The organism is Streptomyces sp. JH002, assembly GCF_050916115.1.
In the GTDB taxonomy this organism is placed as follows: Bacteria; Actinomycetota; Actinomycetes; order Streptomycetales; family Streptomycetaceae; genus Streptomyces; species Streptomyces xiamenensis.
Map to the genome: position 1 here is coordinate 2,611,982 of NZ_CP087989.1, position 54,055 is coordinate 2,666,036.

At 71.1% G+C, this 54,055-nt stretch carries 60 protein-coding genes (2 of these 60 cut by a window edge); 31 read left to right on the forward strand and 29 right to left on the reverse strand.

The window, feature by feature from the left end:
- Nucleotides 1–174, forward strand: the 3' portion of a protein-coding gene (locus H7827_RS11635; RefSeq protein WP_432744723.1) for an SIS domain-containing protein. Its footprint begins 636 nt before the window's first position; 174 of the gene's 810 nt are visible here — the last part of the coding sequence; its start codon lies beyond the left edge, outside the window; its stop codon occupies nt 172–174.
- A 318-nt stretch (nt 175–492) separates the two neighbouring features.
- Here the strand turns inward: H7827_RS11635 and pdxH are convergent, their stop codons facing one another.
- The gene (gene pdxH, locus H7827_RS11640) at nt 493–1,125 is read right to left on the reverse strand and encodes a pyridoxamine 5'-phosphate oxidase (protein ID WP_107046988.1); all 633 of its coding nucleotides are present in this window, start codon (nt 1,123–1,125) and stop codon (nt 493–495) included.
- A 278-nt stretch (nt 1,126–1,403) separates the two neighbouring features.
- On the opposite strand from pdxH, the gene H7827_RS11645 reads away from it, so the two are divergent.
- From H7827_RS11645 to H7827_RS11665, 5 genes are all read left to right on the forward strand, one after another.
- On the forward strand, nt 1,404–2,492 hold the full coding sequence (locus H7827_RS11645; protein ID WP_200365280.1) for a protein-L-isoaspartate O-methyltransferase family protein: 1,089 nt from the start codon (nt 1,404–1,406) through the stop codon (nt 2,490–2,492).
- Between the two features lie 358 nt (nt 2,493–2,850).
- Nucleotides 2,851–3,528 (forward strand): GNAT family N-acetyltransferase, encoded by a 678-nt coding sequence (locus tag H7827_RS11650; RefSeq protein ID WP_432744726.1) that lies wholly within the window; start codon nt 2,851–2,853, stop codon nt 3,526–3,528.
- A gap of 100 nt (nt 3,529–3,628) precedes the next feature.
- Complete coding sequence (locus H7827_RS11655) at nt 3,629–4,312, forward strand: YqeB family protein (protein ID WP_432744729.1); 684 nt, start codon at nt 3,629–3,631, stop codon at nt 4,310–4,312.
- Between the two features lie 21 nt (nt 4,313–4,333).
- The gene (locus H7827_RS11660; RefSeq protein ID WP_432744731.1) at nt 4,334–4,969 is read left to right on the forward strand and encodes a class I SAM-dependent methyltransferase; all 636 of its coding nucleotides are present in this window, start codon (nt 4,334–4,336) and stop codon (nt 4,967–4,969) included.
- A 92-nt stretch (nt 4,970–5,061) separates the two neighbouring features.
- Nucleotides 5,062–5,736, forward strand: coding sequence for a pentapeptide repeat-containing protein (locus H7827_RS11665; protein ID WP_386538210.1), 675 nt, complete (start codon nt 5,062–5,064; stop codon nt 5,734–5,736).
- A 41-nt stretch (nt 5,737–5,777) separates the two neighbouring features.
- Here the strand turns inward: H7827_RS11665 and H7827_RS11670 are convergent, their stop codons facing one another.
- The 4 genes from H7827_RS11670 to H7827_RS11685 form a co-directional block, all read right to left on the reverse strand.
- Entirely contained in the window at nt 5,778–6,374 is a 597-nt protein-coding gene (locus H7827_RS11670) for a hypothetical protein (RefSeq protein WP_432744733.1), read from the reverse strand.
- Nucleotides 6,375–6,380: 6 nt separating this feature from the next.
- On the reverse strand, nt 6,381–7,619 hold the full coding sequence (locus tag H7827_RS11675; RefSeq protein WP_432744736.1) for a DUF7224 domain-containing protein: 1,239 nt from the start codon (nt 7,617–7,619) through the stop codon (nt 6,381–6,383).
- On the reverse strand, nt 7,619–8,344 hold the full coding sequence (locus tag H7827_RS11680) for an ABC transporter ATP-binding protein (RefSeq protein WP_432744739.1): 726 nt from the start codon (nt 8,342–8,344) through the stop codon (nt 7,619–7,621). Before H7827_RS11680 ends, H7827_RS11675 begins: the two co-directional genes overlap by 1 nt.
- Nucleotides 8,345–8,868: 524 nt before the next feature.
- Complete coding sequence (locus H7827_RS11685) at nt 8,869–9,762, reverse strand: NmrA/HSCARG family protein (RefSeq protein WP_432744741.1); 894 nt, start codon at nt 9,760–9,762, stop codon at nt 8,869–8,871.
- 102 nt (nt 9,763–9,864) lie between these two features.
- Between H7827_RS11685 and H7827_RS11690 the strand changes: the two genes are divergently transcribed.
- Complete coding sequence (locus H7827_RS11690; protein WP_432744744.1) at nt 9,865–10,437, forward strand: TetR/AcrR family transcriptional regulator; 573 nt, start codon at nt 9,865–9,867, stop codon at nt 10,435–10,437.
- Between the two features lie 152 nt (nt 10,438–10,589).
- Here H7827_RS11690 and H7827_RS11695 read toward each other — a convergent pair whose 3' ends face one another.
- From H7827_RS11695 to H7827_RS11710, 4 genes are all read right to left on the reverse strand, one after another.
- Nucleotides 10,590–11,123, reverse strand: coding sequence for a GNAT family N-acetyltransferase (locus H7827_RS11695; protein WP_432744747.1), 534 nt, complete (start codon nt 11,121–11,123; stop codon nt 10,590–10,592).
- A gap of 108 nt (nt 11,124–11,231) precedes the next feature.
- A complete protein-coding gene (locus H7827_RS11700; protein WP_030729275.1) occupies nt 11,232–11,615 on the reverse strand; it encodes a VOC family protein in 384 nt (127 codons plus the stop codon).
- A gap of 157 nt (nt 11,616–11,772) precedes the next feature.
- Nucleotides 11,773–11,970 (reverse strand): DUF397 domain-containing protein, encoded by a 198-nt coding sequence (locus tag H7827_RS11705; protein WP_262833396.1) that lies wholly within the window; start codon nt 11,968–11,970, stop codon nt 11,773–11,775.
- An 11-nt stretch (nt 11,971–11,981) separates the two neighbouring features.
- Nucleotides 11,982–12,833 (reverse strand): helix-turn-helix domain-containing protein, encoded by an 852-nt coding sequence (locus H7827_RS11710; RefSeq protein ID WP_432744751.1) that lies wholly within the window; start codon nt 12,831–12,833, stop codon nt 11,982–11,984.
- Nucleotides 12,834–12,988: 155 nt separating this feature from the next.
- On the opposite strand from H7827_RS11710, the gene H7827_RS11715 reads away from it, so the two are divergent.
- The 3 genes from H7827_RS11715 to H7827_RS11725 are packed head-to-tail and all read left to right on the forward strand — an operon-like array spanning nt 12,989 to nt 14,165.
- On the forward strand, nt 12,989–13,396 hold the full coding sequence (locus tag H7827_RS11715) for an ATP-binding protein (protein WP_030729282.1): 408 nt from the start codon (nt 12,989–12,991) through the stop codon (nt 13,394–13,396).
- Nucleotides 13,396–13,629, forward strand: a complete 234-nt coding sequence (locus tag H7827_RS11720; RefSeq protein WP_432744754.1) for a hypothetical protein — start codon at nt 13,396–13,398, stop codon at nt 13,627–13,629. The genes H7827_RS11715 and H7827_RS11720 overlap by 1 nt, the downstream gene beginning before the upstream one ends.
- Nucleotides 13,630–13,631: 2 nt before the next feature.
- Nucleotides 13,632–14,165, forward strand: a complete 534-nt coding sequence (locus H7827_RS11725; RefSeq protein ID WP_432744756.1) for a GNAT family N-acetyltransferase — start codon at nt 13,632–13,634, stop codon at nt 14,163–14,165.
- Here the strand turns inward: H7827_RS11725 and H7827_RS11730 are convergent.
- Nucleotides 14,155–16,083 (reverse strand): GTP-binding protein, encoded by a 1,929-nt coding sequence (locus H7827_RS11730; protein WP_432744759.1) that lies wholly within the window; start codon nt 16,081–16,083, stop codon nt 14,155–14,157. The two genes, H7827_RS11725 and H7827_RS11730, sit on opposite strands and share 11 nt — an antisense overlap.
- A 144-nt stretch (nt 16,084–16,227) precedes the next feature.
- Nucleotides 16,228–17,814 carry an MFS transporter gene (locus H7827_RS11735; RefSeq protein WP_432744761.1) on the reverse strand — a complete coding sequence of 529 codons (1,587 nt, stop codon included), beginning with the start codon at nt 17,812–17,814 and terminating at the stop codon, nt 16,228–16,230.
- Between the two features lie 101 nt (nt 17,815–17,915).
- Between H7827_RS11735 and H7827_RS11740 the strand changes: the two genes are divergently transcribed.
- On the forward strand, nt 17,916–18,674 hold the full coding sequence (locus tag H7827_RS11740) for a TetR/AcrR family transcriptional regulator C-terminal domain-containing protein (protein WP_432744764.1): 759 nt from the start codon (nt 17,916–17,918) through the stop codon (nt 18,672–18,674).
- Nucleotides 18,675–18,786: 112 nt separating this feature from the next.
- On the opposite strand, the gene H7827_RS11745 is transcribed toward H7827_RS11740, so the two are convergent.
- Nucleotides 18,787–19,773: an ArsR/SmtB family transcription factor gene (locus H7827_RS11745; protein ID WP_386538239.1), complete on the reverse strand. Its 987-nt coding sequence runs from the start codon at nt 19,771–19,773 to the stop codon at nt 18,787–18,789.
- A gap of 270 nt (nt 19,774–20,043) precedes the next feature.
- Between H7827_RS11745 and H7827_RS11750 the strand changes: the two genes are divergently transcribed.
- From H7827_RS11750 to H7827_RS11760, 3 genes are all read left to right on the forward strand, one after another.
- Nucleotides 20,044–20,850 (forward strand): class I SAM-dependent methyltransferase, encoded by an 807-nt coding sequence (locus tag H7827_RS11750; RefSeq protein ID WP_432744768.1) that lies wholly within the window; start codon nt 20,044–20,046, stop codon nt 20,848–20,850.
- A 290-nt stretch (nt 20,851–21,140) separates the two neighbouring features.
- Nucleotides 21,141–21,509 carry a hypothetical protein gene (locus tag H7827_RS11755; protein WP_200365317.1) on the forward strand — a complete coding sequence of 123 codons (369 nt, stop codon included), beginning with the start codon at nt 21,141–21,143 and terminating at the stop codon, nt 21,507–21,509.
- 137 nt (nt 21,510–21,646) lie between these two features.
- Nucleotides 21,647–21,883, forward strand: a complete 237-nt coding sequence (locus H7827_RS11760; RefSeq protein ID WP_030729309.1) for a chaplin — start codon at nt 21,647–21,649, stop codon at nt 21,881–21,883.
- A 66-nt stretch (nt 21,884–21,949) separates the two neighbouring features.
- On the opposite strand, the gene H7827_RS11765 is transcribed toward H7827_RS11760, so the two are convergent.
- The 5 genes from H7827_RS11765 to H7827_RS11785 form a co-directional block, all read right to left on the reverse strand.
- The gene (locus H7827_RS11765) at nt 21,950–23,473 is read right to left on the reverse strand and encodes a tripartite tricarboxylate transporter permease (RefSeq protein WP_200365319.1); all 1,524 of its coding nucleotides are present in this window, start codon (nt 23,471–23,473) and stop codon (nt 21,950–21,952) included.
- Nucleotides 23,473–24,141 (reverse strand): tripartite tricarboxylate transporter TctB family protein, encoded by a 669-nt coding sequence (locus tag H7827_RS11770; protein WP_432744772.1) that lies wholly within the window; start codon nt 24,139–24,141, stop codon nt 23,473–23,475. The genes H7827_RS11765 and H7827_RS11770 overlap by 1 nt, the downstream gene beginning before the upstream one ends.
- A complete protein-coding gene (locus H7827_RS11775) occupies nt 24,138–25,190 on the reverse strand; it encodes a tripartite tricarboxylate transporter substrate binding protein (protein WP_432744775.1) in 1,053 nt (350 codons plus the stop codon). Before H7827_RS11775 ends, H7827_RS11770 begins: the two co-directional genes overlap by 4 nt.
- A 118-nt stretch (nt 25,191–25,308) precedes the next feature.
- Nucleotides 25,309–26,817 carry a sodium:solute symporter family protein gene (locus tag H7827_RS11780; RefSeq protein WP_432744778.1) on the reverse strand — a complete coding sequence of 503 codons (1,509 nt, stop codon included), beginning with the start codon at nt 26,815–26,817 and terminating at the stop codon, nt 25,309–25,311.
- A gap of 144 nt (nt 26,818–26,961) precedes the next feature.
- On the reverse strand, nt 26,962–27,405 hold the full coding sequence (locus tag H7827_RS11785) for a DUF6069 family protein (RefSeq protein WP_432744781.1): 444 nt from the start codon (nt 27,403–27,405) through the stop codon (nt 26,962–26,964).
- 440 nt (nt 27,406–27,845) lie between these two features.
- Between H7827_RS11785 and H7827_RS11790 the strand changes: the two genes are divergently transcribed.
- Complete coding sequence (locus H7827_RS11790; RefSeq protein ID WP_030729325.1) at nt 27,846–28,337, forward strand: MarR family winged helix-turn-helix transcriptional regulator; 492 nt, start codon at nt 27,846–27,848, stop codon at nt 28,335–28,337.
- A gap of 40 nt (nt 28,338–28,377) precedes the next feature.
- On the opposite strand, the gene H7827_RS11795 is transcribed toward H7827_RS11790, so the two are convergent.
- Both H7827_RS11795 and H7827_RS11800 read right to left on the reverse strand, forming a co-directional pair.
- Complete coding sequence (locus tag H7827_RS11795; protein WP_432744784.1) at nt 28,378–31,236, reverse strand: FAD-binding and (Fe-S)-binding domain-containing protein; 2,859 nt, start codon at nt 31,234–31,236, stop codon at nt 28,378–28,380.
- A 79-nt stretch (nt 31,237–31,315) separates the two neighbouring features.
- On the reverse strand, nt 31,316–32,287 hold the full coding sequence (locus H7827_RS11800) for a zinc-binding dehydrogenase (protein WP_432744786.1): 972 nt from the start codon (nt 32,285–32,287) through the stop codon (nt 31,316–31,318).
- Between the two features lie 272 nt (nt 32,288–32,559).
- On the opposite strand from H7827_RS11800, the gene H7827_RS11805 reads away from it, so the two are divergent.
- From H7827_RS11805 to serC, 7 genes are all read left to right on the forward strand, one after another.
- Nucleotides 32,560–34,140, forward strand: a complete 1,581-nt coding sequence (locus H7827_RS11805) for an ATP-binding protein (protein WP_432744788.1) — start codon at nt 32,560–32,562, stop codon at nt 34,138–34,140.
- Nucleotides 34,141–34,167: 27 nt separating this feature from the next.
- Complete coding sequence (locus H7827_RS11810; RefSeq protein WP_432744789.1) at nt 34,168–34,617, forward strand: roadblock/LC7 domain-containing protein; 450 nt, start codon at nt 34,168–34,170, stop codon at nt 34,615–34,617.
- Complete coding sequence (locus tag H7827_RS11815) at nt 34,614–35,048, forward strand: DUF742 domain-containing protein (protein ID WP_376045807.1); 435 nt, start codon at nt 34,614–34,616, stop codon at nt 35,046–35,048. The genes H7827_RS11810 and H7827_RS11815 overlap by 4 nt, the downstream gene beginning before the upstream one ends.
- Nucleotides 35,029–35,679: a GTP-binding protein gene (locus H7827_RS11820; RefSeq protein ID WP_030729341.1), complete on the forward strand. Its 651-nt coding sequence runs from the start codon at nt 35,029–35,031 to the stop codon at nt 35,677–35,679. Before H7827_RS11815 ends, H7827_RS11820 begins: the two co-directional genes overlap by 20 nt.
- Entirely contained in the window at nt 35,676–36,953 is a 1,278-nt protein-coding gene (locus tag H7827_RS11825) for a cytochrome P450 (RefSeq protein ID WP_432744792.1), read from the forward strand. The genes H7827_RS11820 and H7827_RS11825 overlap by 4 nt, the downstream gene beginning before the upstream one ends.
- A 44-nt stretch (nt 36,954–36,997) precedes the next feature.
- Nucleotides 36,998–38,248, forward strand: a complete 1,251-nt coding sequence (locus H7827_RS11830; RefSeq protein WP_432744794.1) for a cytochrome P450 family protein — start codon at nt 36,998–37,000, stop codon at nt 38,246–38,248.
- A 190-nt stretch (nt 38,249–38,438) separates the two neighbouring features.
- On the forward strand, nt 38,439–39,557 hold the full coding sequence (gene serC / locus H7827_RS11835) for a phosphoserine transaminase (protein ID WP_432744796.1): 1,119 nt from the start codon (nt 38,439–38,441) through the stop codon (nt 39,555–39,557).
- Between the two features lie 13 nt (nt 39,558–39,570).
- Here the strand turns inward: serC and H7827_RS11840 are convergent, their stop codons facing one another.
- Nucleotides 39,571–40,740 carry a GyrI-like domain-containing protein gene (locus tag H7827_RS11840; protein ID WP_432744798.1) on the reverse strand — a complete coding sequence of 390 codons (1,170 nt, stop codon included), beginning with the start codon at nt 40,738–40,740 and terminating at the stop codon, nt 39,571–39,573.
- 160 nt (nt 40,741–40,900) lie between these two features.
- Here H7827_RS11840 and H7827_RS11845 point away from each other — a divergent pair, with 160 nt between their 5' ends.
- The 3 genes from H7827_RS11845 to H7827_RS11855 are packed head-to-tail and all read left to right on the forward strand — an operon-like array spanning nt 40,901 to nt 42,811.
- The gene (locus tag H7827_RS11845) at nt 40,901–41,401 is read left to right on the forward strand and encodes a TetR/AcrR family transcriptional regulator (RefSeq protein ID WP_046724473.1); all 501 of its coding nucleotides are present in this window, start codon (nt 40,901–40,903) and stop codon (nt 41,399–41,401) included.
- 13 nt (nt 41,402–41,414) lie between these two features.
- Entirely contained in the window at nt 41,415–41,765 is a 351-nt protein-coding gene (locus tag H7827_RS11850; protein WP_030729357.1) for a hypothetical protein, read from the forward strand.
- Between the two features lie 17 nt (nt 41,766–41,782).
- Entirely contained in the window at nt 41,783–42,811 is a 1,029-nt protein-coding gene (locus H7827_RS11855) for an alpha/beta hydrolase (protein ID WP_432744800.1), read from the forward strand.
- A 223-nt stretch (nt 42,812–43,034) separates the two neighbouring features.
- Here the strand turns inward: H7827_RS11855 and H7827_RS11860 are convergent, their stop codons facing one another.
- Genes H7827_RS11860 through H7827_RS11870 form a run of 3 tightly spaced genes read right to left on the reverse strand, consistent with a single transcriptional unit; the run spans nt 43,035 to nt 44,058 of the window.
- Nucleotides 43,035–43,463 (reverse strand): hypothetical protein, encoded by a 429-nt coding sequence (locus tag H7827_RS11860; protein WP_432744802.1) that lies wholly within the window; start codon nt 43,461–43,463, stop codon nt 43,035–43,037.
- Entirely contained in the window at nt 43,460–43,669 is a 210-nt protein-coding gene (locus H7827_RS11865) for a hypothetical protein (RefSeq protein WP_030729360.1), read from the reverse strand. The genes H7827_RS11860 and H7827_RS11865 overlap by 4 nt, the downstream gene beginning before the upstream one ends.
- A complete protein-coding gene (locus H7827_RS11870; RefSeq protein ID WP_432744805.1) occupies nt 43,666–44,058 on the reverse strand; it encodes a hypothetical protein in 393 nt (130 codons plus the stop codon). The genes H7827_RS11865 and H7827_RS11870 overlap by 4 nt, the downstream gene beginning before the upstream one ends.
- 107 nt (nt 44,059–44,165) lie before the next feature.
- Here H7827_RS11870 and H7827_RS11875 point away from each other — a divergent pair, with 107 nt between their 5' ends.
- From H7827_RS11875 to H7827_RS11885, 3 genes are all read left to right on the forward strand, one after another.
- Nucleotides 44,166–44,999 carry a helix-turn-helix domain-containing protein gene (locus H7827_RS11875; protein ID WP_432744807.1) on the forward strand — a complete coding sequence of 278 codons (834 nt, stop codon included), beginning with the start codon at nt 44,166–44,168 and terminating at the stop codon, nt 44,997–44,999.
- Nucleotides 44,996–45,196: a DUF397 domain-containing protein gene (locus H7827_RS11880; RefSeq protein WP_432744809.1), complete on the forward strand. Its 201-nt coding sequence runs from the start codon at nt 44,996–44,998 to the stop codon at nt 45,194–45,196. The genes H7827_RS11875 and H7827_RS11880 overlap by 4 nt, the downstream gene beginning before the upstream one ends.
- A gap of 155 nt (nt 45,197–45,351) precedes the next feature.
- Entirely contained in the window at nt 45,352–45,897 is a 546-nt protein-coding gene (locus H7827_RS11885; protein ID WP_432747978.1) for an HD domain-containing protein, read from the forward strand.
- A 158-nt stretch (nt 45,898–46,055) separates the two neighbouring features.
- On the opposite strand, the gene H7827_RS11890 is transcribed toward H7827_RS11885, so the two are convergent.
- Both H7827_RS11890 and H7827_RS11895 read right to left on the reverse strand, forming a co-directional pair.
- Nucleotides 46,056–46,883 carry an ABC transporter permease gene (locus H7827_RS11890; protein ID WP_432744811.1) on the reverse strand — a complete coding sequence of 276 codons (828 nt, stop codon included), beginning with the start codon at nt 46,881–46,883 and terminating at the stop codon, nt 46,056–46,058.
- Nucleotides 46,880–47,893 (reverse strand): ATP-binding cassette domain-containing protein, encoded by a 1,014-nt coding sequence (locus tag H7827_RS11895; protein WP_432744813.1) that lies wholly within the window; start codon nt 47,891–47,893, stop codon nt 46,880–46,882. The genes H7827_RS11890 and H7827_RS11895 overlap by 4 nt, the downstream gene beginning before the upstream one ends.
- Before the next feature lie 85 nt (nt 47,894–47,978).
- Between H7827_RS11895 and H7827_RS11900 the strand changes: the two genes are divergently transcribed.
- Nucleotides 47,979–48,803: a TetR/AcrR family transcriptional regulator gene (locus H7827_RS11900; RefSeq protein WP_432744815.1), complete on the forward strand. Its 825-nt coding sequence runs from the start codon at nt 47,979–47,981 to the stop codon at nt 48,801–48,803.
- Here H7827_RS11900 and H7827_RS11905 read toward each other — a convergent pair.
- The gene (locus H7827_RS11905; RefSeq protein WP_432744818.1) at nt 48,781–49,839 is read right to left on the reverse strand and encodes a hypothetical protein; all 1,059 of its coding nucleotides are present in this window, start codon (nt 49,837–49,839) and stop codon (nt 48,781–48,783) included. The genes H7827_RS11900 and H7827_RS11905 overlap by 23 nt on opposite strands.
- A gap of 61 nt (nt 49,840–49,900) precedes the next feature.
- Here H7827_RS11905 and H7827_RS11910 point away from each other — a divergent pair, with 61 nt between their 5' ends.
- Nucleotides 49,901–50,899, forward strand: coding sequence for an aldo/keto reductase (locus tag H7827_RS11910; protein ID WP_390123118.1), 999 nt, complete (start codon nt 49,901–49,903; stop codon nt 50,897–50,899).
- A gap of 117 nt (nt 50,900–51,016) precedes the next feature.
- On the opposite strand, the gene thpR is transcribed toward H7827_RS11910, so the two are convergent.
- Nucleotides 51,017–51,589, reverse strand: coding sequence for an RNA 2',3'-cyclic phosphodiesterase (thpR, locus tag H7827_RS11915; RefSeq protein ID WP_432744820.1), 573 nt, complete (start codon nt 51,587–51,589; stop codon nt 51,017–51,019).
- A gap of 35 nt (nt 51,590–51,624) precedes the next feature.
- Here thpR and H7827_RS11920 point away from each other — a divergent pair, with 35 nt between their 5' ends.
- Nucleotides 51,625–52,128: a GNAT family N-acetyltransferase gene (locus H7827_RS11920; protein ID WP_386541737.1), complete on the forward strand. Its 504-nt coding sequence runs from the start codon at nt 51,625–51,627 to the stop codon at nt 52,126–52,128.
- A 94-nt stretch (nt 52,129–52,222) separates the two neighbouring features.
- Here the strand turns inward: H7827_RS11920 and H7827_RS11925 are convergent, their stop codons facing one another.
- Nucleotides 52,223–53,563, reverse strand: coding sequence for an MFS transporter (locus H7827_RS11925; protein WP_386540146.1), 1,341 nt, complete (start codon nt 53,561–53,563; stop codon nt 52,223–52,225).
- Between the two features lie 104 nt (nt 53,564–53,667).
- Nucleotides 53,668–54,055, reverse strand: the 3' portion of a protein-coding gene (locus H7827_RS11930) for a MarR family transcriptional regulator (protein WP_200365358.1). Its footprint extends 59 nt past the window's final position; 388 of the gene's 447 nt are visible here — the last part of the coding sequence; its start codon lies beyond the right edge, outside the window — the gene reads right to left on this strand; it ends in the stop codon at nt 53,668–53,670.

The window sequence follows — 54,055 nt, forward strand, 5'->3', positions numbered from 1 at the left end:
TCCACGGTGGTGGTCTCCGCGCTGCTCCAGGCCGTGATGGCGGACACCGCGGGCAAGCTCTCCGACCAGGGCATCGAGCCGCCGCTGCTGCGCTCGGCCAACGTGGACGGCGGGCAGGAGTGGAACGAGTCCGTGTACGCGACGCACGCCGACCGCATCCTGTGGCGCCGGTAGCGGCCCGCTGAGCGGCGGGGGCGAAAAACATTTGCCGCCGCCCCGGACCGGTATTACGGTCGCAGGTACACAGAAGGGAGGTGGTTCGGCAGATGTATCAGATCCGGACGCGTGAGGTGGCTGCGGCCTAGAGCCGTCGTCCCACGGAAACGTGGCGCCGGCTCCGCCGGCCAATCCCAAGCAGTCACCCGACCCGCGAGCCGCCGGTAACGTCCGGCCGGCTCCCCGAGACGCCCCAGCGGCGCCGAGGGGAACCAGGCTCGCGGGTCGTTCCGTGTGCGCACGCGCGAGCGCGACCGCCCCGGGCGCCGCCCACCCCTACGGGCAGAGCCGCTCGATCGTCCACCCGGCCCCGCCCCCGGCGGCCCGCACGTACCGCAGCCGGTCGTGCAGCCGGTTCTCCCGCCCCTGCCAGAACTCCACGGTCTGCGGCACCACCCGGTACCCGCCCCACTGCGGCGGCGCCGGCACGTCCTCCCCCTCCGGGTAGCGCTCGGCCAGCTCCGCGTACAGCTGGTCCAGCTCCGCGCGTGAGGCGACCCGTGAGGACTGCTCACTCGCCCAGGCCCCCAGCTGGGACCCGTGCGGGCGGGTGCGGAAATACCCCACCGTCTCGTCCCGCCCGGTCCGCTCGGCCAGCCCGTTGACGATGACCTGCCGGGCGATGCCGTGCCAGGGGAAGAGGAGCGAGACCTGCGGGTTCGCCTCGATCTCCCGGCCCTTGCGGGACCCGTAGTTGGTGAAGAAGACGAAGCCCCGCTCGTCGAACTTCTTCAGCAGGACGGTCCGGGAGCTGGGGCGGCCCGCCGGGTCGGCGGTGGCGAGGATCATGGCGTTCGGCTCGTGCAGCCCGCTCTCGGCGGCCTGCCCGAACCACGCGAGGAACTGCGCGAACGGGTCGGCCGCGCTGTCCTTCTCCTCCAGCCCGGCCTCCCGGTAACGGGCCCGCATGGCGGCGGGGTCGAGCTGCTCGGCGGCGGACGGCGTGGCGCTGGTACGTCGGGTGACATCGTCGGCGTGGGACACGCGCCATATCTTGCAGCATCCGTCCGACAGCCGTGGCCCGATCGGGGCGGTGCGCCGGGAGCGTGCTCCGGGATCAAAGCGGGTGATAGGAGGAGCGAGCGGGCGGGGAATATCCCGGCGGCGAATGCTTATCACATGAGCGATGACCGGCGGGAGAAATTCGCCGCTTCCTGGCAGGGAAAACCCTCGCTACGCTGCCTGCCATGAGCGATCGGGCCCCTCAGGGAATCCTGCCTTTCACCGTGCCACGCCATGCGTTCATACCGCGAAAGGCTTCAGCGACCGCACAGTGGAACGGAGAGGATCACTGGATCGACAGGGACAACGATCCCGACCACTGGTGGGAGATGGTTCATGCGAATACCGCCATCGTGACGCAGATCGATGACGGAGAGACCGAACTCACTGCTGAAACAGTGCAGAGAACCTTCAATTTCACCTGCTCTTCCTCCGCCCCGGCACTGGTTTTCTCGTTTCTGAGCCTGTTGGAAACACGACCGGGCGACAAGGTGATGGAGGTGGGCACCGGAACCGGCTGGACGGCGGGATTGCTGGGAAAGCTGGTCGGCGACGAGCACGTGGTGTCGATCGAGGTGGACCCATCGCTGGCCGCGATCGCCAGGAAGAACCTGGCACGTGTGGGCCGCTCGCCCCGCGTCATCGTCGGGGACGGAAGTCTCGGCGCCCCGGATTTCGCTCCCTTCGACCGCGTGCACATCACCTGCGGGGTCCACGAGGTCCCCTACAGCTGGATCCGACAGACCAGACCCGAAGGCAGGGTGGTTCTTCCCTGGGCACCCGCCTATCAGGTGGCTGCCCTGACCGTCCAGGAGGACGGCACGGCATCCGGCCGCTTTCACGGCGAATGTTCGTTCATGATGCTCCGGGCTCAGCGCGATGTGCCGGGCAGTGAAGTCTCCGCCAACGCGGAGGAACGAGAGACGGTGTCATCCGTCGATCCCCGAAAGGTGACCGGCCCGTCCGCTGGGAAGCGGGCTTTCCTGGCTGGAGTCCTGCCAGGAATCGACGTCTCTGGATTTGAGCAGGAAAACGGTGGATTCACGGCCGTATTGCATGGCGACCATTCCCACGCATGGGTCAGAAGTGACGGACATCGGACTCTCGTGGAGCAGCGCGGAGACAGAAATCTCTGGGACGAGGCCGTCATCGCTGACGCCAGGTGGACTGCGCTCGGAACCCCCGAGATCGACCGTCTCGGCCTGACAGTCACTCCTGACGGGCAGCACGTCTGGCTCGACTCCCCCAAGAACATCCTCAGCAAGATCGAGTGAACGAAACCACAGAGGAGCCCGCGTCATGGGAAAGCATGAGCAAGAGCGGCCCAAGTGCCCTGTCTGCAATGGATCGGGGAAGACCTCGTACAGCAAGGACGGCACGACCGTCCAGGTGACCTGTTCCGTCTGTCATGGCAGCGGCAAGAGCTGACCGGCGTCCCCCGTACGCCCTCTGCCCGCCCCCTGGGGTGGGCAGCCCCTTCGGGTTCTGTCAGCCACGCACCGCCTCCGCCTCCGCCTCCGCCTCCGCCTCCGTCTCCGGGAAGGCGGCGCGCTCCGGTGCGGGCCGGTGAGGCACGGGCCGGAACGAGTGCGCACGGTGCCAGCGGCGGGGAAGCCGGTAGCGTACAAACACATGAGTGACACGTGGCCGCGGACCGTGCCCGATCTCGTACGCGCGTGGGTGCCGGGGTACGCCCTCGCCCGTGGGCTGCCGCCCGCCGTGGAGGAGCCGTGGGGCGCGCGGCTCGATGTGGGGCTGCCGCACCACCGGGCCCGGCACGTGCTGCCGGACGCCGACGAGATCACCGTCCGCAAGGCCGCCGCGCACATCGAGGCCGCCGGGGAGCCGTGCGTCTGGCTCAAGACGTGCCTGCCGGACGAGACGGTGGCCGGCTGGCTCGGGGCGCAGTGGACCAGCAACAGCCCCGGATTCCTGATGAGCACCGACGTGGAGCCCCGGGAGGCCACCGCCGCCGTCCCGGTACCCGCCGGGTACGCGCTGGTCAGCGGCTCCCAGCACGGGGTGACCGAAGTACGCCTCGTCACACCCGACGGCACGGTCGCCGCGACGGGGCAGATGGCGCTGGGGCGGGGCGCGGCCACCGCCGTGATCGACCAGATCGAGACCGACCCCGACCACCGGCGGCGCGGTCTGGGCTCGGTGGTGGTCCGCACCCTGATCGGCGCGGCGGCCGGGGCCGGGGCCACCGACGCGGTGCTGTGCGCGAGCGTCGAGGGGCGCGGGCTGTACGAGGCGCTGGGGTGGCGGACGCGGGCGCCGTTCACCAGCTTCATCCACCGGGCGATGTAGCCGAGCAGCCCAGTAGCGGAGCAGCGGAGTAGCCGAAGGTCGGGCGGGACGCTACCTTCGGCCACTGCGCCCCACGGAGGCGGCTGCCTAGCCTGTGGGGGTGGACGAGACGACGACGGAGCTGGGCTTCCCGCGCGGTGAACTGCGGCTGATCCTGCTGGGGTTCCCGGCGCTGGGCCTCGCGCTGGCCTGGCTGCTGCCGGGGGCGGCGCGCTGGGCGACCGAGACACTTCCCTGGATGCCGTTCGAGGGCCCGCTCACGTTCGTCGCCGGGCTCGACCAATGGTGGCAGCGGGCCCTGTTCCTCGCGGTGGGGGTGGTGGCGGGGCTGGTCGTGGCGTTCATCGCGGTCGCCGAGTCGATGAAGCTGACCCTGACGGACGACGAGCTGACCGTCGAACTGAACGACACCACGCACCGCTTCGCGCGCACCGACATCTCGGCGGTCTTCCCTGACGGCAAGGAACTGGTGGTGCTGGACCGCACCACCCGCCCGCTCGTCCGCGGCGAACACCAGGCCCCGCTCGCGGCGGTGGCCGCCGCCTTCCAGCGGCACGGCTACCCCTGGTCGAAGGCCGACCCCCACGCGGCGGACTTCCGCCGCTGGGTGCCGCACGCGCGCGAGCTGCCCGCCGAGGTCCACGTCGTGTTCGCCGCCCGCAAGGAGGCGCGGCGCCGCGACGCCAAGGAAGAGGCACGCGATCTGACCGAGACCCTGGGGCAGTTGGGGTATGTGGTGCGCGATCACGAGGGGCAGCAGCACTGGCGTGCCGTCCCCGGCTGATTCGTGGCAGGGTGCGGTGTCATGCCGTTCGACCACAACGATCACTACCACCGGTGGCTGCTGCGCACCGCGCGCCGGCTGAGCGGACCCGGCCCGGCCCTGGACGTCGGATGCGGCACCGGTGCCTTCGCCAGAAAACTCGCGGCGGCCGGGTACACGGTCGAGGGCATCGACCCCAGCCCCGAGGTCATCGCGGCGGCACGCGCCGCCACCGCGGGCCCCAACCCGTGCTTCCGGGAGGAGGACATCACCACGGCCGCGCTCCCCCGGGACCACTACGCCGTCATCACCGCGCTGGCGAGCCTCCACCACGTGCCGTTCGAGGCGGTCACCAAGCTGCGGGACGCCCTCGCCCCCGGCGGCACCCTGCTGATCCTGGGCTGCGCCCCGGACCGTACCGCGCTGGACCACGCGTACGGCCTCGTCTCCGTCCCGCTGAACGCCGCCGCGCGCCTGGCCTGCTGGGCCCACGACCGCGCCACCGGCCGCCGTCCGCCACCGAAACCCCCGGTCATGGCCCCGACGGTCCCGCTCCCCGTCATCCGCCGCCGGGCCGCCGATCTCCTGCCCGGCGCCCGCGTCCGCCGCCGCTTGTTCTGGCGCCACACCCTCGTCTACCGCCGCCCGTCCGAGCCCGGCCCCGGCTCGCCGGCATGAGGCGCGGGCCGGGGCCGACTGTCAGTGGCGTCCGCCATCCTGAGGACGAGAAGCACCCCCGGCCGACTTCCCCGTTCCTCTCTGGAGCCCCGATGCCACGCTCCGCGCGACCGGCCCCGACGCCGCGCGAACTGTCCGACCTGCCGTACGCCGCGTTCCTCCAGCCCTTCGAGGGCGCACTCGGACGGGAGGAGAACCTGGACACCGTCCACTTGGAGGGGCGGACCTTCGAGGAGACCGAAGCGGGCGGCAGCATGTTCACCGAGTCCGCGCTCAGCTCGGTGACCTTCACGGAGGGGCGGCTGCGGAAGGCGCGGTTCGCCGATGTGTGGATGGACGCGGTGCGCTGGGTCGCCACCGATCTGGCCGAGACGAACTGGATGGACGTGGAGGTCAACACCAGTTCACTGGCCGGGCTCCAGCTGTTCAGCGCCCAGCTGCGGCGGGTGGTGTTCTTCCACTGCAAGCTGGACTCGGTGAACCTGCGGGCGGCGGCGCTGCGGGACGTGGCGTTCGTGGACTGCGTCCTGCGCGACGTGGACTTCGGCGGCGCCACGCTGAACGGGATCACCTTCCCCGGTTCCACTCTGGAGGGCGTCCGGTTCGGCAAGGCCCGGCTGACGAAGGTCGACTTCCGCCAGACTCAGCGCCTGGGTATCGCCGAGGGCCTCGACTCTCTGTCCGGAGCCACCATCAGCACCCTCCAACTGATGGAACTGGCCCCCGCCCTGGCCCACTCCTACGGCATCACGGTCGCGGACGACTGAGCGGGACCATCATGCACGGATCGGCCCCGTCTCGTGAGCAGTCAGCCAACCTCGCTTCGCAACCGGTGACTTCTGTCGATGGAGAAGGCTGTCATTCCCACGGCCAGGACCACAACGGTCACGGCGAAAGCAGGAATGTGGTCACCGGATTCCGGCAGGATCGCCCATGGTCGGGGCTGGCGGGCGGCGTCGTAGCCCTCCATGACCACCAGCAGAACATAGGCAATCGGCACCATAAGTGCCCTCGCTCCGATAAGCGGAAAGACCAGGAGCATGAGGCCCGTCAGGAGGGCACTGTTGCGCCCCACGGCTGCAGCCGCCGGGGAATCGAGGATCAATCCGGAGGTGAAGCCGATCACCAGCGCCACCATCACGGTCGCACTCACGAGAAGCACATCACGGACCACGACGTTTCGCAGGGCAGACAGTTCCGCTTCCGGCAACCGGGAGGCCAGAGTCAGCATCAGGGCCACACAAACAGGTAGCGGCGCGAACAGCATGAGCAGTACCTCCGTGCCACCCGTGAAGGAAGGCATGCCCACCAGGAGTTCGCGAAATGTCCACACCAGAAGGGTAAATACTGCGAGACCGGCCGGCACGTAAAGATGAATCCGGCGGGCTTTGAACCACCACAACACGTCGGCCTACCTCGCGCAATCCGCAGCGGCGGCCATGGTGCCCCCGAACCACTCGCGCTGTTCCTCAAGGGGGAGCTCCATCAGTTCCCGAGCCGCCCCCACGAGCGGGTCGGAGCCGTAGCTTTCCGGGTCCACGCCTGCGGTGAGGGTCAGCCAGGTCTGGAGAAGTACCGCCTCCTCGTGCGGCAGGCAGAGCAAGGCCTCTTCAGGCATCGCAGCAAGGCCGACACCGTGCAAGAGCTCTTGTTCGTCCGTGTGCGAGACGAACCACACGCGCCAGACGTCCGATTCCCCGCCGGCGGACATGCTCTCGTGGGTGACCTTGCGCGGCGCCGGAACACCTGCGCTTTCCAGGCGGCCGACTGCTTGTCGGACGACTCGGTCCACCCCGGGCAGACTTTGGGCGTACAGCTCCGGAACACAGACGACAGGCGAGCCCTGGCTGGTGCACTTCTCTTCCATTCCGGAGGAGGCCATCGGCGTGCGGTAGTCCCAGTCGCGTGCCGTGGCCCAGGAGACACCCCCTCCCCCCAAGGCGACGGCCGTGGCCAGCAACACTCCGATCAGGCGCCGGCGTACACCCCACAGCAGCAGTCCAGCTCCGGCCAGCGCGCTGGTGAAGAGCAACGGCACCACCAGCGCCGCCGGACTGACGACCTGGCTCAAATCGGGGGTGCCCATCGCGTACGCGGTGGCGTGGCGTGTCCACACCATGCCGGGCACTTCGATGGAGCTGTTGCCGGCGAAGCCAATCCAGAACCAGACACTCACCAGCACGAGCGGAGCCGACACCAGACGCGAAGGGATGAAGCATCCGACGGCGAACCCGAAGATCGTGTAGGGAATCGGCAGCGCCAAAACCACCAGGATCGACGGCATGGAAGCGGCATTCGGCCACACCGATGCGAGGACATGGAGCTGGACCACGGAGACCGTCATCAGGAGAACGCCCACTGCGGCGACCGGCGCCAGGGTATCGGCGGCAACACGGTATTGACTGCGCCAGGCCCCCAGACTCCACACTCCGGCCTTGCGCAGCGTCCCGGCCTCCCAGGCGGCGCATCCTGCGGTGATCGCGGCGACGAAGACGAGGAAACGGAAGGAATCAACGGCGACTGCCGGAGCGTACTGAGTTCTGTACTCTGGCGGAAGGCTGTTCGATGCGCCTGCCATGAGGGTCAGGACGAGAGTCGGCAGGGCCAGCCATGTGATCACCGATGTACGCATCAACGCGGCAAAGCGCATCACTCATCACCGCACAGCACCGCGTAGGCCATCTCCGCACGGCGGCCGATAACCACGTCTTCCGGAGCGTGTGCCAGAAATCCCGCGACGTCGCCGTGGTAAACGATGCCGCCTCTGTTCAGAACCGTCACGTGTTCGGAATCCTCGGCCAGATCCGCCACATCGTGGGTGGAGATCAGCACGCTCACATCAGGTGAAAGCGTTGCCAGCGTGTCACGGAAAACCCGCCGTTGGCGCGGATCCATCCCTGCGGTCGGCTCGTCGAGCAGCAGCACCTCGGCTTCGTGCACCAGAGCCTGCGCGACCCCGACGCGGCGCACCTGACCGCCGGAGAGCCTGGTAACTCTCTCGTCCTGCTTCCCACTCAACTCGACCCGGGCCAATGCCTCAGCCGCCGCCGACCACGCCGCAGTCCTGGTCATGCCCTTCAACCAGCCAACGTAGGCGACCTGCTCGCGGGCGGTGAGACCGGGCATAGCGGTGACGTGTTGCGGCAGCCAGGCTACCCGCCGACGATACTCCCGGTCAGAACTGTCGATGCCGCGATAGCTGATGCTTCCGCGTTGCGGCCGACGCACGGAAGCCGCGAGGGACAGGAGAGTGGACTTTCCGGCGCCGTTAGGCCCGAGCAGCACCGTGCGCCGCTCGGATAAGACGTAGTCCACGCCCCGCAGGACCGGCCGCTTCCGATAGGCGAACCAGCAGTCGGATATCTCGACAGGCATTCATCTTTCCGTTCACTATCCGACCGGCGGGAGCCGGGTGCAAACTGAGCATGACCTGCGGGGCGCACGTCAACTATTCGCTGACGACGACCTTATCAACTGACAGACGACCGCCCGAAACGTCACCGTTGATGCGCGCTATCCTGAAATACGCCCGCCGGTGCTGATGTCTCGCGAGAAAGTGGACGCGCTCCGATTGAAGCACGCAGTGAGTCGCGCATCGTTCCCGATTCGCACGTCCGGCTGAAGAGTGAGGTCCTGCCAGATAGCCACCTGCGTCGAGTTGAGATCGGAACCGTACTCGGTCAACTGGCAGCCAGTGAATTTCACCGTCGGCGATCCCCCACCACCGTCCAGCGACGGGATGCGAATCCCGCAAGGGATCCCGTTATGTGACTCTCCCACGGGACCGTGAAGTCACCCTGAGGCGCGGCTTCCGCTGCCGAAGCAGTCGGCGCGGCCCGGGGGAAAGTTGCACACCTGGAATTCTTCACCCGCCTCCGGACCAGTGGTCGCGTCCGTGGTCACAGGGTGGTGCGGGCCCAGGTGGCGAAGGGGGTGGTGGGGAGGCCGAGGGTGCGGGCCGCTTCTGGGTCGGCCGGGGCGGGGTGGAGGCCCACGTACTCCTGGGAGGCGATGAATGCCTCGTGAAGGCCGGCGGCTCGTGCTTCCGGGATGCCGACGGGCAGGGTGATGGGCCGGCCGAGGACCTCGGAGAGGGTGGCGGCGGCCTGGCGGAAGGTCAGCAGTTCGCCCGCGTATTCCAGTTCCACCCCGTGGAACCGCTCCGGCTCGGCGAAGGCGGCTGCCGCCGCCGCGCCGATGTCGGCCACCGCGATGAACGGCTGCGGCACGTCCGGGTCTGTGACGACCAGCAGTTGGTCCGGGTCGTTCTGGGCGTAGTAGAAGGACGGCTGGATGAAGTTCTCCATGAACGTGCTGGGGCGCAGGATGGTGAGGTACCGCGGCTCCGCGTCCCGCATGGCCTGCTCGGCGGCCTCCTTGCTGCGCCAGTAGTGCGCGAAGGCGGCGCCCCAGCGTTCCGCGTCGATCGTTCCGCGGGTGCCCGCGCCGGAGACCGAGGTGTGCACGATCTGCTCGACGCCGGCCTTCCGGGCGGCGGTGGCGATGGTGCGGGCGTGGCGGACTTCGAGGTCGCCAGTGAGGTCGGCCATGTCGGGCAGCTGGACGGAGAACACGCCGCGGGCGCCGTCGAGCGCCGCCACCAGGGAGGCGGGGTCGTCGAGGTTGCCGGTCACGAGGGTCGCGCCGTCGGCGGCGAGCGCCCGGGCCCGTGGGGCCTCGGGGTCGCGGACGAACGCGTGCACCGCCGTTCCGCCGTTCAGCAGGGCGCGGGCGGTCGCCCCTCCCTGCTTTCCGGTGGCGCCTGTGACCAGTACAAAAGGTGAATCGGACATGGGTGTCTCCTGTGGACAGTGAAAACGGAGGGTCCCCCCGTTTACTGTCCACTAAAATATGGGGCACCCCTCCGTTTGTCTAGTGAAGGGCGGGGCGCAACGATGAACACAGCGGGCCCGGCACGCCGCGCCGACAGTCGCCGCAACCGCGCGCGACTGCTCGAAGCGGCTGAGGCCGTCATCGAACAGGACGGCGCGCAGGCGTCCCTCGAAGCGATCGCACGCCGTGCCGGCGTCGGATCGGCGACCCTGCACCGGCACTTCCCGTCCCGGCAGGCGCTGCTCAACGCGGTCTTCCACGAGGGCGTGGAACGCCTGAGCCGCCGCGCTCAGGAACTGGCCGACACGCAGTCCCCCCGCGAGGCGATCACCACCTGGCTCGACGAGCTGACCACCTATACCTCGACCACGCGCGGGGTGGCCGCCGCCCTCATGTCGGACCCCAACGGCGGCACCGCCGTCGAGGGCAGCTGCCACGGCCTGATCCACGGCGCGGCGGCCCGGCTGGTCGCGGACGCGGCGGAGGCGGGGGTACTGCGCGACGAGGTGACGCCGCTGGATCTCCTCACGCTGGCCAACGCCCTGTCACTGGCATCCGAGGGCGACGCGGAAACCGCCCGCCGCCTGCTTCATCTCGCCCTGGGCGGGGTGCTGTCGCGGACCGGGGCCGACTGAGGGGCGGGGCCGCTTCCTCCAGTGGCAGCCGAGGGTTCCGGGGGTGCCGCAGGCCCCCCGGGTCTGTGGCGAGGGACAGCGGAGGGTGCGCGGGCTGCAACCGGCGGGCGGTGTCTTCCCGTTGGGCTCGCGCCGACCGGGCCGGGCGCCGGTCAGCCGTCCCGTTCGGGGGCGTCGACGTAACCGAGGCGCCGGTTCATCTCGATGGCGGCGGTGTTCGCCGGATGGTGGACGGTCCGGATGCGGTCCACGCCGCACCGCGCGGCGAAGCCGATGCCGAAGGTCTTCATCGCGAGGGAGATGCCTCTCCCCCGGAAGGCCGCCCGGACGCCGGTCATCTCGTTGAAGACGAACCCGGACGACCGGTGATCGGACGTCGCCGACATCCCGATCCATCCACCGTCGCCGTCCAGCGCGATCACCACCCCGCGAGGGTCGTACGAGGCGACCTCGATCCGCTGCCGGACGTACGCGTCGTACGTGTAGAACTCCCCGCGCTCCGGGATGTCGGCGGCGCACTCCTTGTTGAGTGCGTAGAGCGCCTGCCTGTTCCGCGCCGTGTCCCCCAGCTCGTCCAGCGTGACCAGGCGGATCCCGGCCCCCAGGCACCGCTCCACGTACGGCGCGAACCGCTCGGCCTCGAAGCCGGTCACGTCCAGTTCAAGCCTGACCCACCGCGTCTCCATGCCCGCACCCTTCCCTACCGGTTCCCCGCTGTCGCGCCTGACGGCGATCTCCGGCAACCGTACGCACGGCAGGCGTCGGCGTTCGGCACGGGCAGGGAGGCTACGCGATCACACCGGCTGGAGCCGGGTGCGCAAAAGGCAGAATTCGTTACCTTCCGGGTCGGCCAGAACGTGCCAGCTCTCCTCGCCGGTCTGGCCGACATCGGCCGGCCGGGCGCCGAGGGCGAGGAGCCGTTCCAACTCGGCGTCCTGGTCGCGGTCGGTGGCGTTAACGTCCAGGTGCAGCCGGAGCTTGTGGGGCCGGGGGTCGGTGGTGGGGCTGAGGACGAGGGTCGGCTGCGGGCCGCCGAAGCCGGTGTCGGGAGGCCCGATCTCGATGCTTCCGTCGTCCTCCCGGCCGAGTTCGACGTAGCCGAGGACCTCGCTCCAGAACGCGGCGAGGCGTTCCGGGTCCGCGACGTCGAGAACCAGTTCACTGATGCGGCATGCCATGGCCGGAGAGTGTAGGGGGGCTGGGCCGCACTCGCGACGGTGTTTTCCCCGACGGTGCGGCCGGGTTCGCCGGGCCGTACCGTCCGGCGGTGGGAAGGCGCGCCCGGATGCGTAGAACGGCCCTTCTCCCTGGGGGAAGGGCCGCCGTACGCGCGGTTCAGGAGAGGCGCTCGAACGCGCCACGTCTGACCGCACGGAACAGTGCCCGTGCACGAACGTGGCTCACCCCGGCGACCACAGCGGGATCATCGCTCTCCCGCAGGAGCAGGCCATCCGTCGAACGCCCCAGTTCGACACAGGCGTTATCGCCGCCTTGGGTCGAATATGAAGACTTCTGCCATTGAATATCCGCCATTTTCCACACTCTCAGAGTTGTTTCGCGATACCGAGCAAAAAGTCTCGCGTCTTTTCGACCGAGAGAGACAACTCCTCGATTTTATCCATGATGATCCGGTGCCGGTCGAGCGCTTCGGGAGCCTCCAGGAAGGTGACACCGGCCGGGGTGTCGAAGTGCACGGTGTCCAGTTGCCGCACTGCCCCGGAGACGCAGTTGATCGACGCGCCCGCACTCGGGAAGCCACCCACCGAGAAGGGAATGGCGCGGATCGTGATGTTCTCGCGCTCGGATGAATCCAGCAGGCAGCGCAACTGGGCCCGCATGACGGCGGATCCGCCGAACTCCAGCCTTATGGCCGTCTCATGAATGAGGAAGACGCACTTTGGGGGCTCGTCCTTGTCCAGCACATCCCGCCGACGCATCCGGAAGGACAGCATCCGGCGCAACTCGGCGGACCCGGGGACCGGTACGTCCATGGACAGCACCGCCCGCGCGTATTCCTCCGTCTGCAACAGGCCGGGCAGATGCGTCACCTGGGTGCCGCGCATGTGGACCGCGTGGTGCTCCAGTTCGGCGAGATCGAGCGCCGCGACGCCCAACCGGCCCCGGTACTCCTCCCACCAGCCCTTGCCCCGTTCCTCCGCCATGGCGACGAGCGCGTCGACATAGGGCACGTCCGGGCACCGGTACACCCTCGCGAGTGAACGCAGGCGCTCGGCGCTGAAGCCGATCCGGCCCGCCTCCATGTTGCTGATGCGGGTGCGTTCCACCCCCAGGTGCTCGGCCGCGTCCAGCACGCTCATCGCTGCCGCCTCGCGCATCCTGCGCAGTTCCGCCCCCAGCCTGCGCTGCCTGGCCGTCGGCGCCGGCCTCGGTGGCATGCCCGTCCCCCTTCCCTGAGGTGACCTCGCTTGCGGGACTATCTCACAAGATCACAGGTAGGACTACGGATTCTTTGATTCGGGACAACATGTAGACCCGTGTGCTCTATGGTGGCGGACAGTGACTCGGCGAACACGCTTCCCCGGGAGGGAACATGACGCTGCCCGCCATCCGCTCGTACCGCCTGACCGCGCCCAACGCGCCCGATACGCCGCGGCTCGCCCGCGACCATGTCGCGTACGTCCTGCTGGGCAACCGGCTGCTGGGGCTCGCCGATACCGCGCGGCTGCTGGTCAGTGAGGTGGTGACCAACGTCTACGAGCACACGGCCACTTCCGTCGTCGCCGTCGAGACCACCATCCGGCCGGGTCAGGTGCTGGTCGCCGTGCACGACGCGTCGCCCCGGGGGATTCCGCCGCGCCGGGCGCTGCCCGAGGGCGAGGAGGAGTGCGGACGCGGGCTGTCGCTCGTGGAGTTGTTGGCCCGCTCCTGGGGCGTGACGCAGCTCGGGTACCCGGAGCCGGTCGGCAAGTCGGTGTGGTTCGAGCTGCGGGACGCCTGATGGAGGACGCGACGCTGGGGCTGATCGGTCTCGCCACCCTCCTCGGCGGGACGGTCGGCGCCGTCGGTATCGCCGTGGCCGTCACGCCCCGCCCGCCGCGCGGTTGTCTGCCGCCGCCGCTGGAGCGTCCGGGGACCGTGTACACCTGCCACTGCTGGCTCTACCCGGTGCGGGTCGGCGTGCTCACCGAGGACGGGAACCCGGATTGTCAGACCCCGGTCGTAGGGTCCTGAGCATGAACGAAGAAGTGCGACTGGTGTCCTGGAGCGATGGGGACTTCTGGGTGCTGGAGGCGTGCAACACCCCGGCCATGACCGCCGATCTGGGCGGTCCGGAGAGCGACGAGAAGCTGGCCGACCGGCATCAGCGGTACGTGAACATGACCGGTCCCGGACAGGTGTACCGGGTGGAGCTGGCGGCGACCGGGGAGACCGTCGGCACCATCGGGTACTGGGAGCACCACAAGGACGACGGCGAGACCGAGTGGGAGACGGGCTGGGCCGTACTGCCCGCGTTCCAGGGGCGGGGGCTGGCAGCGGCGGCGGCCCGGGCCGTCATCGACGTGGTTCGGGCCGCCGGGGGGCCGCACCGCACGCTGCACGCCTACCCGCGCGTGACACACGGCGCGTCCAACGCAGTGTGCCGCAAGGCGGGGTTCCAGCTCGCCGGGGAGGTGACCTTCGAGTACCCGAAGGGGCACTGGGAGACCTCCCACGACTGGTGGGTCGACGTGAGCGCCACGGCGCGGCCCGCCGCCGCTACGCCGTGACCCTGCGGACCACCGCCAGGAGATAGTCCTTCCTGTTGAGCGGGTTGTGGTCCGTGCGTTCCCGGTGCGGTGGCGGTCCCTGGACGGGCCGGTGGTGGTCGAAGTCCGCCTCCAGGGACGCCTCGCCCCGGGTCAGTCCGGGAAGTTGCTGTTCCAGGCGGTGCACGGCCGCCGCCGGGATCGCGCCCTCCAGTACGCATCCGGTGTGCTGCGTGCGCGGGTTGTCCGGCACCGCACGCAGCCGGGCCAGGACCGACATGACGGGGCCGAGCGTGTCGGCCGGCAGGTCCAGGCGGAAGCGGTGCATCGGTTCGTGAACCCGCGTTCCGGCCCGGCGCAGCGCCGCCATCAGCACCAGCGGGGTGAGGTGCCGGAAGTCCGCGCCCGTACTCGACATGCTCTTGTCGAAGATCGCGTGCGCGTGGCTCTGGCGCGGGGAGTACCCGGAGTGCGTCATGGTGACGACCACGTCGGGGATCTCCCACCCGTACAGGCCCTCCCGCAGGGTGGACCGTACGGTGTCCTCCACCGCCGCCATGAAGGCGTAGGGCATGGAGCCGAGTTCGACGCCGAGCCGGTACGTCACCCCGCTGCCCACGGGTGCCGGCTCCACGCGCAGGCCGACCGTGGCCAGGAACGGGTTGCCGTCCTTCTTGTTGAACTCGACGGCCTCACCCGTTCCCGTGAGGCGTTCCACGTGGATCGTGGTCGTCTCGCGGAAGGTCGCCGCCACTCCGTACTCGTGCGCCAGGGTGGCCTGGATGACCTCTTTCTGCACCTCGCCGTACAGCGACACGGCGATCTCGCGGCGCAGGTCGTCCTGGCGCAGGTTGATCAGCGGGTCCTGTTCGGCGAGCTGGGCGAGTGCGGCGTGCAGCGTGCCCTTGTCGCCGGGGCGGCACGGCTCGACCACCGTCTCCAGGGTGGGGGCGGGGAAGTGGCTACCGGCGGCGCCCGCCGGGACGGTGCCGATGGGGTCGCCGACGCGTACCCCGCTCAGGCCCCACAGCTTCGCGATCTGCCCGGCCGTCACGGACGCGCGGCGGATGTCCGTGCCGCGTTCGCGGTCGAAGACGCCGATCGCCGTCACCTTCTCCTCGGGGCCGCCGGGCAGCCGGTCGCGGACGGCCAGGGTGCCCGCGAACAGCCGCGCGTACGCGATCCGTTCCCCCGCCGGGCCGCGTTCGACCTTGAAGACCCGGCCCGAGACGGGCGCCCCGGGGTCGCCCGCGCTCGCCGGGAGGAACTCCCGGATGCCGCTGAGCAGCGCATCCGTGCCCTCCCCGGTGATGGCCGAGCCCTGGTACACCGGGTGGACGAGGGCGCGGCCGGTCTGGGCGGCGAGCGCGGCGCGCAGCAGGGCGCGCGGGAGGGGCCCGTCCGCGTCGAGGTAGGCGGCGAGGAGGTCGTCGTCCCGCTCGGTGAGGAGCTCGGCCAGTTCGTCGTCCGGTGCGGTGGGCGCGACGACGGCCGGGGTGAGCCGGGTACGCAGTTCGTCCAGGACGGCTTGCGGCCGGGCGCCGGAGCGGTCGGTCTTGTTGATGAAGACGAGGGTGGGGATGCGCAGCCGGCGCAGGGTGCGCATCAGGACGCGGGTCTGCGCCTGGACGCCCTCCACGGCAGAGACGACGAGCACCGCGCCGTCGAGCACGCCGAGGACCCGTTCCACCTCGGCGATGAAGTCCGGGTGTCCGGGGGTGTCGATGAGGTTGACCGTGGTGTCCTCGTCGAGGGCGAAGGCGACCACCGCGGATCTGATGGTGATGCCGCGCTGCCGTTCGAGCGACATCGAGTCGGTCTGGGTGTTGCCGTCATCGACGCTGCCGATCGCGTCGATGACTCCGGCGGCGTACAGCAGCCGCTCGGTCAGGCTGGTCTTTCCGGCGTCAACATGGGCGAGGATTCCCAGGTTCACCATACGCACTGAGCGTCATGTCCTCCGTGTAGGCGGTGATGAGCTGCGGGGGCGTACGCGTTGTCCTCATGGTGATCTCCTCGCGTGGTGAGGGGTTGATGTGCCGGTGCAGAAGTGCAGCAGAGGCCCGCCGGGCGGGCAACCGGTTTATGGGCGGGCGCGGAGCAGCTTGACGCCGGTCCGGAGCAGGTCGGCGAGCATGATGTACGTCCAGATCTTGCCCGCGCCGTAGATCCAGCCGGGCGTGCCGTCGTCCGGGGTGCCGCCGTTGAGGGTGGTGAGCAGGTCCTCGGTGAACAGGTCCTGGATCCAGGACAGGTCCAGGGTGAGGAAGACGAGCTGGGCGGCGGTGAACAGGGCGAGGTGGCCGCCCAGGGCGCGGGCGGAGGGCGGCGGATTCGGGGCGGGTGACGGCTCGGGCTCCGCCTCCGGCGCGGGCTTCGCCTCCCGCTCCGGCTCGGGTGCGGCGTCCGGCGCCGGTACGGGTGCCGGTACGGGTGCCGGTACGGGTGCTGGCTCCGGTACGGGTGCGGGCGCGGGTGGCGGGGTGTCCGCGACGCCCATGCGGCGCACGGCGGCCGGGGAGATCACCGCCCCGGACAGCAGGATCGCCGCCGCGACGAGACAGCAGGCCGTCCAGCTGGCCCGCTCGTACAGCACGCCGGCCGCGAGCGCGCCGAGCAGGGCACCGAACAGCCCGGCCGACTCGTACACCCCCATGCCGCGACCGACGCGCGCCCCGGACGCCTCGGCGATGACCGCCTGCTGGATGGGCATGACGGCGGCCCAGGACAGGCCGCTGAGGATCCACAGGGCGGCAATGACGTACGGGTTGGGCGCCCAGGCCAGTCCGGTGGCGAAGGCCGTTCCGGACAGCGAGGCGGCCACGAGGACGCGGGCGCGGCCGAACCGCACCACGTACGTGTGCATGCGTTCGGCGGCCAGGCTCATGGCGATGGCGCCGGGGAGGAAGACGAAGGCGATGCTCATGACGTCCAGCCCGAACTCGCGCTGGAGCAGGAACAGCAGGAGCAGCGACAGGGCGGCCTCGGCGGTGGTGGTGAGTGCGACGGCCAGCAGCATGGGGCGCAGCCGGCGGCTGACGGCGCGGATGCCGCCGTGGGCCGCGTCCGTCTCCCCGGGCGCGGTCGGCGGGCCGCCGGGGGCGCGCAGCAGCAGGACGGCCGCTGTCGCGCAGGCCGCCGCGCACAGCAGGAAGACGCCGGTGTAGTCGATCCTGACGAGCAGCACGAAGCCGGTGACGAAGGCGACCCAGGAGCCGGTCTCCTGGGCGGAGAACAGGCGGGGGAAGACGGCGGAGTCGGCGGCGAGGCGTTCGCTGACGATGGCGCTGACCGCGACCCACAGCAGGGCGCCGCCGATGCCGCCGAGCGCGGCGGCGAGGTAGGCGGGGGCGGGGCCGGTGGCGAGGGCGTAGCCGGTGGCCGAGGCGGCGTACAGCAGGGCGCCGGCGGCGGCGACGCGGCGGCGGTCGCGGGTGTCGGCGAGGACGCCGGCGAACGGGCGGGCGACGAGCGAGAACAGCATCTCGACGGCGAGCAGGACGCCGACCTCGGTGGCGCCGAGGCCGAGGGCGGCACCGGCCCACAGGGGCAGGAGGAAGTCGAGGAGTTCGGCGGGTCCGCTGGTGAGGGTGGCGGCGAGCAGGGTGAGGCGTTCGCGGCGGGGTCCGCGCGGGTGGTCCGCCGCCTCCGTTCCGGTGTCGGTGGTCATGGCTGCCGTCCCCGCCCCCTGTCGCGTCCTCGTCCCGTCCCCACGGGATACGCCGAACGTCGTTCGATGATATTACGCCGAACGATAGCCTGAGTGTCGAGATGAGTGCGAAGGACAATCAGCGGCGCATCCTCGGGCTGCTCTGGAACGACCCCGCCACCGCGCCGCGCGGTGCGCGCGGGCCCGAGCGCGGGCTGACGCTGGACCAGATCGTGGCCGCCGCCATCGAGGTGGCCGAGGCGGAGGGCCTGGCCGCGCTGTCCATGCGGCGGGTCGCGGCCGAGGTGGGCGTGGGGACGGCCTCCCTGTACACCTACCTGCGCGGCAAGGCGGAGCTGGAGGCGCTCATGCTGGACGCGGTCGCCCTCGGCCCGACGCTGCCGCACGAGTGGCCCGGCGACTGGCGGGCGAAGCTGGAGGCGTGGGCCCTGGACGACTGGGAGGCGATCCGCCGCCACCCCTGGACCCTGCACCTGCACGGCGCCGACCGGGTGCCGGGACCCAACCAGCTGCGCTGGCTCGACTCCATGCTGCGGATCTTCGAGGGCACCGGGCTGACGGAGGCGGAGAAGCTGGCCGCGATCGAGTCGCTGGACGCGTACAGCCGGGGCCTGGGGCTGCTGCGGGCGGAGATCGAGCAGCCTGCCGAGAAGGAGGCGCAGGCGTACGACGTGGCCGACCGCAACGCGGGGCTGCGGGAGCTGGTCGACTTCTCCGCCTACCCCGCCCTGCGCACCGCGATCCTGGCCGGCGCCGCCCCGTACTCCGGCGACCCGTTCCCCTTCGGCCTGCGCCTGCTCCTGGACGGCATCGAAACCCTGATCGCCGCCCGCCGCGCCGCGCCGCCCGGGGACGTGTGAGGGCGGGCCGGACACGGCATCGATCAGCGCGGGCCGGTGGGCACCTCGGTGCGGAAGAAGAGGACGGCCATCCCGGTCGGCGGCGCCGCAAAAGCGGTGCTGATCCGGTCCCTCAGCCCGTACCGCCCACCAGTGCCTCGCCGAGCGGGGTGCGGCGGTAGAGCACGGACCGTCCGGACCGGGCGCGGACGAGCAGTCCCGCGCCTCGCAGGATGGCGAGGTGGTCTCCCACCGCGCCGGTTGTCATGGCGAGACTTCGGGCGAGGTGGCTGGTACTGGCCGGGGCGTCCAGCGCCAACAGCAGCCGGGCTCGGGACCGGCCGATCAGCGCGGTCAGCGTGTCCGGCCGGGGGACGGTCTCCTGTTCGCCCCACAGGGCGGCGGTGCCGCGGGCACGGTAGACCAAGGTCCTGGGCCAGGGCCAGGGGTCTGACAGGTGGGCGGCGATATTCGCGACGAAGACCGAAGGGATCAGCAGGAGTCCGTCGCCGGTGAGGTGGACCGGTTCGACGTGGGCGAAGTGGCCGATCTCGATACCGCCGGCTTGCCAGGTGATGCTCGGGTGCAGGCTCTCGATGGTCGTGACCCATCCGTGTTCGCCGATCGCCCCCACCCGGTGCACGACGTCGCGCTCACAGATCGCGCGCAGTTGCGGCCAGTCCGCGGCGAGCAGCTCGTGCCAGGCCCGGTCCATCGCCTCGGCGATCCTGGAGACGGCGTCCGGCGAGTCCAGCACCGCGCGTACGCGGGGGTCACGGGCGGACGGGCCGGTCGCGTGGGTGGTGATCTCGTGGCGGGCCGCTTCCAGCGGTGTGGCCCGGATCGTGGCCAGGTCCTCTGCCCAGGTCTGGTTGAGGCCGCGAGGGGGCGGAGCGACGAAGCTCGGTCCGGATCGCGGGTTGTGCAGGGCGAGGGCGGCGTTCAGTTCGCTCTCACGGCGAAGCCGTTCAAAGGCCGGGAGGAGCCGGGTGGCCCAGGCTCGCGGCAGCGGTCTGTCCTGGCCGGCGAGTGAGCGCAGCAGCAGGCAGAGGTCCAGCGCGGGCGACAGCGCGAAGCGGCTGCGCAGCAGGTCCTCGACGGAGACTTCGAAGCGGAGCACCGCGCCATGCTACCGAGGGACATCTGTTCCGATTCGTCCAGCGACGAATCATTGGTGAGTGACGTGGGAGCACGGTGAGGCTGGGCGTCATGACCTCAACCGCCGGGCCCACGCGGGGGGAGCAGCGCGCCTCCACCCCACGTCTCTCCGACAGAGAGTCATTCCCACGCGTTCCTTGTGCAAGGAGTCCTGAGCCTCGGTCCTGCCGGCCGTCGCGGATCACGTACGGGATCTTCAGACCACGAACAGCCCATGAAAGGTTCATGCCGCATGATCGATGAATTCGCGAAGGACGACAGCGAGCCCCAGGAGCTTGTCATGTCCGTCAGGCTGGTCTCGCCCTCCGAGGTGGGTGTGGATTCGCCGAAGGTCAACGACTACAACAGCTTCGCCGAGGCATACGCGGCCGTGAACGAAACCAACCTGGTGAATGCCTACTACGAGCGTCCGGCGATGCTGGCCCTCGTCGGGGAGGCGGCCGGGCGGCGGATCCTCGACGCCGGCTGCGGATCGGGGCTGCTGTATGCCGCGCTGCGCGACCGCGGTGCCCTGATGAGTGGCTTCGATGCGAGCGCCGAGATGCTGGAGCTGGCCCGGCGGCGGCTCGGCGACGGTGCGGACCTGCGGGTGACGGACCTGGGCGGCCCGCTTCCCTACCCTGATGACGCGTTCGACGATGTCGTCGCGTCCCTGGTGCTGCACTACCTGGAGGACTGGGGGCCCGCTCTGGCCGAGCTGCGGCGTGTCCTCAAGCCCGGCGGCCGGCTGATCGCTTCCGTCGACCATCCCTTTGCCGTCCACCTCATGCACCGCGAGGTCGGCCGGGAGGCCGAGTGCGACTACTTCGACACCACCAACTGGACCACGGAGTGGACCATAGGCAGCCAGACCGCCCTGGTGAGTCGCTGGCACAGGCCGCTGCACGCGACGATCGAGGCGTTCACCGGGGCCGGTTTCCGGATCGAGGTCATCAGCGAGCCGGATCCTGATCCCGCCGCCCACGAACGGTTTCCCGAGGCCATGGCGGCCATGCCGCGCTTCCTGTCCTTCCTGTTCTTCGTCCTGCGGTCCGAGTAGCGACCGGATCAACGAGTCCCTGCGGAACGGTCAGCCGTCCTCGTCGTCGGCCGCCGCTCCGCAGGGACTCGCGCTGCCGGTCCTCCGCCAGCTCGACCGGGCAGACCTCCAGGGACCGGCGGAGAGAAAGGGAGGGTAAGTGGTCAGACATGGCTCTTGCACCTTTCCTTTGCTTTCACATCGAGTCGGTAGGGGACGTGGGGGTATGTGACGGGCCCGGATGGGCACTTCTTCCGCTGTGCCGCCCGTAACGGGGGACGGCATCCACAGCGGAAGAAAGCAGTGAGCACATGCGCAACAGCTGTACGAAGGTGCTGATGGCGGTCGCCGCCGGTCTCCTCCTCACCGGCGCCTCCGTCGGGCCCGCCGTCGCCGCGCCGCAGAGCGCGCAGGCCGCCCCCGCGGCGGCCACGATGGCCACCGGCAACATCACGACCTGGATCCAGGGCAACGTCCGCAAGGGCGCCTCCACCAGCTACAACATCGCCTACACCGTCAAGGCCAACCAGCAGCTCATGGGCGTGTGCTGGCTGACCGGCGGAACGGTGGACGCCAACGGGATCAGCCACAACAAGTGGGTGAAGCTCTCGGACGGCAACTACATCTGGGGCGGCCTGCTGAAGGGGAACGAGACGGGCGGGATCTCCACCAAGTGCTGAGCCCCCAGACGCTCCGACCGGGAAACGGGGGCAGGCGCGCCCTCGATCAGGTGAATGCGGGGAAAAGTCCACTCCGGGCGGTCTGATCGGTTCTGACGCTCCGCGTCGCTCCATCCGTTTTCCGTACTGGAGAGAACATGCGTATTCGTACCACCATCGCCGCCACCGCCCTGGCGGCGGCCGGTGTCCTCGGTTCCGCCGGTGTCGCATCCGCCGACGCCGAGGCCTTCGGCGTCGCGTCCCACTCCCCGGGCGTGCTGTCCGGCAACGTCGTCCAGATCCCGGTCGAGCTGGGCGTGAACCTCTGTGGCAACACGATCAACGTCATCGGGCTGCTGAACCCGGCGTTCGGCAACGTCTGCGTCATCGACTGACGTTCTGCCCCACGCATGCGGCCGCCCGCACCCTCACGGGTGCGGGCGGCCGTTCGTGCGGACGGGCTACGCGACCAGCTGCCGCGTCGCCTTCCCCTGGCGCGCCTTGCGGATCCGGTTCACCGTGGTCAGGGCGATGGCCGCCGCCAGCAGCGTGTACAGCGTCACCGCGATGCCGCTGTCGAACAGGATCCCGACACTGCCCTCGCTGACCGCGAGCGCCCGACGCAGCTCCGTCTCGGCCAGCGGGCCCAGGATGACGGCGATCAGCACCGGCGCCAGCGGCAGCTCGTAGCGCCGCATCATGAAGCCCAGCAGGCCGATGCCCAGCAGCAGCATCAGGTCGAACGCCGACGCCGAGGTGGCGTAGATGCCCAGGCCGCAGAAGACCGTGATGCCCGCGTACAGGTAGTGGCGCGGCACCAGCAGCAGCTTGGCCCACATCGGGGCGAACGGCAGGTTGATGATCAGCAGCACGATCATGCCGATGAACAGCGAGGCCAGCAGCGTCCACACCAGCTCGGTGTTCCGCTCGAACAGCAGCGGGCCCGGCTGCATCCCGTACTGCTGGAACGCGGCCAGCATGATCGCGGCCGTCGCCGACGTCGGCAGGCCGAGCGCCAGCAGCGCGCCCATCGCCGAACCGGCGGTCGCGTTGCCCGCCGCCTCGGGGCCGGCCACACCCTGGATGGCTCCCTTGCCGAACATCTGCTTCTTGCGCCGCTTGTCGAGCTTCTTCTCCGTCGCGTACGACAGGAAGGTGGGGACCTCGGAGCCGCCGACCGGGATCACACCGAACGGCACACCGAAGCCCGCGCCGCGCAGCCACGCCGGCCAGGCCAGCTTCACATCGCCGCGGCTCAGCCACGGACGCCCGGTGAAGGCCACCCGCGCCGTGGGCGGGTCGCGGTGGATGCGGGAGGCCACGAACAGCACCTCGCCCAGGGCCAGCAGACCGACCGTGATGACCACGATCGACACCCCGTCGAACAGCGGCGGCAGATCCATCGTGAAGCGCGAGGCCCCGGAGGAACCGTCAATGCCGATCAGCGCCAGCGACAGGCCGATGACCAGGGAGATCGAGCCCTTGATGACGGAGTCGGCGACCACTGTCGCCGTGGCCGCGAAGGCGAAGACGGCCAGCGCGAAGTACTCGGCCGGGCCGAAGAGCCCGGCGAGGTCGGCCAGGCGCGGGGCGAAGAACACCACCAGGGTGGTGGCGATGATGCCGCCGATGAACGCGCCGATGGCGGAGGTGGCCAGTGCCTGTGGCGCGCGCCCGGCCTTGGCCATCTTGTGGCCCTCGATGGTGGTGGCGATGGCCGAGCTGTTGCCGGGTGTGTTGAGCAGGATGCCGGTCGTCGAGTCGCCGAACAGGCCACCGTAGTAGACGCCGGCGAACATGATGAACGCGCCGGTCGGGTCCAGGCTGAAGGTCACCGGCAGCAGCAGCGCCACCGCCATCGCCGAGCCCAGGCCCGGCAGCACGCCGACGGCCGTGCCGAGCATGGCGCCGACGACGACCCACAGCAGGTTCATCGGGGTGAACGCCCCGGCGAACCCGTCGAGGAGATGCGATATCGGGTCCATCACAGCACCCCTCCCAGAATGCCGGCGGGCAGGTTGAGGCCGAGCCCGGCGGAGAAGGCGAGCTGAACGATGGCGGAGAAGGCGAGCGACAGGCTCATGTCGAACAGCGGGCGCTTGCCGTCGAGGGCGTAGGCCACTCCGAAGAAGAGGAGGGCGGCGGAGAGCAGCCAGCCGACCGGTTCGAGGGCGACGGTGAACAGCACGAAGGTGCCGATGATGATGCCGACGCTGCGCCAGTCGGTGTGGGTGCGGTGCTGCGGCGTCGTGGTGCCGGACCGCTGTGCGGGTGCGGGCGCGGGCGCGTCGGTGTGCGCGGCGGCCTCGGTGTCACGGGCCTCGGTGGCCGCGGCCCCGGTTCCGGTCGCGGCCTCGTCCCCGGGCGCCTCCGCGCCCGGCGGCAGCGGCGGCGCGCTCGGGTGGCGGATGACCTTCCAGGCGAGGACGGCGGTCAGCAGATAGGCCAGACCCGTGACGATCCACGGGAAGAACTGCGGCCCGGGCGAGCCCGCGGTGGGGGGCACGGTCATGGTGACCGTGCCGTGGGTGAGGAAGACGGCGAGCGCCAGCAGCACGGCCACCACGATGAATTCGCTGCGGCCCTTCCAGAAGGACGGTGTGTCCGGCGCGGCGGACGCCGGTGTCCCGGTTCTCTCGGTCGTGGTGGTCACAGTCCCAGCTCCTCCACGATCTCATCGATGCGGGCGGTCTCGGTGGTGAGGAACTCCTCGAACTCCTCGCCCACCATGAAGGTGTTCTTCCAGCGGTTGCGGCTCACCGCGTCCATCCACTGCTCGGAGGCGGCCATCTCGGTGACGATGTCCCGCAGTTCCTGGGCCTCCTCCTCGCTCAGGCCGGGGGGAGCCACCACGCCGCGCCAGTTGGGCAGTGCCACCTGCACGCCCTGCTCGATGAAGGTCGGCACGTCGATGCCGTCGATCGGTTCCTCGGCGGACAGGCCCAGGGCGCGGAAGCGGCCGGTCTGGATCTGGTCGGAGAAGTCGTTGTAGCCGCTGATGCCGGCGTGCACGGTGTGGGAGAGCAGCGCGGTGGTGACCTCGCCGCCGCCGGAGTAGGCGAGGTAGTTGAGCTGCCCGGGGTCGATACCGGACTCGCGGGCGAGCAGCCCGGCCAGCAGGTGGTCGGAGCCGCCGAGCGAGCCGCCGCCGATGGTGGTGCCGCCGGGGTTCTGCCGCCACGCTTCCAGCAGGTCCTCGATCGTCTGGAACGGCGAGTCGGAGGGCACCACGACGACGAGGTAGTCGTCGGCGAGCCGGGCGATGGGGGTCACGTCGCTCATGGCGTAATCGGAGCCGGTGACGTTGATGGCGCCCAGCATGACGGTGCCGGTGACCATCAGCAGCGACTCGTCGCCCTCGCGGCCCACGGTCTGGCTGAGGCCGATGGTGCCACCGGCGCCCGGCACGTTGACCACCTGGACGTTGTTCACGACGCCGGAGGAGCGCATCGCCTGCTGCGATTCGCGGGCCGCGAGGTCCCAGCCGCCGCCGGGGGCGGCCGGGGCCATCAGCGTGAGGTTGGTACGGGCGCTGCCGCCGCCGGCGTGGGAGGAGGCGTCGACGACGGCCAGGGCGACCAGGGCGAGCACGACGACCCCGTACAGGCCGGCGAACACCGGCCGCCGGGGGCGCCGGATGCCCAGTCGGCCCTGCCACACCTCCCTCGCGGCGCTGCGCGGGTGGTGTTCCGGATTACTCATGTGCACCTCAGACAGTTCAACGCATCGCGCCGCTGTCCCACAGTCCCGTTCGTGGGGGCGGCGTAAGCGGTCATGCTGCCTGCCAGGTCAGCCCCTGTCTGCGGTCTCGGGGGTTAGGTCAGTTAGTGAGGGTTTTGGTCTTTGTGTTAGGCGGCTCGGGGTCGGGGTCCGTGTTCAGGGAGTCGATCAGGGCGTCACGTTCCGCACTGGGTTCGGGGCGCAGCAGCCCGACGACGGTGTACAGGACGAGGGAGGTGGCCAGCGGCAGGCCGACGATCGCGGACTCGCTCGCGCCGTCCACGACGTAGCGCACGACGTACCAGACGCCGAGGCCGCCCGCCCACGAGACGATGGCGGCGGTGGGCCCGACCCGGCGGAACCAGGGCAGCAGGCCGAGCATGAGCGGGATGGAGATGGGCCCCATGGTGGCGGCCACCAGTTGGACGACGGTGTCCAGGACGAATCCCTCGCCGCCGGTGGTGATGGCGATGGTCATGCTGAGGGTCACGAACAGCACGGTGGTGACGCGGGCCATCACCAGCTGGGCCGCCGCGCCCAGTTGCTTGACGCGGGGTACGAGGACGGGGGCGATGTCGCGGGTGATGACGGCGGTGATGACGTTGCAGTCGGAGCCGACCATCGCCATGGTGTGGGAGAAGAACCCGGCGAGCATGAGGCCGATGAGTCCGGCCGGGAGGAGTTCGACGGCGAGCGCGACGTAGGACTCCTCGCCGTTGGTGAGGCCGGGCACGATGAGCGGGGCGGCGAACATCGGCAGGAAGAGGACGAAGGGCCACACCAGCCACAGGGCGCTGGAGAGCAGGGCGGAGCGGCGGGCGGCGGAGCCGGAGGGGGAGGCCATGTACCGCTGGGCCAGGTTCCACATGCCGCCGTTGTACTCGAACGTCTTGACCAGCAGGAACGCCAGGATGAGGGTGGTGGTGACGGGTCCGGCGATGGGGTCGCCGTGGCCGTCGGGGAGGTCGCCCCACATGGCCCAGGGGTAGTCGAAGCCCAGGCGGGCGCCGACGGCGACGAGCATGACGAATCCGGCCACCGCCTGGATGACGAACTGGCCCATGTCGGTGAGGACATCGGCCCAGATGCCGCCGATGGCGACGTACGCCATGGTGCCGATGCCGGCGATGACGATGCCCCAGGTGAGGGGGATGTCGGCGAAGCCCTGGAGGAGGACGGAGATCGCGACCCATTTGGCGGCGATGTCGACGACCTTGAGCGCGGCACCGCTGTAGGCGAGCACCTGCTGGGTGGGCAGGTTGTAGCGGCGGGCGAGGTATTCGAGCGGGGAGTTGACGCCGTGCTTGGCGCGCAGCCGGTTCCAGCGGGGTGCGAAGACGAACGCGCCGATGCCGATGCCGAGTCCGATGGTGAGCGCCCACCACACGTACACGGTGAAGCCGTAGTCGTAGGCGACGGCGGCGAAGGCGACGAACATGACGGCGCTGTAGCCGGACATGTGGTGCGAGATGCCCGAGAGCCACCAGGGGATGCGCCCTCGGGCGGTGAAGAAGTCGGCGACGTCGTGCACGCGCTTCTTGGACCACCAGCCGATGCCGACGATGACGAGGAAGTACGCGGCCACCACGGCCCAGTCCAGAACTGACATAGAGGCGCCCTCATTCACGGATATAAACGCGGGACATTGTCATGAACGGATCGGCGCAACCGTAGTGCCGGATGTGGGCGCTGAAAAGCCCCCGCGGTTCCTGTTGTTGTGCCGGAACCGCGGGGGCTTCCCGCAGGCGGTGTGTCAGTCGCGCGTTCCCCGGTGGAAGAGCGGGATGGCGATGGCGGCCACCGCGGTGTGCATCAGGGCGAGGGTGGCCTTCGTGCCGCCGCTGGCGTCGAGGAACACCAGCGGTAAGAAGGAGGCGGCCAGCACGCTCAGCGCGACGATCGTCCATATCCGCAGGGCGCGGGGGGTCCGGCGCTCCAGGAGCGCCAGCAGGCCCCAGCCGAGCGCGGCGCCGAGCGCGCCGAGGGCGATGGAGCGCGGCCAGGTGATGGTCAGGGGGTCACCGCCGTTGGACGGCATGACGGCCAGTGCGGCGCCGCCCGCGTTGGCGATGATCCAGATCAGGGCGGTGGAGAGGCCGGCCGCCGCCACCGCCAGTGCTCGTGGCTTCCAGGGGCCGGTGCGTGCGGCGGCGGGGGTGGGGGCGGACGCGGGGGTGGGATGGGCGTCGGTCGTCATGTGTCCTCTTCCTCGATGGGTGGAGTGGACCGCGGGCCGGCCGCCGGCCGGGCGGGCGCGCCGGGACCGGGGGTGCGGCGGGGGCGTGGGGCCGGGAGCCGGGGCACGGAGGGGCGGCGGGCGCGCGGCCGGGAACGGGCGGGGCCCGGGGCACCGGCGCGGCGGGGGCCACCGCGATCGTCCGTCACCTAAGGGCTCGGCGGCACGGTCGCGCTCCCGCGCGGGCGAGGGATCGCACGGACGGGCTCGGACATGCGAACGCCTCCTGGGGGTCTCCGCGGCCGGGTGGGACCGTACCATGCCGTCCCGTTCGGCATCATCTATTTCGGAACTATGTGTATGCAGATCAACTCCCCCGGCAATGAACGGAGTTGGTCGCGAAGGCAATCGCTCCGCGCCGAGACTTTCCCGGCCGGTGGCATCTGCCTACGATGGGCGGCGTGAGCGACACCGCACCGGACACCACCTCATCCGGCGCCGACCTGATGTCTCTGCTGTCCTGGAGCGATCGCGCGCTGTCGGCGGAGCTGGCCGCGAACCTGGCCGACCTCGGCATCACCCCCCGGGCCCACCGCGTACTCGCCAAGGCACGCCCGGGCGAACTGACGCAGTCGCAAATCGCCGAGGCCACCGGCCTCGACAAGACCACGATGGTGGTGCTCACCGATCACCTGGAGCGGGAGGGACTGGCCGAACGCACCCCCTCCCCCAGCGACCGGCGCGTCAAGATCCTGGTCCTCACTGACAAGGGGCGCCGGCTGGTGCGCCGCTCCCAGGAGATCGTGGACCGGACGCACCGCGACGTACTCGACTCCCTGTCACCGGAGTTGCGGACCGGCCTGGTGGAGGCCCTCACCCGGCTCACCACCGGCCGGCTGTCCACCTTCGCCCCCTCAGAACAGCCGCCCCGGCGCCGCCCCGTGCGGCCGTGACCCGGCGGGCGTCACCCGCCGGGACCGGCGAGCGCCCCGGTCACAGGCCGTCCGCCAGGAGTTCGGCGAGATGGCGGGCCTTGCGGCCCGCTAGCTGATCCAGCTGGGTACGGCAGGAGTAGCCGTCCGCGACCAGCTCGGCGTCCTCGGGGGCGCGGCGTACGGCGGGCAGCAGCTGGTCCTCGGCGCAGGCCACCGACACGTCGTAATGGCCCTTCTCGAAGCCGAAGTTGCCGGCCAGCCCGCAGCAGCCCGCCGACAGCTTGCCGCTCAGCCCCGCGCGTTCGCGCAGCCGCCGGTCGGCGGCGTCGCCCAGGATCGCGCTCTGGTGGCAGTGGGTCTGCCCGGCCACCGGCCGGTCCAGGCGCGGCGGCTCCCACCCGGGCGCGCTCTCCTCCAGGGTCTCGGCGAACGTGCGGACGGCGTCGGCCAGTTGTGCGGCGCGCGGGTCATCGGGCAGCAGCTCGGGGATGTCGGTGCGCATGGCGGCGGCGCACGGCGGCTCCAGGACGGTCACCGGCAGCCCGGCGTCCAGCGCGGGGGCGAGATGGTCCAGGGTGCGGCGCATCACCGTGCGGGCGGTGTCGAGCTGGCCGGTGGTCACGTACGTCAGCCCGCAGCACACCGGGCGCGGCGGCACCGCCACCTCCACTCCGGCCGCGTCGAACACCCGGACCGCCGCCCGGCCCGCCTCCGGGGCCAGGTAGTTGGTGAAGCTGTCGGGGAACAGCACGATCCGCTCGCGGTCGCGGCTCCCGTCGGCTCCCCGGGCGGCGGCGGGCAGCCGCCGGCCCTGCGCACGCCACCAGCGGGTGAACGGCTCGGTGGCGATCGCCGGAATGGGACGTTCGGGGGCGATGCCGCCCAGCCGCTTGGCGAGCGCGGCCAGCGGCGGCACCTTGGCGCCCGCGTTGGCCAGCGGTGCCGCGCGCAGCGCCGCCGTCAGCCGCAGCCACTGCGGCAGCCGGCCCATGGCGTAGTGCGCGGCGGGCCGCCGCCGCCCCCGGTAGCGCTGGTGCAGGAACTCCGCCTTGTAGGTGGCCATGTCCACCTCCACCGGGCAGTCGCCCCGGCAGCCCTTGCACGACAGACACAGGTCGAGCGCGTCGGCGACCTCGGTGGACTGCCAGCCGTCCGTGATCACCTCGCCCACCAGCATCTCGTGCAGCAGCCGGGCCCGGCCACGGGTCGAGTGCTTCTCCTCCCCCGTGGCCCGGTAGGAGGGGCACATCACCTGACCCGGGCTCGCGGTGGATTCGCGGCACTTGGCGACGCCGACGCAGCGCCGCACGGCGGCCGAGAAGTCCCCTCCGTCGTGCGGGTATCCGAACGCCACCGGCACCGGCTCCTTGGGCAGCCCCGTGAACCGCAGTTGATCGTCCAGCCGGTCCGGGCGGGCCAGCACACCGGGGTTCAGGCCGCCGTCCGGGTCGCACAGATCCTTGAACGCGTGGAAGGCGTCCACGAGTTCGGTCCCGTACATGACGGGCAGCAGTTCGGCGCGGGCCAGCCCGTCACCGTGCTCCCCGGACAGCGAACCACCGTGCGCGGCCACCAGCCGCGCCAACTCCGTGCTGAACTCCCGGAACCTGGCGATGCCCGGCGCGGTCAGCAGATCGAAGTCGATGCGCACATGGATGCAGCCGTCACCGAAGTGCCCGTACGGCAGCCCGCGCAGACCGTAGTCGCGCAGCAGGGAGCGGAACTCGCGCAGATAGCCGGCCAGCCGGGCGGGCGGCACCGCGCAGTCCTCCCAGCCCGGCCACGCCTCGCCGCCGTCGGAGAGCCGGGTGGCGGTGCCGGAGGCGTCCTCGCGGATCCGCCACAGGACGCGCTGCCCGGCCGGGTCGGTGATCAGGGTGTGGCCGGTGGCGCCGTCGGCCACGGCGGCGTCGATCAGCCGGCGGGCTGCGGCCCCCGCCTCGGCCGGGTCGGCGCCGCCCATCTCGACGAACAGCCAGGCGCCGCCGCGCGGCAGGGCGTCCCGGGCGGCAGGGCTGGCGACCAGGTCCTTGGCCATGCCCTCGACGGTGAGCGGGCCGTGCGGGAGCAGACCGGGCGCCGCCTCCGCCGCACCCGACTCGTCGGGGTAGCCGAGCACCGCCAGCACCCGGGCACCCGGGGTCTCCACCAGCCGTACGGTGGCCTCGGTGAGCACGCCCAGGGTCCCCTCGCTGCCGGTGAAGGCGCGCGCCCAGTCCCGGCCGCGCTCGGGCAGCAGCTCGTCCAGGGCGTACCCGGAGATGCGGCGCGGCAGTTCGGGGAAGCCGGTGCGCAGCAGCGCCAGTTCGCGGTTGACGAGGTCCTCGGCGGCCGTCCGCAGGTGGTGCGGCAGGTCGCGTCCGCCCCGGGTGAGCGGCAGCCGTTCGCCGCGGTAGGTGAGGGCGTCCAGGGCGTGCACGTTGTCGGCGGTGGTGCCCCAGGCGACGGAGTGCGAGCCGCAGGAGTTGTTGCCGATCATGCCGCCGATGGTGCAGCGGGAGTGGGTGGAGGGGTCGGGCCCGAAGGTCAGCCCGTGCGGCGTGGCGGCGTCGCGCAGCGTGTCACAGATGACGCCGGGCTGGACGACGGCGGTACGGGCCCCGGCGTCCAGGGAGAGGATCCGGTTCATGTGGCGGGTGAAGTCGAGGACGACGCCCACCCCGGTGGCCTGTCCGGCGATGGAGGTGCCGCCGCCGCGCGGGACGACGGGCACGCCGTGCTCGCGGCAGACGGCGAGCGCGGCGGCCACGTCATCGGCGTCGTACGGGGCGACCACCCCGACCGGCACGCGCCGGTAGTTGGAGGCGTCCATGGTGGTCAGGGCCCGGGCGGCGGCGTCGAACTCCACCTCACCGCGCATCACCGCCCGTAGCCCCGCCGCGAGTTCCGTTGTCCCGGTGCTGTGCTGGTGTGCCATGCACCCCAGCGTGCACCGTCGCACCGCGCACCGGGAACCGCCGCACCGGCCGAAGGTGGCCGACCACCGGCCCGCCGGGTCACAGCAGGAGCAGCGTCTTGCCCAGCGCGGTGCGGTCCTCCATGGCCGCGTGGGCGGCGGCGGCGCGGTGCAGGGGGAAGGTCTGGCCGATGACGGGGCGGATCTCGCCCGCCGCCGCGCGGGTCATCATCCGCCGGGCCCAGCGGCCGGTGTGCGGGCCGAAGCCGTACAGCTGCTCGATGCCGATCACCTCCACGCCGCGCCGCCGTGCCGCGTCCCGGTCGATGACCGTGGCCTCGCCGCCGGCCGCGCCGTGCACCGAGAACCGGCCGCCGCGCGCCGTCACCGTGAACGCCTCCCGTCCGATGCGCCCGCCGACCCCGTCGAAGACGAGGTCGGCCCCCGTACCGCCGGTGGCCTCGCGGACCCGTGCCGTCCAGTCCGGCGCGGTGTAGTCGACGGCCACCTCCGCGCCCAGTTCGCGGGCCAGCGCCAGCTTGCGCCCGCCCCGCGCGGCGGCGATGACGCGCGCGCCCGCCGCACGGGCGAGCTGCACCAGCAGGCTGCCGACCCCGCCGGCCGCCGCCTCCACCAGGACCCACTCGCCGCGGTGGAGGCCGGCCCGCTCGGCCAGGCCCTGAGCGGTGGCGCCGTCGCTGTACAGGGCGGTGGCCTCGGGCAGGCCCAGCCCGTCCGGCACCCGGAAGAGGTCCCGCTCCGCCACGGCAGCCCGCTCGGCGAAGCCTCCGGTCTCGCCCGTGCCGGCCAGCACCCGGCGCCCGTGCCACCGCGGGTCCACCCCCGCGCCGACGGCGCCGACCCGGCCGGCGACGAGGCCGCCGGGGATGTACGGCAGCCGCGGTGTGGCGTGCCAGGGATCGGTGCCCTGCCGGATCCGCGTCTCGACGAACGTCATGCCCGCCACGGCGACATCCACGACCACCTGCCCCTGCCCGGCCACCGGGTCGGGTGCCTCACCGGTCACGAGCACCTCGGGGCCCCCGAAGCGGACCACCCGCACCACTCTCATCGCCCGTGCTCCCGTCCGTTGTGTCCTTCGCTGTCGTTCTCCGGCCGAGCGTGCGACATCAAGTGCGGTTGAGGTCAATCCGGGGAGGCGGGATGGCTTGGCATATACCCGCAGCCGATGATCAAGCCCGAACCATTTCCATTGCCATGAGAACCCAAAAGGACGCAGAACTCTCCTATAGTGTTCGGCAATTGATCGAGGTGGTTCCGCTCCACCGACGCCGACACCGACACCGACACGCCCGCTCCGCATCTGTCCGAGGTCTTCGATTGATGACAGCGCATTCCCCCACCGCGCACCCCGGGACGGAGCGTTCCCCGCTGCGGCAGGTGCTGCTGATCCTGGTGATCGGCACCCTCACCATCGGCCTACTCACCGCCGCCGGCTGGCTGCTGTTCGGTGAGGGGTTCCTGAGCCGACCCACCACCTGGTTCGCGCAGGCCGTCTCCGCCGCCCTGGTGATCACCCTCGCCGTCGCCGCCCACGCCCGCCACACCGTCGCCGCGCTCCGCGCCGAGCTGGCCGAACGCGAGCGGCGCGCACAGCACTTCGCCGGTCACACCGTCCCCGCGCTCGCCGCCCGGCTGCGCACCGGCACCTCCGCCGCCACCGCGCTGGCCACCGCCGAGACCCCGGCCGACGACGCCCACCGCCGCGTCATGACGCTGCTCGCCGAAGAGATCAGCCGCAGCGAGACCAGCAAGGCCGCCGCCATGGCCGCCTGCGCCAACGCCGCCGGACGGATGCAGGCGCTCGCCACCTCCATGCTCGCCGACCTGCGCGAGATGGAGCACCGGCACACCGACGAGGCCGTCCTCGGCGACCTCCTCCACCTGGACCACCGCACCGCCCAGGCCGGGCGGCTCGCCGACTCCATCGCCGTACTCACCGGGGCCCGTTCCGGCCGCCGCTGGGCCAAGCCCATCGTCATGGAGTCCATCCTGCGCGGCGCCATGGGCCGCATCGGCGGCTACCAGCGGGTGCGGCTGCACTCCGCCAGCCGGCTCTCGGTCGCCGGGCACGCCGCCGAGGGCGTCATGCACGCCCTCGCCGAACTCCTGGACAACGCCGCCAACTTCTCCCCGCCCACCGCCGAGGTCCACGTCTACGTCGAAGAGGTCCCCTCCGGGGTCATCATCACCGTCGAGGACTCCGGGCTGGTGATGAGCGAGGTCGCGCTGCGCCGCGCCGAACGCGCCGTGTCCGCCGCCCCGCTGGACCTCACCGCCCTGTCCGGTACGCGGCTCGGCCTGGCCGTGGTCGGCGCGCTCGCCCGCAAGCACGGCATGTCGGTGTCCTTCCGCCCCTCCGCGCGCGGCGGCACCGGCGCGCTCATGATGATCCCGCAGGAGCTGATCTCCCGCCCCAAGCCGGACGCCACCCCGGCCGTCGCGCCGCCCGAGCCGGTCACCACCGGCTCCGGCCGCACCCGCGGTGCCCGTACCGAACGCCCGGCGCTGCGCGAGGTCACCGCCGTTCCGGCGCCGACCGCCGAGCACGCCCCGGCCGGCCAGGAGCCGGAGGACGCCCCGGCGCCGCCGGACGGCACCGAGTACGGCGAGAGCGGCCTGCCCAAGCGGCGCCGCGGCCGCACCCTCGCCGCCGCGCACACCGACCACGACCCGCCCACCCGCAAACTGCGGCCCCGCGCCAACCACTCCCCCGCCGAATCGGCCGCCCGCTTCGGCACCTTCCGCCGTGCCGTACGGGGCGAGACCCCGGCCGCGAAGGACGCTCCCGCCCGCGACCGTGCCCCGGGCCGGGACGCCCAGGGCACCGGCCCCGCCGCCGGCGACGACACCGGCCCCGGCGCCGACACCCAGACACTCCAGCCGGAGGACGAGAACCGATGACCGCACCAGCCATGGGGGAATACACCGATGCCCGGCAGTAGTACCGCAGCCACCTCAGCCACCGGGGACGACGAGCTGAACTGGCTGCTGGAGAGCCTCCAGCAGCGCACGCCGGGCACCCGGCACGCTCTGGTGCTCTCCCGCGACGGCCTCAAGCTGTTCCACACCCCCGAACTCTCCGAGGACCAGGCCGACCAGCTCTCCGCCATCGCCTCCGGCGTGCAGAGCCTGTCGTACGCCGCCTCCATCGAGTTCGGCGACGGGACGGGCGGCGTACGGCAGTCGATGACGGAGTTCCACGGCGGGCTGCTGTTCATCGTCGAGGCCGGGGACGGCGCCCATCTGGCCGTCGTCGCCTCCGAGAACGCCGATGTCGGCCTGGTGGGGCACAACATGAACGAACTGGTCGAGCAGTTGGGCGACCACCTCAGCTCGCCACCGCGCGAGCAGCCCGACGGCGGCGGCGGGCGGCCATGAGCCGCCCGGGCCGGGACGAGGACCCCGACCGGCTCTACACCCTCACCGGAGGGCGCAGCCGGGCGGGCTCCGCCGCCGCGTTCGACCTGGTCACGCTGGTGGTGAGCGAGGGGGAGCCGACCGCGGGCATGCAGTCGGAGCACGCCACCATCCTGCGGCTGTGCCAGTTCCCCACGGCCGTGGTCGAGATCGCCGCCGAACTGAAGCTGCCCATCAGCATCGTGAAGATCCTGCTGTGCGATCTCCTCGACGAGGGCCGCATCACCGCCCGCCATCCGCGTACCGCCGCGGTCCCGCCCCCGGGGTCGGGACCTGGCCGCACCGCGATGGCGGCCACCGGCACCGGCGGCCCGGCCGCCGCGCACGCCGCCGCCCCCCTACCCGATCCACATCTCCTTGAGCAGGTGCTCGTTGGACTCCGCAACCTCTGACCATCCGCCGCTGCCCGAGCGGCGAGAGCGGCGCATCCCGCTGGGCGGCAGCGCCGACAACGGGCTGAAGATCGTTGTCGTCGGCGGCTTCGGGGTCGGCAAGACCACCATGGTCCGCTCGGTCAGCGACATCCGGCCGCTGAACACCGAGGAGGTCATGACCCAGGCGGGCGCGGACGTGGACGACCTGTCCGCCGTGCGCGGCAAAACCTCCACCACCGTGGCCTTCGACTTCGGCCGGATCTCCCTCAACGAACAGACCGTGCTGTACCTGTTCGGGGCACCCGGGCAGGAACGGTTCTGGTTCCTGTGGGACCGGCTGTTCGCCGGCACGCTCGGCGCCGTCGTCCTGGTGGACACCCGCCGGCTCGCCGACTCCTGGTACGCGATCGACCGCCTGGAGCAGCACGGCACGCCGTTCATCGTGGCCCGCAACGACTTCGGCGGACCGCCGCACACCCAGCAGCAGATCAGGGACGCCCTGGACCTGCCCGAGCACATCCCGCTGCTCGACTGCGACGCCCGCTCCCGGGAATCCAGCAAGCAGGTCCTGATCACCCTCGTCGAGCATCTGCACGCTCTGTCCACGTCCACCGCCGGCCGGCCGGTTCAGGAGACGACCACACCGTGACCTCACCCCAGCACCCACCCACCGCCGGCGGGACCACCCCGCCCCCCGGCTGCCCCGCGCACGCCGGAGCCGTACCGCTGTCCGGGCCCCGGTTCCAGACCGAACCGGCCGAGCTGTACCGGGAGATGCGGCGCGACCACGGCGCGCTGGCCCCGGTGACGCTGGCCGGTGACGTCCCCGCCTGGCTGGCGCTGGGCTACCGCGAACTGCACCAGATCTACAGCGATCCGGTGCTCTTCAGCCGCGACTCGCGGCACTGGCGGCAGTGGGACACCATCCCGGCCGACTGGCCGCTGCGCCCGATGGTGGACCACTCCTTCGATTCGGTGCTGTGGACGACCGGCGAGCGGCACTCCCAGCGGATCGCCATGACCGAGAACGCGCTGGAGGGTGTCGACAACTTCGAACTGCGCCGCACCGCCGAGGAGATCGCCGACCGGCTGATCGACACGTTCTGCGGGCAGGGCGAGGCCGAGCTGATCTCGCAGTACGCCACCCTGCTGCCCGCGCTGACGCTGGTGCGGGCGTGCGGCTACCAGGACGACGAGGGCCCCGGACTGGCGCACTCCATCAACGAGTTCCTCAACGGGACCGAGGAATCGCTGAAGGCATTCCGCCACTTCCACGCCGCCACGTACGCGCTGGTGGACGCGCGCCAGCAGGCCGCCTCCGCCGACATCGCCTCCCGGATGCTGGCCCACGGCGGGTACGGGCGCGAGGAGATCGTGCAGGACCTGGCGGTCATCATCGTCTCGGGCCAGCAGCCCACCGCCGACTGGATCGGCAACTCGCTGCGGCTGATGCTCACCGACGACCGATTCGCCGCCTCCCTCACCGGCGGCCGGCACTCGGTCAACGAGGCCATGAACGAGGTGCTGTGGGAGGACGCCCCGCTGCAGAACTCGGTGGCCCGCTTCGCCACCCGCGACGTGCAGCTGGGCGGGCAGCACATCCGGGCCGGCGACATGGTGATCATGGGCATCGCCTCCGCCCACCACGACCCGCAGATACGCACCGGCGGCACGTCGTTCACCGGCGGCAACAACGCCAACTTCGCGTTCGGGCACGGCGAGCACCGCTGCCCGTACCCCGCGCAGGAGATCGGCGAGACCATCGCCAGAACCGGCATCGAGGTGCTGCTGGACCGCCTGCCGGACGTCGAACTGTCCATCCCGGAGGCCGCCCTGGTGTGGCGCCCCTCGGTGTGGATGCGTGGCCTGACCGCGCTGCCGGTGCGCTTCACCCCGGCACCGGCGGCACGGTCGTTCAGATGAGAGGTACGCCCGTGAGACCTGACTCAGTGAGAGGTTCCCGATAGATGACCTGCCCCGTGCAGCACAACGGCTCCGCCCCCGTCGTACTCGACCCCTACGTCAAGGACCTGCTCGGGGAGGGCGAGCGGCTGCGCGCCGCGGGGCCGCTCGTCCGGGTGGAGCTGCCCGAGGGCGTCACCGCCTGGGCCGTCACGCACCTCGCCGAGGCCCGCAAGCTGCTGACCGATCCGCGGCTGGTGAAGGACGTGAACCAGTGGGGTCCGTGGCAGCGGGGCGAGATCGGGGCCAACTGGCCGCTGCGCGCGCTGGTCGACCCGGGGCCGAGCATGCTGGTGGTCGACGGTGAGGAGCACCGTCGGCTGCGCACCCCGGTCTCCCAGGCGTTCACGCCGCGCCGGGTGGAGGCCATGCGGCCGCGGGTGGCCCGGATCACCGAGGAGCTGATCGAGGAGCTGGCGGCCCGGGACAACGGGGAGCCGGTCGATCTGAAGCCGGCGTTCGCGTACGAGCTGCCGATGCGGGTCATCAGCGACCTGATGGGCCTGGAGGCGGCGGGCGACAACCGGCTGCGCGAGCTGTTCGACTCGCTGTTCTCCAGCTTCACGCCGCCCGAGGGGCTGCCGGCGGTGCTGGAGGAGCTGTCCACCCGCTTCACCGCGATGGTGGCGGAGAAGAAGCGCAACCCGGGCGATGACCTGTCCAGCGCGCTGCTGAACGCCGCCGAGGAGGGACTGGCGCCGCTGACCGACGAGGAGGTGGTCGCCACCATCCAGGTGATCATCGCCGCCGGTCACGAGACGACCATCTCGCTGCTGCTCCAGGCCGTGCGCGGGCTGCTCAGCCACCCCGAGCAGCTGGCGCTGGCGACCTCCGGGAAGGTCGGCTGGGACGCGGTGGTGGAGGAGGCGCTGCGCTGGTCGCCGCCGATCACCCATGTGCTGATGCGGTTCGCGTCCGAGGATGTCGAGATCGGCGACACGGTGATCGCGAAGGGCGAGGGCCTGGTTCTCTCGCTCGGGCCGATGGGCATGGACGAGTCCCAGTTCGGGCCCACGGCGCGCGACTTCGACATCACGCGGGAGCAGCCGAACCGGCATCTGTCGTTCGGGCACGGCACGCATGTGTGCCCGGGGGCGCCGCTGTCGCGCCTGGAGGCCGAGCTGGCGCTGCCCGCGCTCTTCGAGCGGTTCCCGGACATGCGGCTGGCGGTGCCGGCCGAGGAGCTGCACAACAATCCGTCGGTGACGCAGAACGACCTGGCGTCGCTGCCCGTGCTGCTGTCCGGTCGGAGCTGAGCCGGAGCGCCCCTCACCCCCGTCAACCGGGTGCCCGCCACCCTCACCCCCGCGACCTGCGGGGGTGAGGGTGGTACGCGTGCGTACGCAGGCTCCGGAGCCGCTCGCGGACCGTCCGCCTGGTGATGATTTCCGTCTCACCGGACGGACAAGGTACGGAGGGACCCCCCGGACGGACTACGCTCCGCTCGTGGCCGACATCGAGATTCCCGCTGACATCAAGCCCGCCGACGGCCGGTTCGGCGCTGGCCCCTCCAAGGTGCGCACCGAGGCGCTGAACGCCCTCGCGGCGACCGGCAGTTCCCTCATGGGCACCTCACACCGGCAGGCTCCGGTGAAGCGCCTGGTGGGGCGGGTGCGCGAGGGCGTGCGCGAGCTGTTCTCGCTCCCCGAGGGGTACGAGGTGGTGCTCGGCAACGGTGGCTCCACCGCCTTCTGGGACATCGCGACGCACGGCCTGATCGAGGCGAAGTCGCAGCACCTGACGTTCGGCGAGTTCTCGTCGAAGTTCGCCAAGGCGGCGCGCCTGGCGCCGTGGCTGGACGAGCCGACGGTGATCAGCTCCCAGCCCGGCACCCACCCGCTGCCGCGCGCCGAGCGGGGCGCGGACGCGTACGCCCTGACCCACAACGAGACCTCGACGGGTGTCGCGGCGCCGATCCAGCGGGTGGCGGGCGCCGACGAGGGCTCGCTGGTGCTGGTCGACGCCACCTCGGGCGCGGGCGGGCTGCCCGTCGACATCACCGAGACGGACGTGTACTACTTCGCGCCGCAGAAGTCGTTCGCGTCGGACGGCGGACTGTGGATCGCGGTGTTCTCCCCGGCCGCCCTGGCGCGGGCCGAGCGGATCGCCGCCTCCGGCCGGCACATCCCCGAGTTCTTCTCGCTGCCGACCGCCATCGACAACTCCCGCAAGGACCAGACGTACAACACCCCGGCGCTGGCCACGCTGTTCCTGCTGGCGGAGCAGCTGGAGTGGATCAACGGCCAGGGCGGCCTGGAGTGGTCCACCGCCCGCACCGCCGACTCGGCGGCGCGGCTGTACGGCTGGGCGGACAAGTCGGAGCGGGCCACCCCGTTCGTGACCGACCCGGCGCAGCGCTCGCAGGTGATCGGCACCATCGACTTCGCCGACGACGTGGACGCGGCGGCGATCGCCAAGGCGCTGCGCGCCAACGGCATCGTGGACACCGAGCCCTACCGCAAGCTCGGCCGCAACCAGCTGCGCGTCGCCATGTTCCCGGCGATCGACCCGGCGGACATCGAGGCCCTGACGGCGTGCGTCGACTACGTCATCGAGCGCCTGTAACCGGCGGGCTGCTTTACGAGTCGTCCCGGTCGACGGGTTCGACCGGCTGACGCAGGACCGTCCTCAGCTTCTCGGGGGCGGTCCTGCGCGGGTCTTTGAGGTACACCTCGTGGTGCGCGCCGGCCGGTCGCAGGCCGTGGGCGGCGAGGTAGGTGGCGTGCAGCTCCGTCATCAGCGGTGTCTCGTCGTCGTAGGACCCGATGTGCAGCACCTGGGCGCTGCGGCCCTCGTGGAGGGTGAGCGGGCGGACCTCGGAGATGACGGGGTTCTTCTTCTTGGCGAGGGCGGTCTCCCTGGCGTCCTCGATCATCCCGTCGGTGATCCAGGAGGGCAGGCTGATGAGCATCGTCCAGTTCCAGGCGTCCTTGGCGCGGCTGGTGAAGACCCCGGGATCGGGTGACCACCACAGCCCTTCCAGCGGCCCGACGACGAAATCGCCGTCCGGGGTGCCCTTGCTCGCGAACTTGAGGGTGTACGCGACCCCGTAGAGCGCCTCGACCGCGCGGGCGTAGGCGGGCGCGGTGTTCGGGTCCCCCGTGCCGTCGACGGCGAGGAACCGCTGCTCGGGGACGTCCACGAGGTCCCAGGTGGTGTTCTTCGGGGCGTAGAGCGCCTTGTTCTCGCGCTTGACGTCGTACGGTGCCACGGCTGTCTCTCCCTGTGCTCGGTAGCGGTCCAGCCACGCCTGTTCGGCGGTCAGCTGGCCGAGGGTGTAGTCGAAGATCGCGCGGACGAACTCCGGGGCGTGCCGGGCGTCGGGGGCCGCCCGGCGGACGGCCTCGACGCGCTCGGCCAGCGCGGCGGCCCGCCGGTCGAGGGCGGCGCGTACGTCCTCGGGTGCGACGGCGGGCTGGTTGGCCAGCCCGACCAGGACGCGCGGGAAGACCGGGTGGATCTCCGCGATCGCCCGCTCGGCGGCGAGCGCGCACACGCGGCGGCCCTCGTCGGTGGCGGCATACACCTTGCGCGCCTTGCCGCCGACCGGGGGCGCGTCCCCGGCGGGGGCGATCAGTTCGCGCTCGCGGAGCTTGGTCAGCAGGTAGTAGATCGAGCTGAACCCGATCTCCGTCCACTCCCGCATTCCGCGTTCGGTGATCACCGCCTCCAGCTCGTATCCGTGTCGGGGTCGCTCCACCAGCAGCCCGAGCAGCGTCAGCTCGGCGGCGGACAGGTCCGGCTTCATGGCGCCTATCCTAGCGCTAGAATAAGCGCCGTGAATCACGGCCGATGAGAAGCCGGGGAGAGCAGCGGCCCGGCAAGCCCGAAAACCGTCGCCGTCGCCGACGACAGTAGAGGAACGATCGTTCTTGACTGATCATTCCCGAACGTCATAGGGTCATGTCATGGGAAGACCAAGGGCGTTCGACGAGGACGTGGCGGTCCGCGCAGCCGTGGATCTGTTCGGCAGCCGTGCCTACGACGGGGTGTCCGTCGACGATCTCGTGGCGCACCTCGGCGTGCACCGCAACAGCCTGTACAAGACGTTCGGCAGCAAGCGCGGCCTCTACATGGCCGCCCTGCGCCGCCACCTCGCCGATGACGTCCGCCCCTTGGTGGACACGCTCGCCACCGCTGCGGACGCGGCGACCGCGCTGCGGCTCATCACCTCCGCCGACCTCGGTCTGCTGCTGCTCGCGGTCGCCGAACGGGCGCCGGCCGACGAGGAGGTCGCCGCCGAGGTGACGGCCGCGCTCGACGCGGTCGACCGGGCGATCGCCGACGCCCTCGGCATTCCCGCCCCCCTGGCCGCCGCCCTCACCGCCACCGCACTGGGCCTGCTCCTGCGCGGAAGCTCCGACAGCGTCGGCGCCACGCTGTCCCAACGCCTCGATCTTCTCGTCTGACAAGGAAACCCCTATGGCACTGGTTCGCATCGACGGTGACGACCTCGTCGTCGTGATCGAGGGACTCCACAAGGTCTGGGCGCTGAAGAGCAGCCTGACCATCCCCCTGGCCAACGTGCGGGGCGCCACCGCCGACCCCGGCATGATCGCCGAGCCCAAGGGGATCCGCGCACCGGGCACCCGCGTCCCCGGCCTCATCACGGCGGGCACGTTCCACCTCAATGGCGAGAAGGTGTTCTGGGACGTCAGGGATCCGGCGAAGACCGTCGTGGTCGAACTCGCCGATCAGGAGTACGCGCGGCTGGTCCTCCAGGTCGACGACCCCCGCGCCACCGTCGCCCTGGTCGAGAACGCCCTCACCTGAGCCGAAGGAGACACCCGATGTTCCTCCGTTTCGCCGCGGTCGCGATGGCCCTGGCCTTCACGACCGTCAGCCCGGCCGAGGCGGCTCCGCGCCTGGTGCCCGCCGCCGACCGCGAGGTCGTCTTCACCGTCGACGGGACGACGACGTACGGCACCCTGCACGTCCCCGCGCACCGGCCCGGGCAACGACTGCCGGCCGCGCTGCTGCTGCCCGGCAGCGGACCCACCGACCGCGACGGCAACCAGCCACCCGCCCTCACCCCGAACACCCTGGGCCTGGTGGCCGAGGCCCTCGGCGAAGACCAGGTCGCCACACTGCGGTTCGACAAGTACGGCACCGGCCGCACCGGGCTCGGCGCCTATGCGGACCGCCCGGAGGAGCTCGACTACCCGGCCTTCGTCCGCCAGGCCCAAGCCGCCTACGGGGTGTTGCGCGACCAGCCGGAGACCAACCGGCACGCGCTGACGATCGTCGGGCACAGCGAGGGCGCGATGACCGCGCTGCAACTCGGCGGCACCGTCCACCCGCGCCCCAGCGGCCTGGCACTGCTGCAACCGCAGGCGATACGCCTGCTGGACCTGGTCACGCTGCAACTGAAGGACCAGATCGCCGAGGCGACCCGGCAGGGCCTGTTCACCCCCGAGGAGCAGCGCGTCATCAACACGGCGATCGACGCCGCCGTCACCGCCCTGCGCGAACGCCGACCGGTCGACACCACAGAGCTGCCGGCCCCCATCGCCCAACTCTTCGAAGCCTTCCAGGGAACGAGCCATCAGTTCGTGCTGACCTCCGACGCCATCCACCCGCCGGACACCGTCGCCGCACTCCGGCCCGGGACCAGGGTCCTCGTGACCTGTGGCACGAACGACCCCCAGGTCCCGTGCGCCACGACCGACGCCCTGACCAGCGCCCTGCGCCACGCACACGTCGGCACACCGGGCCGGGTGACCCTGCACGGAGTGGACCACCTCCTGCACGACGACGCCCACCCGGACACCCTCGCCCCGGCCGTACTCAACGCCTTGCACCGCTTCACGAAGTGCTGAGACGGCGGCCCACGAGCGAAACCCCGAACGGCCTCCACTCCCCCGCCGCTTAGCCGCACACGCGCCGTTGAGCACACGCCGTTGACCGCGCCATGAACGCCGTCGTGCGGTCGGGATGTACGAGCCTCCCGATCCGGATCGCCCGGCCGATTCCGCGACGGAGCGTCGTCGACACGTTGTCCGCAGAGCCGTTGGCCCTGTGGACAACGGGGGGTTGAGGACGTCAGGAGACGCGGCCCGGCGGCGCTTCCCGCCCGGTGATGAGACGGTGCCACAGGCGGCCGAGGGCCGTGCGAGGGCGGCGGGTACGGGTGCCGGGGCGGGGGTAGCGGATCGGTTGGGGGCGGGGCGGGTCCTCAGGGGCTGTGTACAGCGGGACCTTGAACCCTGCGGCGTCGGTGGGTGCTTCGCGCATGGCGTCGGCGTAGTCGATGATCGTGTGGTGGAGCCGGGCGAGACATGGTTCGCAGACGTAGAACTGGGCGTAGTGCCCGGCCGTTGACGCCGAGCCGAGCCACAGCACCCACGTGCAGCGGTTTCCGCACCACAGCCAGCAGCGGCCCAGCACCCATTCCGAGCGGTCACCCACGCGGGGCGGCGCGGGCCGGGTGTCGGCGAACGTCAGGTCCGGGAGCCGGGGAACGGACGTCATGACCGCCGCCTGCTGTTGAGGCGCGTCCCGGTCAGCCGGGACCGGGCGTGCAGGGTCAGCGCCTCCCCCGTCGCGAACTCCAGCCGCCGCCCACCCCGCGTCGTGAGGATCAGGTCGGCCACCACCAGCGCTCGCCCGCCCACCTGGATCACATCGCCGACGAGGACGGTCTCGGCGGTGATCTCGACTACCTCCGGAACGCTCATCCGGACACCGCCCGCGTCACGGCCGCCAACTGCCGCACGGTCGCGGGCCGCAGATCAGCGGCAGGGGCATGCGTCTCGAACGACGCGTCGTCGTACGCCCGCACCCGAATCAGCGCCCCCACCGTGTAGACGACCACCACCACCCGCTCCAGCTCCGCACTCCACACCACCGCCCCCGGCGACAGATGCTGACGCGCCAGCCCACAGATCAGATCCGGAACAAGCCGCCGCACGATCCCCAGCGACATCCGGTGGACGGAGATGGTGGGCGAGAGCCCGGGGTTGAGGCTGACCTGTGTCGTGGAGACGCCCAGCAGGGCCAGGGTCTCGCGCAGTTGAAGGAGTTCCATGGGGACTTGGGGGAGTTCCAGCCGTTCGGCCGTACGCACGACCGCTCCTCTCCGTAGTGAATCCACTACCACTAGGAGTGAGCGTGGCCCAGCCTTGGGAATCATTCAAGTAATCAAACGAGAATGAAAGGTGGGTGAATCCCCCGGTGAACCGCAAGGACTTGAACCCGGACAGTTCCCCTCAGGCAGCCTTCGGAGCACGTTTGCGCAGCTCACGCGAGGCCCGTGGATGGACTCAAGATGATCTCGCCCACCTCATGGGGTATTCCAGCGTTCATATTTCGGCCGTCGAAACTGCTCGGAAGCCTCCGACTCTTCGATTCTCGCGTAGCGCGGATCGCGCCTTCGGCGTCGAGGGCACGGATACCTTCGAGCGTGAGTGGCGTGAACTCCGGCACGGCTCGCTGTTGGAGGGCTTCCCGCAGTACGTGGGGTATGAGGGGCGCGCGGTGGAGATCCGGCTGTACGAGATCGGGATCATCCCCGGGCTGCTCCAGACACCGGAGTACGCCCGTGTCCTGGCCGACAGCGCCGTTCGACGCGGAGCGATCGCTCCCGAGCAGGCGACCGAGCGCGTCGCGTTTCTCGCGGAGAGGCAGGCAGCGCTCGTCAGGTCCCGCCCTCCCATGATGCTGGTTGTCATGGACGAAAGCTGTATGCGTCGTCAAGTGGGCGATCCCGCCGTCATGGACGCGCAGTTGGCCCACCTGGCCGAGTTCGCCGAGCTGCCCAACGCCGTTCTTCAGATCGCCCCTTACGCCATAGGGGAGCGCCGCCCGTTCGACCTCCCGATGAACCTGCTGACGCTGCCGGACCTGTCCGTGATCGCGTACGCAGAGTCGCAAATGCGGGGGCACCTGGAGCGCGAAACAGGCTCCGTCCTGCCCTTGTTGACGGCCTACCATCAACTACAGGCCGAAGCGCTGTCCCCAACGGCATCGGTGGCCATGATCAACGAGGCACGAAAGGGCACCCCGTGACGACCGCACCCGAGTCCCCCCGCTGGTTCACGTCCTCCTACAGCAACAACGGCGGCAATTGCGTGGAGGCTGCGGCGAACCTCGCCGCTTCCCACGGCGTGGTCCCCGTCCGCGACTCCAAGCAGCACGACGACGGGCCCGTGGTGGCCTTCCCCACCCCCGCTTGGTCCGCGTTCGTCACCGCGCTGAAGCGGTGATCCGCCTTGCGGCCCCCTGCCAGCTTGGGGCAGGGGGCGAGGGTGGCAGGGCGAGATGATGCGCGCTGACGGCGCCCGGGTGGGTAGCCGTGCACTACCGTGCGGGGCATACCGCTGGCAGAGGAGCCACGTTGACAGATCAACACCAGGGCACCATGCATTTCCTTTTCGAGATGGGGATGCTGAAGCGCGCGAAACGCACGGGCTGGTGGATCGCTGGTGTCAAAGATCCGGAGACAATCGCCGAACACAGCTTCCGGGTTGCTCTGATCGGTGCCACGCTGGCGTACATGGAGGGTGCCGACGCCGGTCGTGTCGCGCTGCTTTGCACACTGCATGACACCCAGGAGACGCGAGTCGGCGACATCCCGTGGATCGGTCGGCGGTACGTGAAGGCGGCTTCCAACTCCGACGTCACCAGAGATCAACTGTCCCAGGCCCACCCTGCCGTCGCGGCTGGTTTCCAGTCCGCCGTCGACGAGTACGAGGCGGCCGAGACCACCGAGGCGCGAGTCGCCCGCGACGCCGACAAACTCGAATGCATGATCCAGGGCCTGGAATACCTCGCGCAGGGGCACGGACCGGCACAAGAATGGGTTGACAGCACCCGGGCGAAGCTGGTGACGAAATCCGCCATTGAACTGGCCGATGCGGCGCAGACGATGTCCACAACGGAATGGCAGCGCGTTTATCTGCCCTGAGCTGTCCCAGTCTCCGGGACGCCAACTCCGTGGCGTCCGAACACGGAGACGTGCCGGGACGCCTGCTGAGGCCGGGCCGAAGCTGGGCTGCCGCCTCCCACACCGGCAACGAGTGGGAAACGGCGATCCGCCCCCGGTCCGGCCTCCTGTGGTGACGGTCAGCCACTCAGGCGCTGGTATTTGCGGATGGCCAGGGGGAGGACGACGGCCGTGATCAGCAGGGGCCAGACCACCGCCATCAGCAGGGCGTTCTCCTCGATCCAGCTGCCGCCGGTGGGCATCGGGTTGCCGAAGAGTTCGCGGATGGCCCCGGCCGTGGCCGAGACCGGGTTCCACATCGCGACGGTGCCCAGCCAGTCGGGCATCAGCGAGGGCGGAGTGAAGACCGAGGAGACCATGCCGAAGGGGAACGCGACGGCGAACAGGTTCCCCGCCGCCTCGGTGCTGGGCACCAGCAGACCCAGCAGCACGCCGATCCAGATCAGCGCGAAGCGCAGCAGGAGCAGCAGGCCGAAGGCCGCCAGTGAGGCGAGCGGGCCGCCGTCCGAGCGCCAGCCGATGACCAGCGCGATGCCGGCCAGGATCAGCAGGTCCAGCCCGGCGTGCAGCACATCGGAGACGCCGCGCCCGGTGACGACCGCCGAGGGCGCCATGGGCATCGAGCGGAACCGGTCGATGACCCCGCGTTCCTTCTCGACGGCCACCGCCATCGCGGTGTTCATGAAGCCGAAGGCCATGGTCATGGCGAACATGCCGGGCATGGCGTACGAGACGTAGTCGGCGCCGTCGCCGACGTCCATGGCGCTGCCGAAGACGTACACGAACAGCAGCACCGAGACGATGGGGAAGCCCAGTTGCCAGGCGATGACGGCGGGCTCCCGCACCAGGTGGGTCAGTTCGCGGCGGACGAGGGTCCAGCAGTCGCGGACGGCCCAGTACACGCGGCGTTCCGGGCCGTCGAGGGTGGGGATGTCGGTGCTGCTCATGCGGGGGTCGGCTCCTCGTTCGACTCGTTCGGCGTGGTGTCGGGGTCGGTGTCGGGGTCGGTGTCGGTGTCGGTGTCGGTCAGCCGCAGGTACACCTCGTCGAGGGTGGGGCGGCGCAGTCCGATGTCGGTGACGGCGATGCCCTGGTCCTGGAGGGTGCGGGCGACCTCGGTGAGCGCGGGCACGCCGTCGCGGACGGGGGCGGTGACCCGCAGCCGTTCCGTGTCGTGTTCGGGCTCCGCGCCGTCGGTGGCGACGCGGGCGACGGCCTTGATCGCGGCGGGCAGGTCGGCGGGTCCTGCCACCACGACCTCCAGGCGGTCGCCGCCGAAGGCGCGTTTGAGGGCGGCGGGGGTGTCCTCGGTGATCTTGCGGCCGTGGTTCATGACGAGGATCCGGTCCGAGAGCTGGTCGGCCTCGTCCAGGTAGTGGGTGGTGAGCAGCACGGTGGTGCCGGTGGCGGTGAGCCGGCGGACCGCGTCCCACACCTCGCCCCGGCCGCGCGGGTCGAGCCCGGTGGTGGGCTCGTCCAGGAAGAGCACCTCGGGCGCCAGCACCATGCTCGCGGCGAGGTCGAGGCGGCGGCGCATGCCGCCGCTGAAGGACTTGGCGGGGCGGTCGGCGGCCTCGGTGAGGCTGAACTGCTCCAGCAGCGCCTCGGCGCGGGCGTCCGCCCGGCGGGCGTCGAGGTGGAAGAGCCGGCCGAACATCCGCAGGTTCTGACGGGCGGTGAGGATCTCGTCGACCGCCGGGTGCTGGCCGGTGAGCCCGATCCGGCGCCGCACCGCGCGGGGGTCGCGCCGTACGTCGACGCCGGCCACCTCGGCCCGGCCGCCGTCGGCGCGGATCAGGGTGGTGAGGATGCGCACGGCGGTGGTCTTGCCGGCGCCGTTGGGCCCGAGCAGCCCGCAGACGGTGCCGCTCGGCACGGCCAGGTCCAGGCCGTCCAGGGCGGTCTTGCCCTGCTTCCCGTAGGTCTTGCGCAGATCTTCCGCGCGGATGGCGATCATGATCCCCCCTCTGTTGGGTACAGTGTACGCAGAACAGCGTACGCCGTACCCAGTAGAGGGGGACAGTGATTAAATGGGCCACACCATGAGCACGGCACACAACGGCGGCAGCGAGGACATCACGCGCAGCCTGCGTCTGATGTGGGAGGGCCGCGAGGCCCCGAACCGCGGCCCCCGCCCCGGGCTCAGCCTGGACGCCATCGTCACCGCCGCCATCGAACTCGCCGACCGCGACGGGATCGCCGCCCTGTCCATGCGCAAGGTCGCCGCCGAACTCGGCGTCGGCGCCATGAGCCTGTACCGGTACGTCCCGGGCAAGGAAGAACTCCTGGACCTGATGCTCGACCGGGTCAACGGCCCCGACCCCGGCGAGACCATGGAGCCCGCCCCCGGCACCGGCTGGCGCGAACGCCTCGAACAGGTCGCCCGCGGCTCCTACGCCACCTACCTGCGCCACCCCTGGCTGCTCCAGGTCAACCAGTCACGCCCGCTGCTGGGCCCCAACGCCCTGCTGGGCTTCGAGTTCTCCCTCACCGGGCTGCGCGGACTGCCCCTCGGCGGCCGGGAGAAGGTCGCCGTCATCCAGACCCTCGACGCCTACGTCACCGGACTGGCCCGCACCCACGTCCTGGCCCAGCAGCTCTCCGAGCAGAGCGGCATGAGCGACCAGGAGTTCTGGGACACCCAGGCGCCCCTGATGGAGATCGCCCACCGCTCCGGCGCCTACCCCGAGGTCTTCGCCCTGTCCGAGGACAGCTTCGACATCACCGGCGACGAGATCTTCGCCTTCGGCCTCGACCGGGTGCTCGACGGCCTGGAGGTGTACTTCGGGCGGCCGGACGCCGCCGGGGACCCGGACCGGGAGCCGGACCCGAAGCCGGACTCGGTCAGCGGGAACGGCTGCGGCTGAACAGCAGGCGGCGCAGCGCCACCACCAGGACCGTCCCCAGCGCGAAGGTCACCAGCAGCCGGGCGAACGCGGCGGAATCCTCCTCGGCCCCGCCCCCCGCGTCCGGGTCGGCCGGATCATTGCCCTGGGCGGGCGGTACGGCACCGGAGTCCGCCCCCTCCTCGTCCTCCCCGTCGCCCTCCCGCAGGCTCTCCGGCAGCAGCTCGCCCTTCAGCTCCACCGGCACCACCTCGCTGCGCTCCCCCTCCGAGCCGTACATCAGGTACCGCCCGTCCGGCGTGAACGTCATCGACTCGCCCTGCGGCTGCGCCGGGATCAGCAGTTGCCGGTTGATCCGGTCCCCCAGCCCCTCCTCCGTCCACTCATACATCCGGGCGGTGAAGTACCCGCGCAGCGCCAGCCGGGTGCCGTCCGGTGAGAACGCCCCGTCCGTCATCCACAGGTCGATGTCCGCGACCCGCTCGAAGGTGTTGACCTCCGTCGTCGACAGCGTCTCGGGCCCGGCGTACAGGGCCCCCGGCTCCTTGCGCTTCTTGCTGGCGATGTAGACCCGCCCGGTCTGCGGATGCACCATCAGGGACTCGGCGTCCCGCGGCCCGTCGTCGTACCGCACCCGGTAGACGTCCGGCACGACCGTCGCGTCCGCCAGCACCTCCGGTTCGGGCACCCGGTAGATCCACACCTCGTCCCAGCTGCCGTCGAAGTTGTCCCCGATGTCCCCGACGTACAGCGCCCCGTCCGGGCCGAAGTGGACCGCCTCCACGTCGCGCATCTCGGCGCCCTGGAGGGTGAGGGTGGCCACGGTCCGCCCGGTGGCCGCGTCCACGGCGTACAGGTACGGGCCGTACCCGCTGTCGTTGTGCGTCCAGTACACCCCCGGGTGCCGGGTCGAGGCCGCCAGACCGCTGGACTCCGTGATCCGCTCGTCCTCGATGGTGAACCGCTGCGGCGCCTCGTCCTGCGTCGGGCGCGCCCCGGGCGCCGCCGCCAGCAGCACCGCGCTCATCACTCCGGCAGCCGCACTCCAGACCGTCATGCGCCCAAGAGTGCCAGAACACGCTTGCCTGGAGCGCACTCCAGGGAGTTCAGTGTCGATCATGAAGTACACACAGCTGGGCCGCACCGGCCTCAAGGTCAGCCGTCTCGTCCTGGGCACCATGAACTTCGGCCCGTTCACCGACGAGGCGGGCTCGCACGCCGTCATGGACGCCGCCCTGGGCGCCGGCGTCAACTTCTTCGACACCGCCAACGTCTACGGCTGGGGCGAGAACAAGGGCCGCACCGAGGAGATCGTCGGCTCCTGGTTCGGGCTCGGCGGCGGGCGGCGCGAGAAGACGGTACTGGCCACCAAGGTGTACGGCTCCATGCACCTGGGCGAGGGCGACCCCTGGCCGAACGAGGACCGGCTGTCCGCCCTCAACATCCGGCGCGCCGTCGAAGCCAGCCTCAAGCGGCTGAACACCGACTACATCGACCTCTACCAGTTCCACCACGTGGACCGGCACACCCCGTGGGAGGAGATCTGGCAGGCCATCGACGTCCTCGTCCAGCAGGGCAAGATCCTGTACGCCGGCTCCAGCAACCACGCCGGCTGGCACATCGCGCAGGCCAACGAGACGGCCGCGCGGCGCGGCTCGCTCGGCCTGGTGAGCGAGCAGTGCCTGTACAACCTGGTCGAGCGGCGCGCCGAGATGGAGGTGATCCCGGCCGCCGAGAACTACGGGCTCGGCGTGATCCCGTGGTCCCCGCTCAGCGGCGGGCTGCTGGGCGGCGCCATCCGCAAGGAGAACGAGCGCGGTGAGCGCCGCAGCGGCGGCGGCCGGGCGGCCGAGGTGCTGGCCGACCCGGTACGGCGCGCGCAGGTCCAGGCGTACGAGGACCTGGTGGCCGAGCACGGCCTGGAGCCGGGCGAGGTGGGTCTTGCCTGGCTGCTGACCCGGCCCGCCGTCACCGGGCCGATCGTCGGGCCGCGGGTGGCCGAGCAGCTGGAGTCCGCGGTGCGGGCGGTGGAGCTGGAACTCAGCCCGGAGCTGCTCGCCAAGCTGGACGAGATCTTCCCCGGCCCGGGCCCCTCCCCCGAGGCGTTCGCCTGGTAGGCCGCGCGCGGCCGGTCAGCCGAAGAGGGCGGCCAGCGCCACCACGGCCAGGATGAGCACGAGCGCGCCGCTGACGATGCGGGTTCGGGTCTTGGTGTTCACGCGCTCAAAGGTAGCTCAGCCGCCGGCGCCGCCGCCCAGCGGCCACGACGCCTCGGTGCTGTAGCGGGAGCCGTCGGGACCGGTCTCGCTGCGCACCAGCACCAGCTCGCCGGCCGCCCACGGGCGGCCGGCGAAGGCGTCGAGACGCTCGGCGTACGGGGCCAGCGCGGTGCGCGCGCCGCGCCGGGCGAGGGCGACCGTCAGGTGCGGTACGTACCCGGGCCGCTCGTCGGGCAGCAGGCCCAGGGCGGTGCCCGTGGCGCGGGCCGCCGTCGCCAGGGCGGTCAGCGGTTCCGTGTCCCCGTCCACCCCGGCCCACAGCGCGCGGTCGCCGAACCGGCCACCGCCCGCCAGCCGCAGGATGAGCGTGCTCCCCGCGGTGGCCACCGCCGCCAGGCGCTGCCGCAGTTCGGGGACGAGTTCGTCGGGGACCTCGCCGTAGAAGGCGAGCGTCAGATGCCACCCGGCCACCGGCGTCCAGCGCACGCCCCGCGTGTCCCGCTCGTCCTGGCGGCGCAGCGGGCGCACCGCCCGTTCCAGCTCCCGTACCGCCCCGTCGTCCGGGAAGAGCGCGGCGAAAAGTCTCATGGGTGCGATGTCCCCCCTGGCTAGGATCGGGCCGCATGGAGATCCGATCGGGTGGCAGTGACGATATTCCCCTCATACTCGGCATGCTGGACGGTGCCGTGGAGTGGCTGGCGGCCGGCGGACGGACGGGGCAGTGGGGCAGCGAGCCGTGGTCGGGGCGGCCCAGGGCGGTGGCGCGGGTCGGGGAGATCGTCGCGGAGGGGACTCCGTGGGTCGCCGAGATCGACGGGGAGCCGGCCGGGACGATGACGCTCACCCCGGGCCCGGGACCGTACATCGCGCCCGCCGGGGAGCCCGAGGTGTACGTGCATCTGCTGGTGACCGACCGCCGTTTCGCGGGGCGGGGCGTGGGGGCCGCGCTGCTGGAGCACGCCGTGGCCGAGGCCCGGCGGCAGGACATCTCGCTGCTGCGCGTCGACTGTTACGCGGGGGACGACGGGCGGCTGCTCGCCTACTACCTCGCGCAGGGGTTCGGGCTGGTGGAGCGGTTCACCGCGAACGGGGACTGGCCGGGCGCCCTGCTGGCCCGCCGGGTCTGACGGGGCCGGGCCCGCACGACGGTGGGGCGGTGGCCCGTACGGAGTGGGTCCGTACGGGCCACCGCCCCACCGGGTGGCCGGTATCGCGGGCCGGTCAGGCCGTGGTGGCCACCGGCTGCGGATCGCGGGGCACCAGCGCCAGCGCCCGGCGCCCGGCCCGCAGGTCGATGCGCAGCCGCAGGCCGCCGATTCTCGCGAGCACCAGGGCGAGCGCCATCGTGCCCAGCAGGCAGATCGCCCCGCCGGCGGCCATCCCGACGCGCGGACCGAAGCTGTCGGTGACCCAGCCGACCACCGGCGCCCCGATCGGCGTGCCGCCGAGGAAGACCATCATGTACAGGCTGATCACCCGGCCCCGCATCTCCGGTTCGGTGTTCAGCTGGATGCCGGCGTTCGAAGACACCTGGAAGGTCATCGCCACCAGGCCCATCGGCACCATCAGCACCGCGTAGACCCAGAAGAACGGGGCGGCCGAGGACAGCATCAGCACCGCGGAGAACAGTGCCGCGGCGGCGAAGGTGAAGCGCATCCGCCGGCTGCCGCGCCGGGCGGCCAGCAGTGCGCCGACGACCGAGCCGGCGCCCATCAGGGTGTTCAGCAGGCCGTAGCTGCCGGCCCCGGCGTCGAAGACGCCGTCCGTGAAGGCGATGGCCCACACCGGAAAGTTGAACCCGAAGGTGCCGATGAAGCCGACCAGCACGATCGGCCACAGCAGTTCGGGGCGGCTGCCGACGTAGCGCAGGCCCTCGCGCAGCTGGCCCTTCCGGCGTGGGGCGCGGTGGGAGGCGTTCAGTTCGGAGGAGCGCATCATCATGAGGCCGACGATGGGCGCGGCGAACGAGAGCCCGTTGACGATGAACGCCCAGCCACCGCCCACGGCGGTGATCAGCACACCGGCGACGGCGGGGCCGATGAGGCGGGCGGAGTGGAAGTTCGCGGAGTTCAGGGAGACCGCGTTCGGCAGCAGCCGGGGGCCGACCATGTCGGCCACGAAGGTCTGGCGGGTGGGGTTGTCGACCACGGTGACGACGCCGACCACGAAGGCCAGGGCGTACACGTGGTACACGTTCACATGACCGGTGATGGTCAGGGCGCCCAGCAGCAGGCCGGTCAGGCCCAGCGAGGACTGGGTGACGAACAGGAGCCGCCGCTTGTCGAAGCGGTCGGCGAGGACTCCGCCGTAGAGGCCGAACAGCAGCATCGGCAGGAATTGCAGGGCGGTGGTGATACCCACCGCGGTGGCGGATCCGGTCAGCTCGTGCACCAGCCAGTCCTGGGCGATCCGCTGCATCCAGGTACCGATGTTCGATATCGAGGACCCGAAGAAGAACATCCGGTAATTGCGGACCGCGAGGGAGCTGAAGGTCGTGAGGGGGGCGTCGTGGTGATCGTCGGTCGGTGCGGGTGCGGAGTCTGCTCCGGGTCCCGAACTCAAGAGGACACTCCTTTGTGCGGTGGTGCGGTTCGTGCGCTTCGTGCGGTGGTGCGCTTCGTGCGGTGGTGCGTGACTCCGTACGGCGGTACGCGGTGCGGAGCCGGCTAGAGGTGCGCGAGCTTGTGCAGGACGGGGGCGGCCTCGCGCAGGGCGGCCCACTCCTCCTCGTCGAGCTCCTCGGCGAGCTGCGTCAGCCAGGCGTTGCGCTGGCTGCGGCTCGCCTCCAGCACCGCCTCGGCCTCGTCGGTGGCGGCGACCAGCTTCTGCCGCCGGTCCTCGGGGTGCGGTTCGAGACGGACCAGGCCCCGGTCCACGAGCAGGGCGATGATGCGGGTCATGGACGGCGGCTGGACGTGCTCCTTACGGGCCAGCTCGCCCGGGGTGATCGCGCCGCAGCGGGCCAGGGTGCCCAGGGCCGACATCTCGGCGAGGCTGAGCGTGCGGTCCACCCGCAGATGGCGCAGGCGGCGGGAGAGCCGCAGGACGGCGATA

Coding starts and splice junctions, on each gene's coding strand:
- H7827_RS11920 (WP_386541737.1), top strand. CDS start 51,625: ATGGAGATCCGATCGGGTGGCAGTGACGATATTCCCCTCATACTCGGC.
- H7827_RS11850 (WP_030729357.1), top strand. CDS start 41,415: ATGGCACTGGTTCGCATCGACGGTGACGACCTCGTCGTCGTGATCGAG.
- H7827_RS11715 (WP_030729282.1), top strand. CDS start 12,989: ATGACGCTGCCCGCCATCCGCTCGTACCGCCTGACCGCGCCCAACGCG.
- H7827_RS11720 (WP_432744754.1), top strand. CDS start 13,396: ATGGAGGACGCGACGCTGGGGCTGATCGGTCTCGCCACCCTCCTCGGC.
- pdxH (WP_107046988.1), bottom strand. CDS start 1,125: ATGCGGGCCCGTTACCGGGAGGCCGGGCTGGAGGAGAAGGACAGCGCG.
- H7827_RS11735 (WP_432744761.1), bottom strand. CDS start 17,814: ATGACCACCGACACCGGAACGGAGGCGGCGGACCACCCGCGCGGACCC.
- H7827_RS11885 (WP_432747978.1), top strand. CDS start 45,352: ATGCATTTCCTTTTCGAGATGGGGATGCTGAAGCGCGCGAAACGCACG.
- H7827_RS11650 (WP_432744726.1), top strand. CDS start 2,851: ATGAGTGACACGTGGCCGCGGACCGTGCCCGATCTCGTACGCGCGTGG.
- H7827_RS11675 (WP_432744736.1), bottom strand. CDS start 7,619: ATGCGCTTTGCCGCGTTGATGCGTACATCGGTGATCACATGGCTGGCC.
- H7827_RS11740 (WP_432744764.1), top strand. CDS start 17,916: ATGAGTGCGAAGGACAATCAGCGGCGCATCCTCGGGCTGCTCTGGAAC.
- H7827_RS11855 (WP_432744800.1), top strand. CDS start 41,783: ATGTTCCTCCGTTTCGCCGCGGTCGCGATGGCCCTGGCCTTCACGACC.
- H7827_RS11795 (WP_432744784.1), bottom strand. CDS start 31,236: ATGGCACACCAGCACAGCACCGGGACAACGGAACTCGCGGCGGGGCTA.
- H7827_RS11800 (WP_432744786.1), bottom strand. CDS start 32,287: ATGAGAGTGGTGCGGGTGGTCCGCTTCGGGGGCCCCGAGGTGCTCGTG.
- H7827_RS11895 (WP_432744813.1), bottom strand. CDS start 47,893: ATGATCGCCATCCGCGCGGAAGATCTGCGCAAGACCTACGGGAAGCAG.
- H7827_RS11830 (WP_432744794.1), top strand. CDS start 36,998: ATGACCTGCCCCGTGCAGCACAACGGCTCCGCCCCCGTCGTACTCGAC.
- H7827_RS11775 (WP_432744775.1), bottom strand. CDS start 25,190: ATGAGTAATCCGGAACACCACCCGCGCAGCGCCGCGAGGGAGGTGTGG.
- H7827_RS11815 (WP_376045807.1), top strand. CDS start 34,614: ATGAGCCGCCCGGGCCGGGACGAGGACCCCGACCGGCTCTACACCCTC.
- H7827_RS11730 (WP_432744759.1), bottom strand. CDS start 16,083: ATGGTGAACCTGGGAATCCTCGCCCATGTTGACGCCGGAAAGACCAGC.
- H7827_RS11685 (WP_432744741.1), bottom strand. CDS start 9,762: ATGTCCGATTCACCTTTTGTACTGGTCACAGGCGCCACCGGAAAGCAG.
- H7827_RS11845 (WP_046724473.1), top strand. CDS start 40,901: ATGGGAAGACCAAGGGCGTTCGACGAGGACGTGGCGGTCCGCGCAGCC.
- H7827_RS11750 (WP_432744768.1), top strand. CDS start 20,044: ATGATCGATGAATTCGCGAAGGACGACAGCGAGCCCCAGGAGCTTGTC.
- H7827_RS11690 (WP_432744744.1), top strand. CDS start 9,865: ATGAACACAGCGGGCCCGGCACGCCGCGCCGACAGTCGCCGCAACCGC.
- H7827_RS11755 (WP_200365317.1), top strand. CDS start 21,141: ATGCGCAACAGCTGTACGAAGGTGCTGATGGCGGTCGCCGCCGGTCTC.
- H7827_RS11725 (WP_432744756.1), top strand. CDS start 13,632: ATGAACGAAGAAGTGCGACTGGTGTCCTGGAGCGATGGGGACTTCTGG.
- H7827_RS11785 (WP_432744781.1), bottom strand. CDS start 27,405: ATGACGACCGACGCCCATCCCACCCCCGCGTCCGCCCCCACCCCCGCC.
- H7827_RS11805 (WP_432744788.1), top strand. CDS start 32,560: ATGACAGCGCATTCCCCCACCGCGCACCCCGGGACGGAGCGTTCCCCG.
- H7827_RS11705 (WP_262833396.1), bottom strand. CDS start 11,970: ATGGCGGATATTCAATGGCAGAAGTCTTCATATTCGACCCAAGGCGGC.
- thpR (WP_432744820.1), bottom strand. CDS start 51,589: ATGAGACTTTTCGCCGCGCTCTTCCCGGACGACGGGGCGGTACGGGAG.
- H7827_RS11680 (WP_432744739.1), bottom strand. CDS start 8,344: ATGCCTGTCGAGATATCCGACTGCTGGTTCGCCTATCGGAAGCGGCCG.
- H7827_RS11905 (WP_432744818.1), bottom strand. CDS start 49,839: ATGACGGTCTGGAGTGCGGCTGCCGGAGTGATGAGCGCGGTGCTGCTG.
- H7827_RS11780 (WP_432744778.1), bottom strand. CDS start 26,817: ATGTCAGTTCTGGACTGGGCCGTGGTGGCCGCGTACTTCCTCGTCATC.
- H7827_RS11760 (WP_030729309.1), top strand. CDS start 21,647: ATGCGTATTCGTACCACCATCGCCGCCACCGCCCTGGCGGCGGCCGGT.
- H7827_RS11910 (WP_390123118.1), top strand. CDS start 49,901: ATGAAGTACACACAGCTGGGCCGCACCGGCCTCAAGGTCAGCCGTCTC.
- H7827_RS11810 (WP_432744789.1), top strand. CDS start 34,168: ATGCCCGGCAGTAGTACCGCAGCCACCTCAGCCACCGGGGACGACGAG.
- H7827_RS11860 (WP_432744802.1), bottom strand. CDS start 43,463: ATGACGTCCGTTCCCCGGCTCCCGGACCTGACGTTCGCCGACACCCGG.
- H7827_RS11865 (WP_030729360.1), bottom strand. CDS start 43,669: ATGAGCGTTCCGGAGGTAGTCGAGATCACCGCCGAGACCGTCCTCGTC.
- H7827_RS11695 (WP_432744747.1), bottom strand. CDS start 11,123: ATGGAGACGCGGTGGGTCAGGCTTGAACTGGACGTGACCGGCTTCGAG.
- H7827_RS11840 (WP_432744798.1), bottom strand. CDS start 40,740: ATGAAGCCGGACCTGTCCGCCGCCGAGCTGACGCTGCTCGGGCTGCTG.
- H7827_RS11660 (WP_432744731.1), top strand. CDS start 4,334: ATGCCGTTCGACCACAACGATCACTACCACCGGTGGCTGCTGCGCACC.
- H7827_RS11645 (WP_200365280.1), top strand. CDS start 1,404: ATGAGCGATCGGGCCCCTCAGGGAATCCTGCCTTTCACCGTGCCACGC.
- H7827_RS11890 (WP_432744811.1), bottom strand. CDS start 46,883: ATGAGCAGCACCGACATCCCCACCCTCGACGGCCCGGAACGCCGCGTG.
- H7827_RS11765 (WP_200365319.1), bottom strand. CDS start 23,473: ATGGACCCGATATCGCATCTCCTCGACGGGTTCGCCGGGGCGTTCACC.
- H7827_RS11900 (WP_432744815.1), top strand. CDS start 47,979: ATGAGCACGGCACACAACGGCGGCAGCGAGGACATCACGCGCAGCCTG.
- H7827_RS11710 (WP_432744751.1), bottom strand. CDS start 12,833: ATGCCACCGAGGCCGGCGCCGACGGCCAGGCAGCGCAGGCTGGGGGCG.
- H7827_RS11700 (WP_030729275.1), bottom strand. CDS start 11,615: ATGGCATGCCGCATCAGTGAACTGGTTCTCGACGTCGCGGACCCGGAA.
- H7827_RS11665 (WP_386538210.1), top strand. CDS start 5,062: ATGCCACGCTCCGCGCGACCGGCCCCGACGCCGCGCGAACTGTCCGAC.